The organism is Roseovarius pelagicus, assembly GCF_025639885.1.
Lineage (GTDB): Bacteria > Pseudomonadota > Alphaproteobacteria > Rhodobacterales > Rhodobacteraceae > Roseovarius > Roseovarius pelagicus.
The window spans coordinates 461,374-519,044 of the sequence record NZ_CP106738.1; the positions used below are offsets into that span (position 1 = coordinate 461,374).

The 57,671-nt window shown below is 58.8% G+C and carries 50 protein-coding genes and 3 pseudogenes (2 of these 53 only partly in view); 23 read left to right on the plus strand and 30 right to left on the minus strand.

Going from position 1 to position 57,671, the window contains the following annotated elements; all coding sequences use genetic code 11:
- The 4 genes and pseudogenes from recG to sciP form a co-directional block, all read right to left on the minus strand.
- Window positions 1–676 carry the 5' portion of an ATP-dependent DNA helicase RecG gene (gene recG / locus N7U68_RS03285; RefSeq protein ID WP_263048214.1) on the minus strand. 1,451 nt of this gene lie to the left of the window's left edge, so only the first 676 of its 2,127 coding nucleotides appear in the window; it begins with the start codon at window positions 674–676; the stop codon falls past the left edge of the window.
- Window positions 673–2,923, minus strand: a pseudogene (gene ligA / locus N7U68_RS03290) (NAD-dependent DNA ligase LigA). The gene recG and the pseudogene ligA overlap by 4 nt, the downstream one beginning before the upstream one ends.
- A 315-nt stretch (window positions 2,924–3,238) precedes the next feature.
- Window positions 3,239–3,955 carry a response regulator transcription factor CtrA gene (ctrA, locus tag N7U68_RS03295; protein ID WP_263048215.1) on the minus strand — a complete coding sequence of 239 codons (717 nt, stop codon included), beginning with the start codon at window positions 3,953–3,955 and terminating at the stop codon, window positions 3,239–3,241.
- A 95-nt stretch (window positions 3,956–4,050) separates the two neighbouring features.
- On the minus strand, window positions 4,051–4,329 hold the full coding sequence (gene sciP, locus N7U68_RS03300) for a CtrA inhibitor SciP (protein ID WP_263048216.1): 279 nt from the start codon (window positions 4,327–4,329) through the stop codon (window positions 4,051–4,053).
- A gap of 162 nt (window positions 4,330–4,491) precedes the next feature.
- Between sciP and mnmA the strand changes: the two genes are divergently transcribed.
- Window positions 4,492–5,637, plus strand: a complete 1,146-nt coding sequence (mnmA, locus tag N7U68_RS03305) for a tRNA 2-thiouridine(34) synthase MnmA (protein ID WP_263048217.1) — start codon at window positions 4,492–4,494, stop codon at window positions 5,635–5,637.
- 25 nt (window positions 5,638–5,662) lie between these two features.
- Here the strand turns inward: mnmA and lpxB are convergent, their stop codons facing one another.
- The 13 genes from lpxB to pyrH form a co-directional block, all read right to left on the minus strand.
- Complete coding sequence (gene lpxB, locus N7U68_RS03310) at window positions 5,663–6,811, minus strand: lipid-A-disaccharide synthase (RefSeq protein ID WP_263048218.1); 1,149 nt, start codon at window positions 6,809–6,811, stop codon at window positions 5,663–5,665.
- Window positions 6,811–7,617, minus strand: coding sequence for an LpxI family protein (locus N7U68_RS03315; RefSeq protein ID WP_263048219.1), 807 nt, complete (start codon window positions 7,615–7,617; stop codon window positions 6,811–6,813). Before N7U68_RS03315 ends, lpxB begins: the two co-directional genes overlap by 1 nt.
- A 9-nt stretch (window positions 7,618–7,626) precedes the next feature.
- Window positions 7,627–8,430: an acyl-ACP--UDP-N-acetylglucosamine O-acyltransferase gene (gene lpxA / locus N7U68_RS03320; protein ID WP_165192156.1), complete on the minus strand. Its 804-nt coding sequence runs from the start codon at window positions 8,428–8,430 to the stop codon at window positions 7,627–7,629.
- 5 nt (window positions 8,431–8,435) lie between these two features.
- Window positions 8,436–8,900, minus strand: coding sequence for a 3-hydroxyacyl-ACP dehydratase FabZ (gene fabZ, locus N7U68_RS03325; RefSeq protein WP_165192155.1), 465 nt, complete (start codon window positions 8,898–8,900; stop codon window positions 8,436–8,438).
- A 128-nt stretch (window positions 8,901–9,028) separates the two neighbouring features.
- Entirely contained in the window at window positions 9,029–9,691 is a 663-nt protein-coding gene (locus N7U68_RS03330; RefSeq protein WP_263048220.1) for an OmpH/Skp family outer membrane protein, read from the minus strand.
- Between the two features lie 2 nt (window positions 9,692–9,693).
- Window positions 9,694–12,021: an outer membrane protein assembly factor BamA gene (gene bamA, locus N7U68_RS03335; protein WP_263048221.1), complete on the minus strand. Its 2,328-nt coding sequence runs from the start codon at window positions 12,019–12,021 to the stop codon at window positions 9,694–9,696.
- A 124-nt stretch (window positions 12,022–12,145) separates the two neighbouring features.
- The gene (locus tag N7U68_RS03340) at window positions 12,146–12,271 is read right to left on the minus strand and encodes a hypothetical protein (RefSeq protein ID WP_263048222.1); all 126 of its coding nucleotides are present in this window, start codon (window positions 12,269–12,271) and stop codon (window positions 12,146–12,148) included.
- Between the two features lie 120 nt (window positions 12,272–12,391).
- A complete protein-coding gene (rseP, locus tag N7U68_RS03345; RefSeq protein ID WP_263048223.1) occupies window positions 12,392–13,744 on the minus strand; it encodes an RIP metalloprotease RseP in 1,353 nt (450 codons plus the stop codon).
- 9 nt (window positions 13,745–13,753) lie between these two features.
- Window positions 13,754–14,929, minus strand: coding sequence for a 1-deoxy-D-xylulose-5-phosphate reductoisomerase (gene dxr / locus N7U68_RS03350; RefSeq protein ID WP_263048224.1), 1,176 nt, complete (start codon window positions 14,927–14,929; stop codon window positions 13,754–13,756).
- A complete protein-coding gene (locus N7U68_RS03355; RefSeq protein WP_165192150.1) occupies window positions 14,926–15,714 on the minus strand; it encodes a phosphatidate cytidylyltransferase in 789 nt (262 codons plus the stop codon). The genes dxr and N7U68_RS03355 overlap by 4 nt, the downstream gene beginning before the upstream one ends.
- 10 nt (window positions 15,715–15,724) lie before the next feature.
- Complete coding sequence (uppS, locus tag N7U68_RS03360; protein ID WP_165192149.1) at window positions 15,725–16,468, minus strand: undecaprenyl pyrophosphate synthase; 744 nt, start codon at window positions 16,466–16,468, stop codon at window positions 15,725–15,727.
- Window positions 16,468–17,031: a ribosome recycling factor gene (gene frr, locus N7U68_RS03365; protein WP_165192148.1), complete on the minus strand. Its 564-nt coding sequence runs from the start codon at window positions 17,029–17,031 to the stop codon at window positions 16,468–16,470. The genes uppS and frr overlap by 1 nt, the downstream gene beginning before the upstream one ends.
- Window positions 17,032–17,082: 51 nt before the next feature.
- Window positions 17,083–17,814 (minus strand): UMP kinase, encoded by a 732-nt coding sequence (pyrH, locus tag N7U68_RS03370; RefSeq protein ID WP_165192147.1) that lies wholly within the window; start codon window positions 17,812–17,814, stop codon window positions 17,083–17,085.
- A gap of 141 nt (window positions 17,815–17,955) precedes the next feature.
- On the opposite strand from pyrH, the gene miaA reads away from it, so the two are divergent.
- Window positions 17,956–18,831, plus strand: coding sequence for a tRNA (adenosine(37)-N6)-dimethylallyltransferase MiaA (gene miaA / locus N7U68_RS03375; RefSeq protein WP_263048225.1), 876 nt, complete (start codon window positions 17,956–17,958; stop codon window positions 18,829–18,831).
- 125 nt (window positions 18,832–18,956) lie between these two features.
- Window positions 18,957–19,754, plus strand: coding sequence for a helix-turn-helix transcriptional regulator (locus tag N7U68_RS03380; protein WP_165192145.1), 798 nt, complete (start codon window positions 18,957–18,959; stop codon window positions 19,752–19,754).
- A gap of 48 nt (window positions 19,755–19,802) precedes the next feature.
- Here the strand turns inward: N7U68_RS03380 and N7U68_RS03385 are convergent, their stop codons facing one another.
- Window positions 19,803–20,396: a lytic transglycosylase domain-containing protein gene (locus N7U68_RS03385; protein ID WP_165197565.1), complete on the minus strand. Its 594-nt coding sequence runs from the start codon at window positions 20,394–20,396 to the stop codon at window positions 19,803–19,805.
- Between the two features lie 192 nt (window positions 20,397–20,588).
- Here N7U68_RS03385 and N7U68_RS03390 point away from each other — a divergent pair, with 192 nt between their 5' ends.
- The 3 genes from N7U68_RS03390 (at window position 20,589) to typA (ending at window position 23,983) form a co-directional block, all read left to right on the plus strand.
- Window positions 20,589–21,095, plus strand: a complete 507-nt coding sequence (locus tag N7U68_RS03390; protein ID WP_308446162.1) for a single-stranded DNA-binding protein — start codon at window positions 20,589–20,591, stop codon at window positions 21,093–21,095.
- Between the two features lie 47 nt (window positions 21,096–21,142).
- Complete coding sequence (locus N7U68_RS03395) at window positions 21,143–22,036, plus strand: GNAT family N-acetyltransferase (RefSeq protein WP_263048226.1); 894 nt, start codon at window positions 21,143–21,145, stop codon at window positions 22,034–22,036.
- A 126-nt stretch (window positions 22,037–22,162) separates the two neighbouring features.
- Entirely contained in the window at window positions 22,163–23,983 is a 1,821-nt protein-coding gene (gene typA, locus N7U68_RS03400) for a translational GTPase TypA (RefSeq protein WP_165192142.1), read from the plus strand.
- 97 nt (window positions 23,984–24,080) lie between these two features.
- Here typA and N7U68_RS03405 read toward each other — a convergent pair whose 3' ends face one another.
- The 5 genes from N7U68_RS03405 to recA form a co-directional block, all read right to left on the minus strand.
- Window positions 24,081–24,398: a hypothetical protein gene (locus N7U68_RS03405; RefSeq protein ID WP_263048227.1), complete on the minus strand. Its 318-nt coding sequence runs from the start codon at window positions 24,396–24,398 to the stop codon at window positions 24,081–24,083.
- A 216-nt stretch (window positions 24,399–24,614) separates the two neighbouring features.
- Window positions 24,615–24,884, minus strand: a complete 270-nt coding sequence (locus tag N7U68_RS03410; protein WP_165192140.1) for a hypothetical protein — start codon at window positions 24,882–24,884, stop codon at window positions 24,615–24,617.
- A 352-nt stretch (window positions 24,885–25,236) separates the two neighbouring features.
- Window positions 25,237–25,524, minus strand: coding sequence for a DUF1330 domain-containing protein (locus N7U68_RS03415; protein ID WP_165192139.1), 288 nt, complete (start codon window positions 25,522–25,524; stop codon window positions 25,237–25,239).
- A gap of 3 nt (window positions 25,525–25,527) precedes the next feature.
- Window positions 25,528–28,191, minus strand: coding sequence for an alanine--tRNA ligase (alaS, locus tag N7U68_RS03420; RefSeq protein ID WP_263048228.1), 2,664 nt, complete (start codon window positions 28,189–28,191; stop codon window positions 25,528–25,530).
- Window positions 28,192–28,381: 190 nt separating this feature from the next.
- The gene (recA, locus tag N7U68_RS03425) at window positions 28,382–29,458 is read right to left on the minus strand and encodes a recombinase RecA (protein WP_165192137.1); all 1,077 of its coding nucleotides are present in this window, start codon (window positions 29,456–29,458) and stop codon (window positions 28,382–28,384) included.
- Window positions 29,459–29,653: 195 nt separating this feature from the next.
- Between recA and N7U68_RS03430 the strand changes: the two genes are divergently transcribed.
- Window positions 29,654–30,292 carry a gamma-glutamyl kinase gene (locus N7U68_RS03430; RefSeq protein WP_263048229.1) on the plus strand — a complete coding sequence of 213 codons (639 nt, stop codon included), beginning with the start codon at window positions 29,654–29,656 and terminating at the stop codon, window positions 30,290–30,292.
- Here the strand turns inward: N7U68_RS03430 and N7U68_RS03435 are convergent.
- From N7U68_RS03435 to guaB, 3 genes are all read right to left on the minus strand, one after another.
- Entirely contained in the window at window positions 30,284–32,575 is a 2,292-nt protein-coding gene (locus N7U68_RS03435; protein WP_263049107.1) for a hybrid sensor histidine kinase/response regulator, read from the minus strand. The two genes, N7U68_RS03430 and N7U68_RS03435, sit on opposite strands and share 9 nt — an antisense overlap.
- A gap of 114 nt (window positions 32,576–32,689) precedes the next feature.
- On the minus strand, window positions 32,690–33,856 hold the full coding sequence (locus N7U68_RS03440) for an SAM-dependent methyltransferase (protein WP_263048230.1): 1,167 nt from the start codon (window positions 33,854–33,856) through the stop codon (window positions 32,690–32,692).
- Window positions 33,857–33,928: 72 nt separating this feature from the next.
- Window positions 33,929–35,377, minus strand: a complete 1,449-nt coding sequence (gene guaB / locus N7U68_RS03445) for an IMP dehydrogenase (protein WP_263048231.1) — start codon at window positions 35,375–35,377, stop codon at window positions 33,929–33,931.
- Window positions 35,378–35,562: 185 nt separating this feature from the next.
- On the opposite strand from guaB, the pseudogene N7U68_RS03450 reads away from it, so the two are divergent.
- The 4 genes and pseudogenes from N7U68_RS03450 to N7U68_RS03465 all read left to right on the plus strand — a co-directional run.
- Window positions 35,563–35,745 (plus strand): annotated as a pseudogene (locus N7U68_RS03450) (CoA transferase); the annotation flags it as partial.
- A 146-nt stretch (window positions 35,746–35,891) separates the two neighbouring features.
- Entirely contained in the window at window positions 35,892–37,934 is a 2,043-nt protein-coding gene (locus N7U68_RS03455; protein ID WP_263048232.1) for an ASKHA domain-containing protein, read from the plus strand.
- A gap of 60 nt (window positions 37,935–37,994) precedes the next feature.
- Window positions 37,995–39,476: an ABC transporter substrate-binding protein gene (locus N7U68_RS03460; protein ID WP_263048233.1), complete on the plus strand. Its 1,482-nt coding sequence runs from the start codon at window positions 37,995–37,997 to the stop codon at window positions 39,474–39,476.
- Between the two features lie 102 nt (window positions 39,477–39,578).
- Entirely contained in the window at window positions 39,579–40,607 is a 1,029-nt protein-coding gene (locus N7U68_RS03465) for a sensor histidine kinase (RefSeq protein ID WP_263048234.1), read from the plus strand.
- Window positions 40,608–40,691: 84 nt separating this feature from the next.
- Here N7U68_RS03465 and N7U68_RS03470 read toward each other — a convergent pair whose 3' ends face one another.
- Window positions 40,692–41,318 (minus strand): helix-turn-helix transcriptional regulator, encoded by a 627-nt coding sequence (locus N7U68_RS03470; RefSeq protein ID WP_165192129.1) that lies wholly within the window; start codon window positions 41,316–41,318, stop codon window positions 40,692–40,694.
- A 514-nt stretch (window positions 41,319–41,832) separates the two neighbouring features.
- Here N7U68_RS03470 and N7U68_RS03475 point away from each other — a divergent pair.
- The 4 genes from N7U68_RS03475 (at window position 41,833) to N7U68_RS03490 (ending at window position 45,669) form a co-directional block, all read left to right on the plus strand.
- Window positions 41,833–42,777, plus strand: coding sequence for an HpcH/HpaI aldolase/citrate lyase family protein (locus tag N7U68_RS03475; protein WP_165192128.1), 945 nt, complete (start codon window positions 41,833–41,835; stop codon window positions 42,775–42,777).
- Between the two features lie 14 nt (window positions 42,778–42,791).
- Window positions 42,792–43,982 carry a malate--CoA ligase subunit beta gene (locus tag N7U68_RS03480; RefSeq protein ID WP_165192127.1) on the plus strand — a complete coding sequence of 397 codons (1,191 nt, stop codon included), beginning with the start codon at window positions 42,792–42,794 and terminating at the stop codon, window positions 43,980–43,982.
- Window positions 43,982–44,863 carry a succinate--CoA ligase subunit alpha gene (gene sucD, locus N7U68_RS03485; RefSeq protein ID WP_206295722.1) on the plus strand — a complete coding sequence of 294 codons (882 nt, stop codon included), beginning with the start codon at window positions 43,982–43,984 and terminating at the stop codon, window positions 44,861–44,863. Before N7U68_RS03480 ends, sucD begins: the two co-directional genes overlap by 1 nt.
- A gap of 632 nt (window positions 44,864–45,495) precedes the next feature.
- Complete coding sequence (locus N7U68_RS03490; protein ID WP_165192126.1) at window positions 45,496–45,669, plus strand: YqaE/Pmp3 family membrane protein; 174 nt, start codon at window positions 45,496–45,498, stop codon at window positions 45,667–45,669.
- Window positions 45,670–45,753: 84 nt separating this feature from the next.
- On the opposite strand, the pseudogene ndk reads toward N7U68_RS03490, so the two are convergent.
- Window positions 45,754–46,177 (minus strand): annotated as a pseudogene (gene ndk, locus N7U68_RS03495) (nucleoside-diphosphate kinase).
- Between the two features lie 178 nt (window positions 46,178–46,355).
- On the opposite strand from ndk, the gene N7U68_RS03500 reads away from it, so the two are divergent.
- The 4 genes from N7U68_RS03500 to N7U68_RS03515 are packed head-to-tail and all read left to right on the plus strand — an operon-like array spanning window position 46,356 to window position 49,833.
- Window positions 46,356–46,643: a hypothetical protein gene (locus tag N7U68_RS03500; protein ID WP_165192124.1), complete on the plus strand. Its 288-nt coding sequence runs from the start codon at window positions 46,356–46,358 to the stop codon at window positions 46,641–46,643.
- Between the two features lie 43 nt (window positions 46,644–46,686).
- Entirely contained in the window at window positions 46,687–48,531 is a 1,845-nt protein-coding gene (locus N7U68_RS03505; protein ID WP_263048235.1) for an ABC-F family ATP-binding cassette domain-containing protein, read from the plus strand.
- A gap of 48 nt (window positions 48,532–48,579) precedes the next feature.
- Window positions 48,580–49,197 (plus strand): MarC family protein, encoded by a 618-nt coding sequence (locus N7U68_RS03510; protein WP_263048236.1) that lies wholly within the window; start codon window positions 48,580–48,582, stop codon window positions 49,195–49,197.
- A gap of 57 nt (window positions 49,198–49,254) precedes the next feature.
- Window positions 49,255–49,833: a retropepsin-like aspartic protease family protein gene (locus tag N7U68_RS03515; RefSeq protein WP_263048237.1), complete on the plus strand. Its 579-nt coding sequence runs from the start codon at window positions 49,255–49,257 to the stop codon at window positions 49,831–49,833.
- A 13-nt stretch (window positions 49,834–49,846) separates the two neighbouring features.
- Here the strand turns inward: N7U68_RS03515 and N7U68_RS03520 are convergent, their stop codons facing one another.
- Window positions 49,847–50,320, minus strand: coding sequence for a DNA polymerase III subunit chi (locus tag N7U68_RS03520; protein WP_263048238.1), 474 nt, complete (start codon window positions 50,318–50,320; stop codon window positions 49,847–49,849).
- The gene (locus tag N7U68_RS03525; protein ID WP_263048239.1) at window positions 50,320–51,792 is read right to left on the minus strand and encodes a leucyl aminopeptidase; all 1,473 of its coding nucleotides are present in this window, start codon (window positions 51,790–51,792) and stop codon (window positions 50,320–50,322) included. Before N7U68_RS03525 ends, N7U68_RS03520 begins: the two co-directional genes overlap by 1 nt.
- A 218-nt stretch (window positions 51,793–52,010) precedes the next feature.
- Here N7U68_RS03525 and lptF point away from each other — a divergent pair, with 218 nt between their 5' ends.
- The 4 genes from lptF to N7U68_RS03545 form a co-directional block, all read left to right on the plus strand.
- The gene (gene lptF / locus N7U68_RS03530) at window positions 52,011–53,132 is read left to right on the plus strand and encodes an LPS export ABC transporter permease LptF (protein ID WP_165197559.1); all 1,122 of its coding nucleotides are present in this window, start codon (window positions 52,011–52,013) and stop codon (window positions 53,130–53,132) included.
- Complete coding sequence (lptG, locus tag N7U68_RS03535) at window positions 53,129–54,220, plus strand: LPS export ABC transporter permease LptG (protein WP_165192118.1); 1,092 nt, start codon at window positions 53,129–53,131, stop codon at window positions 54,218–54,220. Before lptF ends, lptG begins: the two co-directional genes overlap by 4 nt.
- The gene (locus N7U68_RS03540; RefSeq protein WP_263048240.1) at window positions 54,217–56,415 is read left to right on the plus strand and encodes an LPS-assembly protein LptD; all 2,199 of its coding nucleotides are present in this window, start codon (window positions 54,217–54,219) and stop codon (window positions 56,413–56,415) included. Before lptG ends, N7U68_RS03540 begins: the two co-directional genes overlap by 4 nt.
- Before the next feature lie 112 nt (window positions 56,416–56,527).
- Window positions 56,528–57,671 carry the 5' portion of a SurA N-terminal domain-containing protein gene (locus N7U68_RS03545; RefSeq protein ID WP_263048241.1) on the plus strand. It continues 56 nt past the right edge of the window, so only the first 1,144 of its 1,200 coding nucleotides appear in the window; the start codon lies at window positions 56,528–56,530; its stop codon lies beyond the right edge, outside the window.

Sequence of the window (57,671 nt, forward strand, 5' to 3'; positions counted from 1 at the left end):
TAAGATCGCCGATGTCCTGTGGCGTATGCGCCGCCTCGACTGCGGTATGCCAGTCCGGCCATCCCGCCTGCGCCTTTTGCGCGGGGTCAATCCATTCCGCCAGTTCCGGCGCGCGGAGCAATGCGGCTTGTGCCGCCTTGAACATCACCCGTTGTGTCACGCCGGCAGTCAGCGGATAAACCGGCTCGAACGCAGGTATCTCGTGTGCCTCCTCAGGCGAGAGCATGTGATCGGGGTGGACCATCTGCGCCACCCCATCAAACAATTCCACCTTGCCCGACAACACGCGTCGCGCGCCGGTGGGCAGCATCCGGCGCAGATATTCATCGCGGGCATGGAAGAACACGATCTGAAACGTGGTCGCTGTATCCTCTGCCGTGATGCGATAGGCACCCCCGCGACGGGATGGCGCGCGATGCTGGCCGATGGTCGCCTCGACCGTTACGACACCGGGCAGATCGGCCCCCTGCACGGTCGCCCGCATCCGTCGGTCAACCCCTGAATGCGGTAGAGTAAAGAGCAGATCGCGTGGTTTTTCGATATCGAGCGCGGCCAGCGCCTTGGCCGTCTTTGGTCCGACACCAGTGAGCGTTTCAAGCTCTGCAAACAGGGGAAAGAGTGGCTCCGGTCGTCCCTTCTTTGGGCCGTTTTCGCCATGTTCCGCGCTGTTGCTCATGCGCCTTCGATCAGCGACAACCAGCCGTCCTCATCCAGCGTTTCAATACCTAGATCTGCGGCTTTCTTCGCCTTGGAACCGGCTCCGGGGCCTGCGACCAGCAAATCGGTCTTGGCAGACACCGAGCCAGCAACCTTGGCTCCCAATGCTTCGGCCCGTGCCTTGGCCTCGGCGCGGGTCATCTTTTCCAACGTCCCGGTAAAGACGACGGTTTTTCCGGCGACCGGGCTATCGGATGCGTCAACCGAAGCGGCATCCTCGATGGTCAGTTCTGCCACCAGCGCGTCGATTGACGCACGTTCCGCCGCCTGCTGAAAACTGGTGACAAGCGCGACCGCGACTGTCGCACCGATGCCGTCAATCCCGACAAGGTCAGCCCATGCGGCACGCGCGTCTGCATTCAGCCCGTCCCAGACGGCATCCCGTGCGGGCTTGATCCGGGCGCGCCGGGCGTCTCGTGCGGCGATCTGGCGCTCATCTGCCTCGGCGCGATCCGCCTGCAATTGCCGCTCGGCCGCCGGGGCTGCCAGATCAACGGCCTCGGACAACGCTGCCCAACTGCCGAAATGGCGCGCGAGATCGGCAGCCGCCACTTCGCCGACATGCCGTAACCCTAGCGCGAAGATCAACCGCCCCAACGGCACAGTGCGGCGCTCCTCTATCGCAGTAAAGAGATTGCGCGCGCTCGTCTCACCCCAGCCGTCACGATTGGCCAGTTTGGTAAGGTTCTCGCTATCGCGTGCCTCGAGTGTGAAAATGTCGGCAGGTGTGCGCACTGGCAGTTGGTCGTCGTTGTAGAACATCTCGACCTGTTTCGCGCCCAGGCCTTCGATGTCGAAGGCCCCGCGACTAACGAAATGCTTCAGCTTCTCAACCGCTTGCGCCGGGCATATCATCCCGCCAGAACAGCGACGTACGGCATCGCCCTCCTCTCGGATCGCGGCGGAACCGCATTCGGGACAGACCTCGGGAAAGCTGTAGGGTGTTGCATCATCTGGGCGTTTGGCGAGGTCCACATCCGCCACTTTGGGGATCACATCGCCTGCGCGATAGACCTGCACCCAGTCACCGATGCGAATGTCCTTGCCTCCGCGAATTTCACCGCCAGTGGAATCGCGCCCGGCGATGTAATCCTCGTTGTGCAATGTCGCGTTACTGACCACGACGCCGCCGACCGTGACGGGGGTCAGTCGCGCAACGGGGCTAAGTGCGCCGGTGCGACCGACCTGAATATCTATGGCCTCTAGCCGCGTCCAAGCCAGCTCGGCTGGGAACTTATGTGCAATCGCCCAGCGGGGTGTAGTCGAGCGGAACCCCAGCCGGTGCTGGAGCGACAGATCGTCGACCTTGTAAACCACGCCGTCGATGTCATAGCCGAGGCTGGCGCGCTGCTGTTCAATGGCCGCATAATGCGCGAGCATTTCTTTGGGGCCATCGCAGAGTGCGGTCAGCGGGTTGGTCTGAAACCCCAGATCCGCCAGCCGATCAATCGCCCCTTTCTGCGTGTCAGACAGCGGATCACTCAAGGCACCCCATGCGTAGGCGAAAAAGCGCAGCGGGCGCGATTCTGTGATTGCCGCGTCAAGCTGGCGTAGGGATCCGGCGGCAGCGTTCCGCGGGTTGGCAAAGGTTTTGGCCCCGGCCTCTGACTGCCGTGCATTCAGCGCAGCAAAGTCCGAATGGCTCATGTAAACTTCGCCACGTACTTCCAGCAACTCGGGCGCGCCGTTCAGGGTTTGGGGAACATCCTTGATGGTGCGCGCATTTGCGGTCACGTTTTCGCCGACAGACCCATCGCCGCGTGTGGCCGCCTGAACCAGTTTGCCCTGTTCATACCGCAGGCTCAGGCTCAGCCCGTCGATCTTGGGTTCAGCCGTGTAACGCAGCGTAGCATCCGCATCGAGCCCCAGATAGCGCCGGATCTCGCGTATCAAAATCGGTGATATCTTCGGCGTCGAATGCATTTCCCAGAGACAGCATGCGTTGCGCATGCGTGACCTTGGAAAAACCGTCGGCGGGCGCGGCTCCGACCTGATCTGATGGGCTGTCGGCACGTTTGAGATGTGGAAACTTCTCCTCGATCTCTGCGTTGCGCCGCTTCAGCGCGTCATATTCCGCATCGCTCAGCTGCGGTGCATCATCGGCGTGGTAGTCCAGATTGGCACGCAGCAGGGATTCGGCGAGGGTTGCCAGTTCTGCGGCAGCCTCTTCTTCGCTCATTTCACAAACGACACGCGTTTCTGTCATGTCTTCTCCTCGCTGTCGCGTCGATTTGAAATTATCAGACCACCGGGGTCAAAGCTTTTGCACGCATTCCCTGCTCTGAGAAGGTGAAAAGAGTTCCGCCCCGCGAAGTCTTGGTATTGTGTATCGGACTTCCGTTCGGATGGAACACTAAATGCTTTTCGAATTGATAGGCCGCAGCCTCGCAGACGTCCAGTCCGCGTGATCGCCATCGGTGCAATTGGCAATACCAAAAGACCGCCGCCCGTTCTGGGCCGCGGTCTTTTCATCTTTGGAGGATGTTGCCTGTTGTGGCTTTCGGGGGCTTCGCCCCCGGCTTCACGCCCCGATGGCGAGACGTTGATCGTCAAGCTCGGTTGGTTCGGGATCTCGCAGCACATAGCCGCGCCCCCAGACTGTCTCGATATAGCTTTCTCCACCCGTAGCTTCGTTCAGTTTCTTGCGCAGCTTGCAGATAAATACGTCGATGATCTTCAACTCCGGCTCATCCATGCCGCCATAGAGATGATTGAGGAACATTTCCTTGGTCAGCGTTGTGCCTTTGCGCAGGCTCAGCAGTTCCAGCATCTGATATTCCTTGCCCGTCAGATGCACAGTTTTACCACCCACATCCACGGTCTTGGCGTCCAGATTTACATTGATCATTCCAGTGCGGATCACCGATTGTGAATGTCCCTTTGACCGGCGGATGATTGCATGAATGCGCGCTACCAGTTCTTCGCGGTGAAATGGTTTGGTGAGATAGTCATCAGCGCCGAACCCGAACCCCTTGATCTTGCTCTCTGTATCGTCTGCCCCTGACAGGATCAGGATCGGCGTTTCCACCCGAGCGAGGCGCAGTTGCCGCAAGACATCATGCCCTGTCATATCCGGCAACCCAAGGTCGAGCAGGATAAGATCATAGTCATAGAGCTTGGCCAGATCGATGCCCTCTTCGCCCAATTCGGTCGTATAGACGTTCAGATTGGCATGGGTCAGCATCAGCTCAATGCTCTTGGACGTCGTGGGGTCGTCTTCCACCAGCAGCACACGCATATATTCTTCTCCGCAAGTATGACTTTATCGAAAATAAACTTGGCGAATATTGGTTAACTACAAGTTACTATAGGCGAACATTTCGTGAATACCACTTAAAGTTGTCTAAACTCCTTTAACGCAGTCGCCTTCAGCGCCTCTTCTCCGTGCAGGCTAACCGCCCGAATCCATTCGCAAAACTCATCCTCACTCAGCGCGTATCGGTCGCAGGCATCCTCTTGCGAAATCAGGCCGTAGAGGACGCCGCGCACCACGGCCAGCTTGCGCGAGGCGACCCAGCGCCGTGTGTCCGGCGCGGGCAAATCCCCCTGCGTCAGCACCGTTCCATCGGGGAGCGTCACCGCACGCGGGCCGTCTACTTTTTTCAGATACATGTCTCTCACCCTCGCAATAGCTGCATCAAGCTGCCCCTTTCGCCGTTAACAGCGGCTGAAACCGGTGGCGTAGAATGCGGCGGATTTTCGTAAAGGGTTTTGCGTTTTCGCGCGGCAGCACTTATGTGGCAGACTGAAACGCCCATTCGCCGGAGACATCCAATGGCCCTCGACCGCCCCCATCCGATCAATTCGCTCGGTTTTGCAAAACCGCCCGCGGAAACCCGCGTCGTTGTTGCAATGTCCGGCGGCGTCGATAGTTCGGTCGTGGCCGCACAACTGGCAGAAGAAGGCTATGACGTGGTCGGCGTGACCTTGCAGCTATACGATCATGGCGCTGCTCTGGCCAAAAAGGGGGCGTGCTGCGCTGGTATCGACATTCACGATGCGCGTCGCGTCGCAGAGGAAATGGGTTTCCCGCACTACGTTCTAGACTATGAAAATATCTTTAAGGACACGGTGATCGACGAGTTTGCCGACAGCTACCTTGCCGGGGCGACTCCGGTGCCCTGTATCCGCTGCAATGAGCGGGTCAAGTTCAAGGACCTGTTGGAAACAGCAAAGGATCTGGACGCCGATTGCATGGCGACCGGGCATTATATCCAGCGCAAGGTGGGGCCAACCGGGCCAGAATTGCACAGTGCCGCCGATGCGGCCCGCGATCAATCCTACTTCCTGTTCTCGACGACGCCGGAGCAACTGGATTTCCTGCGCTTTCCGCTGGGCCACCTGCCGTCCAAGGCGGCCACGCGCGCGTTGGCTGCGAAATATGGCCTTAGCGTCGCGGATAAACCCGACAGTCAGGACATCTGCTTTGTTCCCAACGGCAACTATGCATCGGTGATCGAAAAGCTGCGCCCAGGAGCAGCCGAACCGGGTGAGATACACCATGCTGACGGGCGCGTGCTGGGCACGCATGACGGGGTCATTCATTATACCGTGGGGCAGCGCCGGGGTCTTGGCATCGGCGGATTGGAAGAGCCGCTATATGTGGTCAAGCTGGACGTGGATGCGCGCGTGGTCATCGTCGGACCAAAGGACATGCTCGCCACGCGTACGGTGCCGGTGCGCGAAATTAACTGGCTGGGAGACGAGCCATTGACCGCCCGCGCCGAATGGCACGTCGCCGTCAGGGTCCGGTCGACCCGCCCGCCGCGCGACGCGGTGATCCGCCCGCTGCCCGATGGCACCGCCGAGGTCGAGCTGCTGACGGCTGAGGAAGGCGTATCACCGGGTCAGGCTTGTGTGTTTTATGATACGGGAAGCAGTCGCATTCTGGGCGGTGGCTGGATCTGGCGCGGGAACTGAACCCGCCTCGAAGCAAACGCTGCATTCACAGCCGCGCCAGAACCGCGCGCGCAGCGCGCAGGCCCGGGGCCTCTCCGCCCTGCCCCAGACGCTGCATCGTCAGACGCATCGCGGCCAGTTGAGCATTGGGGTGATTCAGCACATCCAGCAATGCCGCCGCGATTTTTTCCGGTGTGCAATCGGCCCCATTGCATTCCGGCACATCACGGGTTTCGCTGACCAGATTGACCAAGGTTGCCGTATCGATCAATAGCATACGTTTGACGATCGCTCGGGTCAGCCAATTGGCATCATAAGCCATAACCATTGGTGTCTCTGCTGCGGCCAATTCTAACGAAACGGTGCCAGAGGCCGCCAAAGCGCAGGATGCGGTGGCAAATGCGGCGGTCTTGTCGTGGGCGTATTCTTGCGCACTACGCCCGCCGGGTCCCAGGATCAATGGGGCCTGAGGCCAGTCCGCCGTAACCTGCCGCACCAAATCAGTGACATTGCCGGTCGTCGGCACCACCAGTCGCAAACCGGGATGTGCCGTCAGAACCGATACCAACGCGCGACCGAATATCGGGCCAAGCCGGGCCACTTCGCCCCGACGCGACCCCGGCAGAACCAGCAACAGCGGCGCATCCCCCAGACCGTATGTGGCGCGAAACGCCGCCTGCTGGGCTGCGTCTGCCACCGGCTCTGTCACCACCGGATGACCAACGAAATCGCACGCCATGCCAGCCGCCTCCATGAAGGGCGGCTCGAATGGCAGCAGGGCCAGAACATGGTCGATCACGCGCGCCATCTTATCCGCCCGTTTGGGACGCCATGCCCAGACCGAAGGGGCAACATAATGCACAGTTCGGATATCGCTCCGGGCCTTGACGATATGCGCAACGCGCAGGCAAAAATCCGGGCTGTCGATGGTGATCAGCACATCAGGCTGCGCGTCCAGTACCGCCGCCGCCGTTTGCGCGATCCGGCGTTTAAGGTGGCGGTACTTTGGCAGAACCTCGACCAACCCCATAACGCTCAACTCGTCCATAGGGAAAAGACTGTGCAGCCCTTCGGCCTGCATCAACGGCCCGCCAACACCGGCGAATTCAACATCCGTCAGCGTCTTGAGCCCCGTCATCAGCGCAGCCCCCAGCCGGTCGCCCGATGCCTCGCCCGCGACGACAAAGACCTTCATCACACCGACCGTGAAATCAAGAAGATGCCGCGTTCTTCAACAGCCGATTTTACCCGATCCGCACCCAGAACCAATACCTGCCCTTCAGCGATCACCAGCCCGGCCAAACCAGCGTCAGCAACCGCCTCAATCGTCTGCGCACCGATCGCAGGCATGTCTACGCGCAGATCCTGCCCGCGTTTGGGCGCCTTGACATAGACCCCGCGCTGGCCGCGTTTCAACGCCTCGGGCGTGGTGCCGATGTATCGCAGAATCGCATCCGTGCCCTGAATCGTTTCGATCCCCAGACACAAGCCCCCCGCCACGGCGCATCCCTGCCCCAGATCAAGCGGCGCGAGACCATCGAGGATATCAAACCCGCGCGTGATGTCAGCCTCTTCGGCGGTGGTTGGTGCCGGCCCCAGATGCAGGCCCGCAGACACAGCCAGATCAGGCAACAATTCGTGTGCGCCAACGACCTCGAACCCTTCGGCCTCGAATATCCCGATGATGTGGCGCAGCAGCGCGTCGTCGCCCTTGACCACCGCCTGCATCAGCCCCGGCGCGATCCGCATCATCGTTGCATCAAAGAGCGCCGGATCCAGCGGCGGACGTGCCAGATGCCCGGCAAAGACCATACGCGTGACGCCTGCCGTCCGCATCGCGTCGAAAATCGTGCCGAATTTCTCCAGCTGAAAACTCTGCGCCGTGCCGACCAATTCGCTGGGAATGCCGTTCAGCGTGATCTGCATCGCATCCGGATAGGCCGCGGCCAGTTGCACGGGCAACGCCCCGCCGCAGGCCAAGATCGCCAGACGTCCCGCCATGCGCGCGCCTCAGCCCTGTCCCGGCGTCAGGAACGACCGATCGCTGGCACCGGTCACGAAATTTACGATGTTGCGCACGTATTCACTTTCGGTTTCCTCACCCAAACGGCGGGCGCGATCCTGAAACGCGCCTTCGCCCTGTGCGAGCATCTGAAATGCGGCCCGCAGCGCGGTGATATCGGCGCGCGCAACGCCACGCCGTTTCAGCCCGACGAGGTTTAGACCATCCAACTCGCCGCGCGGCGCCTGCACCAGACCGTAGGGGATGACGTCATTGGTGACCATCGTCACCGCGCCAATGATTGCGCCCTGCCCGATGCGCACGAACTGGTGTACACCGGACAAACCACCAACCAGAACGTCATCCTCGATGATGCAATGCCCGGCGATCGCGGCGTTATTCACGATGATCACCCGATCCCCGATGATCGCATCATGCGCCACATGACAGCCCGCCATCAGCAGGCAATCGGCACCGATTTTTGTCAGGCTGCCGCCTCCTGCCGTTCCGGTGTTGATCGTCACATGCTCGCGGATGCGGGTCCGCGGGCCAATCTCCAGCTGGGTACTCTCGCCTTTGAATTTCTGGTCCTGCGGAATCTCGCCAACACAGGCAAAGGAAAAGATGGTGCAGCCTTCACCGATGATCGTGTCGCCCGTGAGGACGACATGAGATTTGACAACGCAATTGTCGCCAAGCCGAACCTGAGACCCGATCAGACAGAATGGCCCGATGACGCAACCGGCACCAATCTGCGCGCCGGGTTCGACAATCGCGCTGGCGTGGATCTGCGTTTCAACATCGGTGTTCATGTTCGTCATTCCCCGGAGAGGTCCATCATCGCGGTGAACTGTGCTTCACAGGCCATTTCACCGTCGACTTGGGCGACGCCACCGAATTTCCAGACTTTCGCGCCCGGCTTGCCACGCAACGTGGTCAGCGTCATTTCCAGCGTATCGCCGGGTACGACCATGCGGCGGAATTTGCAGGCCTCGATGGCCATGAAATAAACCAGCATATTGCGATCTGCCATATCCAGCGCGGTGCCGACCATGACGGCAGCGGTCTGCGCCATCGCCTCGACGATGGTGACGCCGGGCATGATGGGCTTGCCGGGGAAATGTCCCTGAAAATGCGGTTCATTCATGGTGACGTTCTTGATCCCGACGGCGGTGGAATACCCGTCGATATCACGCACCTTGTCGACTAACAGAAACGGGTAACGATGCGGAATGATACGCTGGATCAAGTGGATATCGGCGCTTTTGAGCGGCTCGGTCATTTTAGTCCTTTCGCGCGGGCACTCGTCCCCTTTTCACTACCAACTCGGTAAGCCGTGAGCAAGCAACCTCAATCCAAGGCGCGGCTGACCGCCACCCGTTGCATCGGTCTTGGTCGGTTCACAACACGCTAATCCTGAGATGTACCCGGCTCTGTCGACTCGGGTTGCGCCGTTTCAGGATCTAGTTGATCTGGCGTGACATCCGGGGAGGCATCTGGCGTGCCGTCCTCCGGTGGGGGGCCATCCACAGGACGGGTACCGTCACCAATCGCCACATCCACACGGGAAATCGCCAGATCGGTGATATCGATCACGTCGGCACGCAGCAACACCTGCCGGTGATCAAGGATGACGATGCCACCCGTATCACGCATGATCTGCACCAGAACCGGCTCTGCCAAGCGCATCAGTTGTAGCGGTGCAACCTCGCGCCGCCGCTCCAGATCCAGTGCCTCGCGTTCATTGTCCTGCCGAATGCCACGCACTTTTGCGTCAAAGGCGTCGGCCAGATCGCGAAAGGCAGCGGGCGTCATCGTGGGACGCTTTTCGGTCAGGGCCTGCTCTTCCGCGCGCAAATCCGCCTCGATCCGGCGATTGCTGGCAATCAACCGCTCGCGCTCTGCCTGGTAGTCGCGCGTGATCCGCTGTCCGGCTTTCGATCTGTTGAACAGCCCCTCGATGTCGAGGACAAGGATCTGGCTCTGGACCGTCCCCAAATCCTGCGCCAGAACCAGTCCGGGTGCGGCGCAGACCAGCGCGACCATCAGCGCAAGTCGACGCCAGATCCGCATGATCAGAATTCCGACTGGATCGTCAGGTCGAACTGCTGTTCCTTGTCTGACGCTTCTTTTTGCAACGCATGGCTGAAGTTGAAACGCAGCGGACCAAAGGGTGACTGCCAGATCACAGCAACCCCGACAACGTGACGTGGTTTGAAGCCTTGCGACGAGATCGGCGTGCCGCCTGCGACGTTGTTCACATCCCAGATCGCGCCCATGTCATAGAACGCCCCGGCCGTGATCCCGTACTCATCGGGCAGGCCCAGCGGGAATTCTGCATCCAGCTTCAATGCTGCATAAAAATTACCGCCCAGCTGCTCGCCCGATTGGACCGGACCGATACCGTTCGGTTCGAACCCGCGCATGATCTGCCCCGAGAAACGATCCACGGCGCGGCTGTTCTGGCCGCTGCTAAAGTGCAAGGCACCGCCTTCCAGTGTTGCACGCAGCGTCACTTCTTCGTTCAGGACCTTTGTCTGTGCAATGGCGCGGGCAGAACTCTTGATATATTCAGAGTCGCCACCCAGCCCGTAAAAATCCTGACCAAAGGACAGCAATACGCCCGCATTCGGGTTCAGGCCGGTCCGGCGCGTGTCGTAAGTGTAGTTATAACCAACACCACTGGAGAAGAGCCCACCGACGGCCGATTCTGCGGTCAGAACCGCACTTGCACCAGTGTAGTTGTCCATTTCCTTGTAACCGGCACTATAGGACAGGCTCAGACGCCCGTTTTCACTGACCGGGAAGGTCAAACTGGGGCGGAAATTACCGATTGTCGTGTCGTATAGAGCGTAATCACCGTCGGTCTCCAACAGGCTGAAACTCAGGCCAAAAGCCACGTCCCGCCCAAGGAAGGCAGGCTCGACGAAATCAATGTTGTAGTTGATGTTGTCTGCCGCCGCCGCAACCGAAGCGGACAGGCGTTGGCCACGCCCAAGGAAATTCCGCTCGGAGAATCCGACCTGCACGCCGATACCGCCGCTGGTGGAATAGGACGCACCGAAGGACAATGTGCCTGTCGATTTTTCCTCGACATCCACATCAACCACAACCTGATCGGGCCGAGACCCCTCGCGTGCATCCACATCAGCAGAGGTAAAGAAATCCAACGCGCGGATACGTTCAGCTGTTTCGCGGATTTCGCGCGGATTAAAGGGATCGCCCTCGACCGTATCAAACTGGCGGCGGATTACGCGGTCCAGCGTCGTGGTGTTGCCCTCGATATCAATGCGCTCAACAAAGATGCGCGGGCCACGCAGAATCACAAACTCGACATCCAGCGTCAGGTCGCGGTCATTGCGGCTGATGCGCGGTTCTACGCGCAAGAAGTCGTGTCCTTGGCGAATGCCCAACCGCTCCATCCGGGCGATCGAGTTTTCGACCAGCGAAGGTGAATAGACCACTCCGGGTTTGATTTTCAGCGCGGCCTGATATTCTTCGGCCTCGACGCCGTTGATCTCACTGATCGTGGTAATCTGGCCGAACCGGAACTGCTGACCTTCTTGTACGTTGAAGGTCACGAAATACGTATCGCGCTCGCGCGCCAGTTCAGCGTTTACCCCAGTCACTCGGAAATCGACATAGCCGCGTGCGGCGTAGAAATCGGCCAACACCTGCTTATCAAATTCGATACGATCCTCGACAAAGGTATCGCGGTTCACCAGCGCCCGGAAAATCCCGGTCTGCTTGGATTGCAGGACACGGCGCAGACGACGATCCGAATAGGCGCGGTTGCCAACTATGGAAATGCGCTGCACCTCAATCTTGCGGCCTTCGAAAATTTCGAACACCAGATCGACGCGGTTATCACTGCGTCGGATCACACGAGGGGTGACACGGGCAGCCGACCGCCCTGTTTCGGCGTAAGCTTCGATGATGGTGGCTGCGTCACGCTCTGCTTTGGCCGGGTTGAACACCTGCCTTGGGGCACTTTCGATGAAGCCGATCAGGTCCTCATCCTTGATCTTCTTGTTGCCCTCAAAGTTGATCTTGGAAATCGTCGGATATTCCTTGACCCGGATCTCCAGAGTGCTGCCACGGGGATTGATCACGACTTCTTCGAAAAGCCCGCTTGCCAGAATGCGTTGATAGGCATCGTTCAACTCACCTGCGCTGACACTTTGGCCACGGGCGATTCCCGCATAGGTCAGGATCGTTCCCGCCTCGATACGTTGATTGCCCTCAATCGAAACCGAACTGAACCGATAACTCTGCGCGGAAGCGGGGGATGCGATTACGGAAAAGCTAAATGAAAACAAGCAGATCAGCAATAAGGCCGACAGTGTCCGCGTAAGTGCGGAAATCGCCTTGCGCCCACGGCGCAGGTCATTCGTACATTTCATTGCTCAAACCCAGTCAGACATCCCAGTGTGATTGTCAGTAACGGGTCTCTGGGACCTTGTCAAAACGCCAATGATGCGCCGCTCGGCCCTGTTGTCCGAAGGGCGCAGTCTTGCGTCCGGTCACTTAGACTGAGGTGATATAAGATGCCAGAAAAAGCGACGCGACGATTACACCAAGAGACAACATACGATCCCGGTTCACATCGAACATCACGCTAAGCCCACGATACCCGCCAATAAGCGTTTGCATTTGCTTTTCCTTACGATTCTCACGTTCATCAGGAACTATGGCCGGGCATTGTGGCACAAAGCAGCATGCAAATATGGCAAGATTAAGGCGACGCGCCCCGCCGCCCCCACGATCTGTCCATCAGGGACAGAACAGATCTTGTGTCAACGCAAAGACCATCAGACCCAGAACCAATGTCAGTCCTGCTGTCATAAGAATGCGCAACGCGCGATCACTTGGCGGGCGTCCGGTCACGGCCTCGAACGCGTAAAACGCCAGATGCCCACCATCCAGTACCGGGATCGGAAACAGGTTCAGCAGACCAACGGCGGTCGACAGGACCGCAATAAACCAAATAAAGCTTTCTGTGCCTTGGCTGGCCATTGCGCCGGATACCTGTGCGATTCCGAGGGGGCCTGACATGTTACAGCTGCTAATTGCACCCGTGATCATGTAGTAAAGCCCCGAAAGCGAGCTTTCGATGACTGTTGCTGTCTGTACCGCGCCGCCAGCGACTGCCTCAATTGGTCCCAGCCGCTCGGTTCCCGGCTCAAACGACCAGCCGCCCGCGATACCGATCCGCCACGAGGTTTTAAAACCACCTTCTGACTGGATTTCATCCACCGCGCGCGGCTTCAGTGCAAACTCCAACATCTCTCCGGCACGCCATACATCCAGCCGCAGAACGCGGCCATTCGACCCCTCGACCATCTGTTTCAGTTGGTCGAAGGACGCGATTGCCTTGCCGTCTATGGCGGTAATGACGTCGCCCGGCTTCATGTCGATGGAATAGGCCGCCGATTGTGGCGCGAGTTGATCAACGATGGGCGGCAACGGGTGCGGGCCAATGGCGCTTTGTTTGGTGCCATCGCGCAAAACGCCATACTCCACCAGCGCCGTATGCGGCAGCGCATCGCTAAACGTCTCGAAGGCGTCCGGTGCCTCGGCATCTGGCATCGTCACCCCTGCCACCGAGAGCAACTGATCCCCCGGACGCAGGGTAACGCCGGTCACCGGCATCGGTTTGAGGGTCCCAATGGTGATCGGATCGGTCGGTTTGCCTTGGGTCATCATGATCGCGGCAAAGACGAGGATCGACAGTGCAAAATTGAACACAGGACCCGCCGCCACCGTGGCCGTGCGCGCCCAGAGTGGCGCACCGTGCATTGTCTGCCGCAAACGAGCGGGATCGGTTTGGGCCGCTTCGATCGCGTCTTCGTCCTTGCCACTGGCGGCATTCGAATCCCCCAGAAACTTGACATATCCTCCAAAGGGCAGCGCCGCCAATTGCCAACGCGTGCCGTGCCGATCCATCCGCGAGAACAAGACCGGGCCGAACCCGAGACTGAACACCTCGGCCTTGATGCCGGACCAGCGCCCGACGATGTAATGGCCGTATTCATGGATCGCGACGATCACCGACAGGGCGACAACAAAGGCGATAAACGTCATAAAAGCGCCGCCAAACTGCGGTATCATCGTGGAAATATCCAAAACCCTGTCCTAACCGGCCCTGCGGCCTGCCTGCGTGTCTATGTGTTGCCGTGTAAGGTGGTCCACCGCCCGAACTCTTTCAAGCGTGATTTCGGATGTCGTAATGTCCGGGTGCCCGGCCAGCCCGTCCAGCGCGTCCTTCACCAAGTCTGCCATCGCCATAAAACCCACATCGCCAGCGATAAAGTGGTCAAGCGCGCGCTCTTTGGCGGCATTGAAAACTGCCCCTGTCAGACCACCCGCATCCATCACCTGCCACGCGAGCGGCAGTGCAGGATAGCGCGCAGGATCGGGGGCCGTGAAATCCAACCGACCAATCGTTGGCAGATCAATCGCTTCGACTGGCAGTGCGCGCCGTTCGGGCCAGTTAAGCGCATAGCCGATGGCATGGCGCATATCGGGCGGGCCGACATGGGCCATCAGGCCCCCGTCGCAAAACCCAACCAGCGCGTGAACGATGGATTGCGGGTGAACCACCACTTCGATCTGATCAGGTGAAAATCCAAAAAACTCTTTGGCTTCTATAACTTCCAATGCCTTGTTGAACATAGAGGCACTGTCGATTGTGATGCGCTGACCCATCTCCCAATTGGGATGGGCCGATGCCTGCGCAACAGTAGCCGTTTGCATCTGCGCCAGTGGCCAATCTCGAAAAGCACCGCCCGACGCAGTGATGATCACCCTGCGCGCAGCGGTGATGTCCTCGCCCATCAGGGCCTGAAAAATCGCGGAATGCTCGCTGTCGACAGGCAGGATGCGCGCACCCGTGGCCCGTGCCTGCGCCATCATCAGTGGTCCGGCCGTCACCAGCGATTCCTTGTTGGCCAATGCCAGTGTACCGCCGTTTTCCAGCGCCGCCAGCCCCGGTGCCAACCCCGCCACACCGACGATGGCGGACATGGTCCAGTCCGCGGGGCGCTGTGCAGCGTCGATCAGCGCCGCTTCGCCTGCGGCCGCCTCGACCCGACTACCTGCAAGTGCCGCGCGCAAGGGCGCCAAAAGGTCATCATGTGCCGTCACGGCCAGTGCTGCGCCGAACTCTCTGGCGTCTGCCGCCAGTTGAGCGATATTGCGCCCGCCGGTCAGAGCAACCACCTGATAATGGCCCTTTGGCGCGCGTCGGATCAGGTCGAGCGTGTTCTGCCCGATAGATCCCGTCGCCCCAAGTATCGTTACACGCCTCATGCCAGCCCCGGCATCAGGCTCAACCCCCAGAGCAGACTGGCCGCCAGTGCAGCGCCAAGCATTGCATCGAACCGATCCAGCACCCCGCCATGGCCGGGGATGAGGTTCGAACTGTCCTTGACGCCCGCATGTCGTTTGATCGCACTTTCCCAGATGTCGCCCATCTGCCCGGCAAACGCGATCAGAACCGAGATCGGGGCGAGCAGGACGCCTGCCCCGGTCACTGCACCGAAGATAAACCCGACCAGTGCCGCGGCCACCCAACCGCCAATGGTGCCGGACCATGTTTTCTTAGGGCTGATACGCGGCCAGAACTTGCGACCGCCCAACGTCTTGCCAACAAAATATCCCGCCACGTCAGAAGCGATGACAACGCAGATCACCCATAGAATCCACGCCAGCCCGGCCACTTCGCGCAGCATCACCATGGCATGGCACGCCAATAAAATCGCTGCGGCAAAGCAGGCATAGCGGACCCAGTCGCGCGGCAACTGGCCCGCGCCGACAATCGCCGCGCCGATCAACAGCGGCAGCACCAGCATCCCCGGCAATAACCATGCCAGCACCAGCGCCCCGCCCGAGACCAGCGCCAGACGTACTGGCGCGCCGCGCGCGTCGGGGGCCAGCATACGCACCAGTTCCCAGATCATCAGCGCGCCAATGACCCACACCCCGACAGCAAAGACATAACCGCCTAGCCACAGCGCCACAGCGCCGATCGCCAGCATCACCACGGCCGAAATCACCCGCGGTCCCAGATCGCTCCAGCGCGCCGTGTTGCTCATGCCCGATGGCTCATAGCGTTACAGCACCGAAACGGCGCTCTCGTTTGCCGTAACTTCCGACAAGCTTGGTGAATACGTCACGGGTGAAATCCGGCCATAACGTGTCGATAAATTCATATTCCGCATAGGCAGATTGCCAGAGCAAGAAGTTGGAAATCCTTGCCTCCCCGCTGGTGCGGATCACCAGATCGGGGTCGGGTAACACGTGCGTGTCCAGATACCGCGTCAGCGTGGTTTCGGTCACGTCCTGCGGTGACAACTCACCCGACGCCACATCCTCGGCCAGCCGCTTGATCGCACGGCTTACCTCGTCGCGACTGCCATAATTCAGCGCGATCGTCAGGTGCACGCGGTCGTTGGCCTGCGTCATCTGTTCCAATTCGTCCATCAACGATATCAGCTTGTTATCCAGCCGCACCCGATCACCAATAAACCGCACGCGCACGCCCTCGTCACACAGCGCGCGCGCCTCTTTGGTGATGTAGCGCCGAAACAGGCTCATCAGACCGGCAACCTCGGTCTGGGTACGCTTCCAGTTCTCAGTCGAGAAAGCGAAAACCGTCAGGTATTTAACGCCCAGATCAGGGCAAGCCTCGACAATCTCACGCACCCGTTTGGCGCCGGCATGATGCCCAAAGAGCCGGGGGCGTCCGCGCGATTGTGCCCAGCGACCATTACCATCCATGATGACGGCGACGTGTCGGGGCCCACATTGCGTGCCCTGCTCTTGTTTTTCCTGGGCTCCATCGGGCATCAGACTTGCATGATCTCCGCTTGTTTTGTCTCCAACTGCTTGTCCACCTGAACAATGAGCTTGTCGGTCAGATCCTGCACTTCGGTCTCCCAGAACTTCTGGTCGTCCTCGGACATGCCATCGCCTTTGGCTTTCTTGATCTGGTCCATGCCGTCGCGACGAATGTTGCGGATCGCAACGCGCGCGTGCTCGGCGTATTGCGAGGCCACCTTGGTCAACTCGCGGCGGCGTTCTTCGTTCAGCTCGGGAATGGGCAGCATGATGATCGTGCCATTCATCTGCGGGTTGATACCCAGCCCGCTCTCGCGGATGGCCTTCTCTACCTTGTTCACCAGCCCCTTGTCCCACACGTTGATTGTGACCATGCGCGGCTCTGGTACGTTGACGGTACCCACCTGATTTATTGGTGTCTGCGCACCGTAAGCGTCCACCATCACCGGCTCCAGCATCGCCGCAGAAGCACGGCCCGTGCGCAGCGATGCGAACTCGGTCCGTAGTGACGCAATCGCGCCCTCCATCCGACGTTCCAGATCAGCGGTGTCTATTTCGATATCCTCGGCCATTTTACTCTTTCCCTTCGCGGTCTGTTGCGCGCGTATGTGTCAACCCTAGCGTCAGCTATGCACTGTTGTATAGGTGCCTTCCCCGGCCAGAATACCCTTGAAGCCGCCGGGTTCATCCAGACTGAAAACGATGATCGGCAGATTGTTGTCGCGCGCCAGCGCAATGGCGCTGGCGTCCATGACTTTCAGATGTTTGGCCAGCACGTCATCATATGTGATCCGCTCAAACCGCACGGCGTCATCATTGGTCACCGGATCTTTGTCGTAAACGCCGTCGACCTTGGTTCCCTTCAGAATCGCCTGACAAGCCATTTCATTGGCACGCAGCGTCGCGGCAGTGTCGGTGGTGAAATATGGGTTTCCCGTCCCCGCGGCAAAAATGCAAACACGCTTTTTCTCTAGGTGACGCACAGCGCGGCGGCGGATATAGGGCTCTGCCACCTCGTCCATGCGAATGGCCGAAATGACCCGGCAGAACACACCCAGCTTTTCCAGCGCGCTTTGCATTGCCAGTGCGTTCATCACCGTCGCCAGCATTCCCATGTAATCGGCAGTGGTACGCTCCATCCCCTGCGCGCTGCCCGAAAGGCCGCGAAAGATGTTGCCACCGCCAATGACCATGCAGATCTCGACCCCCATATCATGCACGTTCTGCACTTCGCGTGCGATCCTCTCGACCGTGGGCGGGTGCAGACCATAGGCGGTGTCCCCCATCAGCGCCTCCCCCGAAATCTTCAGCATTACGCGTTTGAAGGTTGTTTTGGGGGTATCGCCATCGGTCATATGCCGCGCTCCATGTTGGGTCCCGTATCGTCGCGCGCAAAATGTCCCAAACATCGTCTGAGTTCAATGCAATAAACCTTGCAAATGCGGAAACTGACGCCGCCGCTCGCATCGCTGCACGCTTTGCGGTATGCGGATGCCATGAAATGGCAAGGCTCCCTATCACCCGAACAGCCCGTGTTGATCGCCGGACCAACGGCATCGGGTAAATCCGCGTTGGCGCTGGACATCGCCGAACGCCAGGGCGGCGTGATCGTGAATGCCGATGCGTTGCAGGTCTTTGACAACTGGTGCGTGCTCTCGGCGCGGCCGGATGACGCCGAAATGTCGCGGGCACCGCATCGCCTGTATGGGCATATTCCTTATGATGCAGAATATTCCGTCGGACATTGGCTGCGCGAGGTCAGACCGTTGCTGTCTGGGCCAGATCGTCCAATCATCGTCGGGGGCACCGGGCTCTACTTTTCAGCGCTCACCGAGGGGTTGGCCGAGATACCTACCATCCCTGCCACCGTGCGCGCCGAGGCCGATGCGCTGCGTCAGCGCGGCGCGTTGCAGCAAATGATAGACAGTTTGGATGGCGCTACGCGGATGCGGATCGACACCCGCAATCCGATGCGTGTGCAACGCGCGTGGGAGGTGCAACAGGCCACCGGGCGCGGATTGGCCGACTGGCAGGATGCGACACCGCCGCCATTGCTGCCGCGTGCCATCACTCAGGCCATCGTTTTGGACGCACCAAAAGAATGGCTGACACCACGCATTGAGGGCCGCTTTGCGCAGATGATCGCAAACGGCGCTCTTGACGAAGCGCGCGCGAATATGGATCACTGGGACCCTGCGCGCCTCTCGTCAAAGGCGATTGGCGCACCTGAGTTGATTGCCTATCTGCGCGGTGAAATGACACTTGGCGCCGCCGTTCAAGACGCCGTGGTTGCGACCCGCCAGTTTGCCAAACGGCAACGCACGTGGTTTCGAGCGCGCATGAAGGACTGGCATTGGCAGACCTGTGGATGAAATGTGGATAACTCCTCATCCGCCGAAACATTTCTCTATTCGGACTATTTATGGCTGACATCAGGGATATTCTGTGCGAATAATTGACCAATCGCAACAAAACCCCGTCAGGCGACACATCCCGGATGAGCAGCACGCCACAGATCCTCTCTTTAGCGCAATGGATGCACGGTGCTCCATGGCGGTTGGCGCTTCAGCACGCACTACAACGTCACGCGTTGGTTTGGGTTACGCGCGGACAGGCTCGCGTTACGGTTGATGGTATCCGGCGCGGAGTCGGTGTGCATAATGCACTGGCTATCCCGGCGGGCACGCTCTTTTCGCTGGAACTGGGGCCACAATGTTTTGGCCTCGTGTGTCTTATCCCCCCCGGTGGTCCGACACTGATGCCCGATCGTCCACAGCATCTGCGCATCCGCGAAGTGCACACCCAGATGGAACTGACGGCGCTGCTTGACGCCATGCAACGCGAATCAAACCATCCACGCGATTTCTCGGATGAGGCCCTTGGGGCGCATGCCCAGTTGATGACAGTCTGGCTGCGGCGCGCCATGATCGCACATGAGGCCCCCGACCGGCCGAATGCGGCACATCGTCTGGTGGCGGCCTATGCTGCGATGGTGGCGCGCGACTATCAGTCCCCCATGCTGATGGCAGATTATGCACGCGATCTGGGGGTAACCCCGACACATCTGACGCGGTCCTGTCGGCAATGTTGCGGACTGACTGCGGCTGAAATTCTGACGCAGCGCAGCCTGCACGCGGCGCGCGTCATGCTGGAAGACGGTGGCGATTCGATTCGTCACGTCGCGGTACAGCTGGGATTTCGCAGTGCTGCGTATTTCTCACGCTTTATCCTGCATCACACGGGGCAGACGCCTTCGGCTTTGCGCAAAAGCGCGGCCACCAAAAAAGCCGCGTAGCGGGTCGTGAGCCGCGCCACATCCAGATACGTTAGAATTGTAGTGTAACTAGCTGCCCCAAATTACTTTTACGTAATTTTTAGTTTCCTTGTAGGGTGGCACATCGCCGTATTTTTTGACCGCTGCGGGACCCGCGTTATAGGCCGCTAACGCCAGCCGCCATGATCCAAATTCACGATATTGCTGCGCCAGATATCGTGCGCCGCCCTCAAGGTTCTGCTTGGGATCATGGGGATCGACCCGCAACACGGAGGCCGTGCCCGGCATCAGCTGTGCAAGACCGATCGCGCCCTTGTGTGACAGAGCGGTGGGTTTCCAGTTTGATTCCTGCTGGATCAGCCGCAAAAACAGGTCCTCTGGCACAGAGTGACGTCGCGCAGCTGCCTTGGCCAACTTCAAATACTGGCCCCGATACCGTCCGTCATAAGCCTTGCCAATGCCATCGCCCCATTTGGTAGGGGTATTGATTTTCTTAGGCTGTAGACGAACGGACGCTTTGTATTGATTGGCCGCGCGATTATCCAAGACACTGGTTTGCGACTTGAATTGCTTTACACGGCTCTTGGTCGACAGAATATCAGCCTGAGCAGCCGTCGCTGTGGTCAGGCAAATCGCCAACGCGGCGGAAATGACTTTATTCATGCCCCAAAACAGTCCCTGTCCCCGAATGAGGGCATCATACTGATTCCGGCAACAATTTCCAGCGTCAGCCGATACAATCGGCAGCATCCCGCGTGGTTCAGCGCATTTTACGCCAATTTTAACCTTCCCTTCATGCGCTTGCGATGGTGTAAACGCGCAAACATATGCATTCAGACGCTCAGGGAGACGATCATGGCTGGCTCGGTAAATAAGGTAATCCTCATCGGTAATCTGGGCCGTGACCCCGAGGTTCGGACATTCCAGAACGGCGGCAAGGTGTGCAATCTACGCATTGCCACCTCCGAGACGTGGAAAGACCGCAACACCGGCGAGCGCAAGGAACGGACCGAGTGGCATTCGGTCGCGATCTTTCAGGAGGGGCTGGTGCGCATTGCAGAACAGTATCTACGCAAAGGGTCCAAGGTTTACATTGAGGGCCAGTTGCAAACCCGCAAATGGCAGGATCAGTCCGGTCAGGACCGCTATTCGACCGAGGTTGTCCTGCAAGGGTTTGGCGGGACATTGACCATGCTCGACGGACGCGGCGAAGGCGGCGGCGGCAACTACAGCGGCGGACAGGGCGGTGACTATGGCGGCGGCAGTCAGGGCGGTGGTGATTATGGCGGTGGCGGCCCTTCGGGTGGCCAAGGCAATCAGGGCGGCCCGTCGCGTGATTTTGACGACGAGATCCCGTTCTGATCCGGCTTTAACGGCATTTTAGGATATTTGCCCGCACCTGATGGGTCATGCAGATTGTCCTGAACTCCCCCGATCAGTCGCCCGCTTTGCCGGGCGGCGCCATCCAGCAGCACCCAAATTATGCGGCCGCACTTGGCCGCATGGGGCTGGATATGCGCGCGGCCGAATTCTACTGTGATGGCAGATACTTGGGGCGGTCACAGTTTGCCCTGCGGCGTTTTGGTCCGCTCCGGGTTGCATGGATGCCGCGCGGCCCGGTCTGGAGACAGGACACGCCGCCGCCGGACCAAGACCTGCAAAATCGCATGATGGCAGGCCTGCGTCGGGCGGTTCGCCTTCGCGCTCTCTGGGCCATTAGCAATGACTGCGCCAACCATGCGCCGGGGTTGCGCGCAGCCGGCCCCAGACAGGTTGCCGAACTTTCGCTGACGACCGACAGCATCGCCCGCCGCGCCGCGATGCATGGCAAATGGCGCAATAGATTGCGCCGCGCCGAGCGTAACGGTCTTCGCATCACCTCGCGGGTTCTGTCTCTGCCCCGCGATACGGCCTTGTTGCAGCGCGAGTTGGATCAACGCCGCGCCAGTCACTATGCGGCCCTGCCCCCGGCCTTTACCGTCGCGTGGGTGCAGGCACAGCCTCAGGCCACTAGGCTGTTCGCGGTACATGAGGGCACAGACGTTATCGCCTATATCCTGCTGTTGCTACACGCGCCTCAGGCCACCTATCATATCGGCTGGAGCGGGTCGCGTGGCCGCACCCTGTGCGCTCACAACCTCGCTGTCTGGCATGCAACCGAATGGCTGGCGGCGCGCGGATATGCGCGACTCGATCTGGGGTTGATCGATCCTGTCCGCACCCCAAGTCTTGATCGATTCAAGCTGGGTTGCGGCGCGCGCGCGCGTTCTATAGGAGCAACCACAGTTACCGCGCGATTATAAAGTTACCGCGCGATTATAAATCGCTTGTTGTCGCTGCGACGCGGTCCCCCCTATTCGCTGCTTTGCCTCTGGCCTTTCAGTCAAAGCGCGTATAGGGCGCGACAAAACATCTGAGGAACGCCCGAAATGGACCTTCGCAATATTGCGATTATCGCCCACGTTGACCATGGCAAAACGACACTGGTGGACGAGCTGCTAAAACAATCCGGCGCCTTTCGCCAGAATCAGGCCGTGGACGAACGCGCCATGGACAGCAACGATCTGGAACGAGAGCGCGGCATTACGATCTTTGCCAAGCCCACTTCGGTGGTGTGGAAAGGCACGCGGATCAACATCGTCGACACCCCCGGCCACGCCGATTTCGGCGGCGAAGTGGAACGTATCCTGAGCATGGTCGATGGCGTCGTCCTGTTGGTGGATGCCGCCGAAGGCCCAATGCCACAGACCAAGTTCGTGACCTCCAAGGCACTGGCCCTCGGCCTGCGCCCCATTGTGGTGCTGAACAAGGTCGACAAGCCAGATGCAGAACCTGACCGTGCGCTGGATGAATGTTTTGATCTCTTCGCCAATCTTGATGCTGACGATGATCAACTGGATTTCCCACATATGTACGCTTCGGGTCGCTCCGGCTGGGCTGACCACGAACTGAATGGTCCGCGCAAGGATCTCAGCGCGCTGTTCGATCTGGTGGTTAATCACGTTCCCGCCCCCAAGCAGATCAAGCATCAGAATGATGATTTCCGCATGCTGGCCACCACGCTGGGCGCTGACCCTTTTGTGGGGCGCCTGCTGACCGGCCGGGTCGAAAGCGGGCATATCCGCGTGGGTGCCACCGTGCAGGCGCTCAGCCGCGTCGGCCAAAAGATTGAGCAATTCCGCGTGACCCGGATTCAGGCGTTTCGCGGTCTGGCAAGTCAGGACATCGAAGAGGCACAGGCCGGCGATATCGTCAGCCTCGCCGGCATGTCCAAGGCGACCGTCGCCGATACGATCTGCGCCTTGGCCGTCGATACACCGCTGGCGGCGCAACCGATTGACCCGCCAACCATTACCGTGACCTTCGGCATCAACGACAGCCCGCTGGCTGGCCGTGACGGCAAAAAGGTACAAAGCCGCGTTATCCGCGACCGACTGATGAAAGAAGCCGAATCGAACGTCGCGATCAAGATCAGCGACACGCCGGGCGGCGATGCTTTCGAGGTTGCAGGTCGCGGTGAATTGCAGATGGGTGTCTTGATCGAGAATATGCGCCGTGAGGGATTCGAGTTGAGCATCTCGCGCCCGCAGGTCGTCATGCGTGACGGGGACGACGGCCAACGTCTGGAACCCATTGAAGAAGTCACCATCGACGTTGACGATGAATATTCCGGCGCTGTGATCGAGAAACTGACCGGCGCACGCAAGGGTGATCTGACCGAGATGAAACCTGCTGGCGCAGGCAAGACACGGATCATCGCCCGTGTGCCCTCGCGCGGTCTGATCGGCTATCACGGTGAGTTTCTGACCGATACACGCGGCACCGGCGTGCTGAACCGGGTGTTCCACGGCTGGGCCCCGCACAAAGGCGCCATTCCGGGCCGTCGCGCAGGGGTTCTAATCTCGATGGAGAACGGTGAATCGGTGGCCTTTGCCCTGTGGAACCTCGAGGATCGTGGCAAGATGTTCATCGGTCCACAGGCCAAGATCTATACCGGCATGATTATCGGCGAACATAGCCGCGAAAATGATCTGGAAGTGAACCCGCTCAAGGGTAAGAAGCTGACCAACGTGCGGGCCAGTGGCACGGATGAGGCTGTACGCCTGACCACGCCCGTCACGATGAGCCTTGAACAGGCCATCGCCTATATCGACGATGATGAACTGGTCGAAGTAACGCCAAACGCGATCCGTCTGCGTAAACGTTATCTGGACCCGCATGAACGCAAGCGGATGGCCAAGACCATCTGATCAGTCCTTTCAGACATCGCCAGAACTGCCAGAACCCGCTGCATGTGAATGCGGCGGGTTTTAATTTGGATCACTGGATTTGGCCCGCAGGCCGCCCCTACTTCTTGGTCTTGCAGCCCACTTGACGCATGACGATATGCTCGGCCTCGACCAATGTCTTGTCCTCGCGATAAACTGCGGGGTATTCGACCAGATAGACAAGGTTCCCTTGGCGTAGGTATTTTTGCTCGGCCTTTTTGACCAGAACCTTTTTCACATCGTATTTCGCCGGGATTGTGACCTCTTTATAGCAGGCCAGAATCTTGGCGTTCGGATCCAGTTTGGTCGTGCTGCTGCCTGCCTGTGCCATAGACACGGCTGCTATCAACGCCAGACAAAATGCCAGCGCCGACGCGGTTAGATTGTGTTTGGACATGTGCATACTGCTCTCCTTCATGTCTCATAGACCTGTAGGATTGCAGCGCATTACGGCGTAAGTTGGAAATCGCTGTGGTGGTTAAGAGGCCGTTCATCAGATCGTGTTTCATCAGAACACGTGACGAAAATGACGTCACCTGAGATCGCTCAGCCCCATCCCCAAACGTTGAGATGCGCAGAGCAGTCTGCGCATCTCAAATCGGTTCAGGCCAGCTTATTTGCAGACGGCCTTGCGCAGAACGTAATGACCTTCGGTCTTTACATAGCGCTTTTCCATGTAGATCGGAGGATAGTGCATTTCGACCATTTGACCGTTCATGTGCTCCCACTTCATCTTTGCGGGATACTCGAGGTATTTCTTGGTCGCATATGTGGCCGGAATCCAGACCTTGTCATAGCAGGCCACTTTCTGGCCTTCCCAAGCCAGCGCAGGAGTTGCAGTGGCAGCCATGGCGACAATCGCCCCCATAATAATTGTCTTCATATTTCTTCTCCATGTTAAATTAACAGGAAGATGTTACCGAAGGTCAAAGCATTGTCACGACAGGAAAAGACTGGTGATGACCGTGAAACAGCCGGGGAACCGGAAAATTTTACTAAAAACGGCGAAACTGTGGCCATCGCGCAATAGTTTTGACCTGAACGCCCTAAGTTATTGATTTTTCACTGTCCCGACAGACGAAACAATAGACCAAAATAGCTCAACAGCAGACATTCCGCGAAACAATCAAACCCGTCGACCGATTCGTTTTTGGACTTCAATAGACAGAATTTCTGTCAGCGGCACGGCGCTCAACTGAATGCGACACAGGCAAAAAACCGCGCGGAATAACGAATCATTCGGTGGTTTCAACCACCAGTAATTCGCGCTCTGACGCATCACGCGCATGACTTAACGCTTCTTGGTATTCCGGCGAATGATAGCAGGCTTCCGCAGCCTCCAAGCTGGGAAACCGCGCGACCACATTACGGGGCCGGTCCTTGCCCTCCAGCTGGACGTAACGCCCTGCACGGGCGATAAAATGCCCCCCGTGCTTGGCAATCGCCGGGCCCGCGAGGGCCGCGTATTTGCCATAGGATTCTTCGTCGGTGACGGTCACATGGGCAATCCATAGTGCAGGCATGATCTATCCTTTCAACAGTGTTCTGACCGTCTCGATCGCGGCCTCTGCATTGGTGACATCGCGCCCGCCGCCGCGGGCCATGTCGGGTCGGCCACCGCCGCCCTTGCCGCCCAGTTGGACCACCGCCAGCTTCACGATGTCCTCGGCTGACACTCGGCTGGTCAGATCGTCGGTCACGCCCGCCGCCACAGCCGCCTTGCCGTCGGTATCGGCGATCAGCAACACCACGCCGCTGCCTATCCGCGCTTTGTGCTCGTCCAACAGCGCGGGCAGATCCTTGCCCGACACACCGCTCAGCACTTGCGCCACGAAGCGTACGCCGCCGATTTCCTCGACCGCAGCGCCACCGCCCTGCCCGGCCCCACCTGCCATCGCCAGTTCGCGCCGCAACTGCGCGACTTCGTTGCCCAACGCCTTGCGTTCATCCATCAAGCCGCGCACCCGATCCAGCACATCGCCCGGTTGTGCCTTCAACTCCAGCGCCAATGCCGCGACGCGGTGATCCTGTTCGCTGAGATACCGGAACGCATCCGCCCCCGTCAGCGCCTCGATCCGGCGCACGCCCGCGCTAGACGCGGAATCGCCCAACGTGACGAAAACGCCAATATCACCGGTACGCTGCACATGAGTTCCACCGCACAGTTCGATCGAATAAGTCGCGCCATCGGCCCCCTTGCCAGAGCCCGCATGTGTGCCCATCGACACCACGCGCACCTCATCACCGTATTTTTCGCCAAAGAGCGCCTGCGCGCCCAACGCGCGCGCGTCATCCGGGGTCATAATCCGCGTCTCGACCGTGTCATTTTGCCGAATATAAGCGTTCACATCGTCCTCAATCTGCTTCAACTCCTCAAGGCTCAGCGCCTTGGTATGGCTGAAATCGAACCGCAGACGATCCTCTGCATTCAGGCTGCCGCGCTGTGCCACATGGGGACCGAGTGCCGCGCGCAGCGCCTCGTGCAGCAGATGCGTTGCCGAATGGTTCGCCCGGATACGGCTACGGCGGAGGTGATCCACCTCCAACTGTGCGGCATCTCCCTTGGTCAGCGTGCCTTCGGTGACTTTGGCAAAATGGATGAACACGCCCGCCACTTTGCGGGTATCGGTAATCTCGGCACGCGCGCCATCGGTGCGCACGACGCCCGTATCGCCCACCTGCCCGCCAGACTCGGCGTAGAACGGTGTTTGATTGAGGACGATCTGTACGTCCTCCCCGGTTTTGGCCTCGGTGACCACTGCGCCGTCGCGTACCAATGCGCGGATTTGGCCTTCGGCCATCTCGGTGTCATATCCCAGAAAATCGGTCACACCCTCGGCTTCTGCGATGTCGAACCAGATACTGGCATCCGCCGCTTCACCCGAGCCGGACCATGCCGCGCGGGCCTTGGCCTTTTGTTCGGCCATCGCCGCGTCGAAGCCACCAGTGTCAACGCCCAATCCCTTTTCGCGCAGCGCGTCCTGCGTCAGGTCCAGCGGAAAGCCATAGGTGTCATAAAGCTTGAATGCCGTCTCGCCGGGCAGCTCTCCGCCTTCGGACAAATCGGCAACCGCATCGTCCAACATGCTCAGCCCACGTTCTAGCGTTTGCTTGAACCGGGTTTCTTCTTGCTTCAGCGTCTCTTCGATCAGCGACTGTGCGCGGCCCAGTTCGGGAAATGCCTGCCCCATCTGCGTCACCAGAGCGGGTACCAACCGGTACATCACCGGATCCTTGGCCCCCAGAAGGTGTGCGTGGCGCATAGCACGCCGCATGATCCGGCGCAGCACGTAACCGCGCCCCTCGTTGGATGGCATCACGCCATCCGCCATCAGGAACGAGGTAGATCGCAAGTGATCCGCAATCACTCGATGATGCACATTGCCCGGCCCGTCAGGATCGTGGTTGGTGACATGCGCGCTGGCCTCGATCAGCGCGCGCATCAGATCGGTATCGTAGTTGTCGTGCTTGCCTTGCAGCAGGGCCCCAATCCGTTCCAATCCCATGCCGGTGTCAATGGACTGCATGTCCAGATCACGTTGGCTGCCATCCTCGAACCGCTCGTTTTGCATGAAAACAAGGTTCCAAATTTCGATGAAACGGTCGCCATCCTCTTCAGCGCTGCCCGGAGGGCCACCCCAGATCTCTGGCCCGTGATCATAGAACACCTCGGTGCAGGGACCACAGGGGCCAGTGGCGCCCATCGACCAGAAATTATCGTCCGTAGCGATGCGGATGATCCGGTCGTCCGGCAGACCGGCGTATTTCTTCCAGATATCCGCTGCCTCGTCATCGGTATGGTAAACCGTGACCAGCAGCTTGGATTTATCCAGCCCGAACTCTTTGGTCAGCAAATCCCAAGCGTAAGGGATCGCCTGTTCCTTGAAATAATCGCCAAAGCTGAAGTTCCCCAACATCTCAAAGAACGTGTGATGCCGGGCGGTATAGCCCACGTTATCCAGATCGTTGTGCTTGCCACCGGCCCGTACGCATTTCTGGCTGGTGGTGGCCCGGGTATAATCGCGATGCTCGACGCCGGTAAACAGGTTCTTGAACTGTACCATGCCCGAGTTCGTAAACATCAACGTCGGGTCATTGCGTGGCACCAGCGGAGAGCTGTCGACGATCGCATGATCGTTGCTTTCAAAGAAGTTCAGAAAGGTCGATCGGATTTCATTCAACGTCGGCATGGGTCATCTCTTTCCGGGCTTTGGGTTTTCGTGATTTATCTGCCCCTGCCCGCCCTGTCCACCGCAAGAAAAGGCGCGCACCCCGTCCAAGCGAAAAGCCCGACCGCGCGGAGCGGACGGACCTTTGTCATTCTCTATCTGTCAGGTGGCGCACAAGCTGAACGCAAACTCGTCACCCAGCCAGATCGGCTTATGCCTCCAGAATATCACCATCGTCGCCAGAGCCTTCTGGCATGTCGAAATCTAGACCATGCGCAGCCCGGATTTTATCCTCGATCTGCAGCGCGATGCGGCTGTTTTCTTTCAAAAAGGTCTTGGCATTCTCGCGCCCTTGACCGATCCGTTCGTCACCATAGCTGAACCAGCTACCGGATTTTTCCACCACACCGGCCTTGACCCCAAGGTCGAGCAGTTCACCCATCTTGCTGATTCCTTCGCCATACATGATGTCGAACTCCACCTGTTTGAAGGGCGGCGCGACCTTGTTCTTGACCACCTTGACGCGGGTGGCGTTGCCCACCACCTCGTCGCGGTCTTTCAGCGCACCGATGCGCCGGATATCCAACCGGACAGAGCTATAGAACTTCAGCGCATTGCCGCCGGTCGTCGTCTCGGGGCTACCGAACATGACGCCAATCTTCATGCGAATCTGGTTGATGAACACCACCGTACATTTGGTGCGACTGATCGAGCCGGTCAGCTTGCGCATGGCCTGGCTCATCAGTCGCGCATGTACGCCCACGCTGCTGTCGCCCATGTCGCCTTCCAATTCGGATTTGGGCGTCAGTGCCGCGACAGAGTCGACCACGACCATGCTGACGGCCCCAGACCGAACCAACGTATCCACGATCTCCAGCGCCTGTTCTCCCGTGTCGGGCTGGCTGATCAGCAACTCGTCCAGATCCACGCCCAGCTTGCGCGCATATTGCGGATCCAGAGCATGCTCTGCATCGACAAAAGCGCAAACGCCGCCCTTTTTCTGTTCTTCGGCAACGCAATGCAGCGTCAGTGTCGTCTTGCCAGAGCTTTCAGGGCCGTAGATTTCGACAACGCGGCCCTTGGGCAGACCGCCAATCCCCAGTGCAATATCCAATCCGAGCGATCCGGTCGATGTCGCCTCGATATCCTGGATGGCATTTTCGCCGCCCAGCTTCATGATCGATCCCTTGCCGAACTGGCGTTCTATCTGCGCCAATGCGCTATCCAGAGCCTTTTGCTTGTCTGCGCTTTTCTTGCTGTCCATGCTGAGTAAATCTGCCGTTGCCATATCTCGTTCCCATCCTTATTCCACACCCTTGCGCGGGCGGCAATCGCTGCGTTCGTTCACCTCTTGTTCCACACTACATGCAGACAAAACGAGAACATTTCAAGAAAATTGTTCACATCTCCACTTTTTCCCAATTGGGTTAAAGAGTAGTTTACGCGCACCCCTAAGAGCAGACGGCAAAAGGCGGGCGCGTGCATGTTGGTGTTTTCCAAACAGAAACTTGTGTTCTTATCGGTCCCGAAAACCGGGACCACCGCGTGGCAGGCCGCCCTCGGGCGGCATGCGTCGATGGTCGTCACTGATCCGCCGGAACTGAAACATGCGCCAGTATTCCGCTACAATCGGTTCTTTCGGCCCGCGCTCGAGAAATTTGTTGGTGAGGGTCTTGATGTGATGGCCGTGATGCGTGAGCCGGTCAGCTGGCTGGGCAGTTGGTATCGCTATCGCCAGCGCCCATTTCTGGACGGGCATGCCAACAGTACAGCCGGGATCAGCTTTGACAATTTCGTCGAGGCATATCTGAAGGGGCAAACGCCCGGTTTTGCCAATGTCGGAGCGCAATCCAAGTTTCTTGAACCTACCCGCAATGGTACTGCCATCACACATCTGTTTCGCTACGAGGATCAGGCGGCGATCATCGGCTTTCTGCAGGACCGGCTTCAATGCGCTATCACGCTCGAACGCTACAACGCCTCGGCCAAAGCTGCGTCCGGCCCGCAGTTGTCTGAGGATGTGGAACGCCGATTGCGGCGCAAGTTCTCGCCGGATTTCGCACTCTGGAACGGGATCGGGGCTGATGGTGCCTATGTGCCGGTCCCCGAGGCCTCAATTTAATTGGCGTTGCACGATTTCCGTCAATTCCGTCAACGAGAACGGTTTGGGCAGAAAAACCGAGTTTGGAATGCGCGACTGCGTATCACCAAAATCCTCTTCGGCATAACCCGAAACAAAGACAACACGCACATCAGGGCGCGATTTCAGCGCCTGCTGCACCCAACTGGGTCCGTTCAAGCCGGGCATCACCACATCAGTTACGAATACATCCACTTCGAGTGCGTCATCTTTGAGCATCTCCAATGCATCTTCCGCCGATTCCGCTTCTAACACGGTAAGGCCGCGCAACTGCAACGCACGCGAGGCGAAAGCCCGCACCGGTGCCTCGTCCTCTACCAGCAGCACAACACCGTCTACCGGCGATTCCACCGGCAACGGTGCGATGGTGGGCTTGGGTACATCTTCGACCGCATCATAGGCTGGGAACAACAAGAAGAACTGGCTGCCAACACCATGTTCGCTGTCGACAAAGATAAAACCTCCGGTCTGCTTCACGATTCCGTACGCCGTAGACAAGCCAAGCCCAGTGCCCTCCCCCGTCCGTTTTGTGGTAAAGAATGGCTCGAACACTTTTTGCAGCTTGTCCGATGAGATGCCCCCGCCCTCGTCTGTTACCGCCACCCTGACATACCGGCCAGGTGCGACTACCGCGCGGTCACGGTTCAATGGCTCTGTCAGCGTGACGTTTTCGGTGGTCAATCGAATCTCGCCCCCCTCTGGCATTGCGTCGCGGGCGTTGACCACAAGATTCATCACCACCTGCTCCAACTGCCGCTTATCAGCACGGATCGACCAGAGCATCGGGTCGTGAGTTAGTGACAGAATTACCTTTTCGCCGACCAGACGGTTCAACAAATGAGTCAGATCCGACATTGCATCACGCAAATCCATGACCTCAGGCCGGAGTGTCTGCTTGCGCGAATAAGCCAAAAGCTGGTTAACCAGAGATGCAGCGCGATTGGCGTTCTGATTGATCTGAACCAGATCATTGTAATCGCTATCGCCCTGATCATGGCGCAAGAGCAGCAGGTCGCAATGCCCGGAAATCGCAGTCAGCAGATTGTTGAAATCATGTGCAACACCGCCTGCCAACTGACCGATGGCCTGCATTTTCTGGCTCTGGACGAACTGCGCCTCCAGTGATTTTAACTCGGTTGCATCACTCAGCACCGCGATCAGGACTGTCTGTCCTTCTTCGCTCGCGCGGTTCAGTGTGACCTGAACGAACATATCCTGATCCGCGCGTTTTACGCGCAGAAATTCCGAATGCAGCGAACCGCGCCCCTTCGCCGCATCGCCCAACCAATCCGGAAGTGACCGCCCCAACCCTTCGAGAAGGTCAGTGATCGGGCGGCCTTGGCAATCGTCCGATCCCAGTAAGGCGCGCGCCGGCCGGTTCGACAATTGAATCTGCCCGCCAGGGTCCAACTTTAGCAGTGGGACCGGCAGTTCGTCGAAAAATGCCCATCCATCGGGCTGTCGCTCTGTTGCGGCGACACCGGGGAGCAAGAACACCTCACGTCGGCCTGCCATCCCTTCTAAGGCGACAGTCAGGCACGATTGCAGGCCATCACGGGTGCTGATGTTGTTGAACTGTCCTGATCGCAGGGGCAACTTCGGGCATATCCGGTCAAGTGTCCGGGCCCGCTCGCCCACCAGATTGCGGGCCGCATCATTCATGAACAGCACGGCATTGTTGCGTCCAACCGTGATCATCGGCAAAGGAAGCGGATCAGCACGTCGCGCCGCCATATCTGCCGATCGCTCAATCCGCCATAAAAACCGATCCTCTCCGGCACGATGCACACTCAGCCGGATATGTCCCGACGCCGTAACCAGATCCTCATGTGCAGAGCCCCGCGCCATGGCAGCAGTTTTCAAACGAAAGAGCGCCGCGCCAGGGTTTGCCAATACGTTCTGCAATGCGCCAGCAAGCGTTTCGCAGCGATTTGCGCGATAGACTGTTTGTGCGGCATCATTGACGCATACAACCGCGCCATCGTCAGAGGTCACGATACTGGGGGACGCGTCGTGCTTGATCAGTGTCATCAGCGATTGTGCCGACGTGCGATTGACCGAGCGTTGAAACAGCGCGTAGCCACATATCCACAGGGCAGCACATCCCAGAATTGCCGCGACCCCAGCAATTATCTGTTGCGCCGTCCCATCCGGCACGACGAGCGCGGCCCCCATAAAGAAAACCGCCGACGCAAGGATCAACGCCGCGCGGGGACGCCCCCGCGCGGCGGCGCGCCGGATCGGTCCCAATGGTTGTGTTGTCATGGTCAAGCGATCGGGATCCTGTAATCGTGTTTCGATCCCCAACCATTGGTTCAAAGTTCTTAAAGTACACTTAATGCAAAAAAATATGCGCCGTCAGGGTTGCATCCAACATTATCATTCTCGCAATAGGTGCGCTACGAAAAATCCATCCCCCACCGCACTGATGGGCAAACGCGCAACGGATACCGCCGACCAGCCGGAATGACGCCGAACAAATTCTTCGATCTGCTGCTCGTTTTCCTCTTGCAGGACCGAACATGTCGCATAGACCAGCGTCCCCCCCGGTGCGATCAATGACCGCGCTGTATCCAGAATGACGCTCTGCACATCGACGAGCGCCCCAAGACTGGCTTCGCTCAGACGCCATTTCGCGTCCGGGGCGCGCCGCCATGTGCCGCTGCCAGAACAGGGCACGTCGCACAATACCATGTCGTAGGGGGCTGCCCGAGCTACTGCATCCTCGTCCAAAATCCTGATCTGCGCGCCTGCCCGGCTGGCCCGAGCGGGCAGATCTTTCATTCGCGACGGATCGGCGTCATGGGCATATATGGTCGCATCCAGTCTTGCTGCCAGCGCCAGCGCCTTGCCCCCGCCGCCTGCGCAATAGTCCAAAATTCGCGCGCCGGCGGGTAGCACGATGGTTTGCATCGCCTTTTGGCTAGAGCTGTCCTGAAATTCGACCAAGCCGTTCTGAAACGCCGCCGATGAAAGAACTTTTCTATGATTATCTATAACTTGCAGGGCAGTATTGATGCCATCAATTGGAGCGGTCGCAATCTCATCCGCTGCAAGCGATTGCATTGCCTGATCGACGGAGCCCTTGCGCAAATTCACCCGCAGCATGACGGGTGCGCGAGCACGTAATGCCATCGCCGCCCGCTCTGCATCATCCCCTAACGAACCTTGAAAACGTTCGACCAACCATGGTTGCAGATCTAACCGGTCGGCGTCTGTCACCGCAGGAGTCCCTGAGGTGAGTTCGACAGCACTCAGCGGGGCCGGTGCGTGACCCACGCCGGTAAAGAGCAACGCCGGGTCGGTATCGTCCGCGCGCAACGCCCCAATCATCCGACCACGCCCCGTGTCTGCGCCGCCAAGACAGGCATAGGATCGCCAGCAGCGCAGCGCCTGAAACACGTGATCTCGCACGGCCGCGCGATCTTTTGATCCAGCAAACCGTGACCGGCGCGCCCATCCGGTCAGCGCCCGCTCGGCAGCGGTTTCATCCGTGATCGCATCCAATATCTCGATGGCGGCCTGTATCCGCGCGCCCGGTGTCATCGTCCCATTGCGGTATTCATCCGCCGAACAACCACATTAACAAAAACAGTCAAGGATTTGATATGGTACAATTTATCCAATCCGATAGTTCGGGCTTTCGCGCGTGATTTGCACGTCATGCACATGGCTTTCGGTCAATCCAGCGCCAGTAATTTTCACAAATTGGCAATTCTGCCGCATCGCCTCGACCGTTGCGCAACCGGTATACCCCATCGCGGCGCGCAGGCCCCCGACGAGCTGGTGGATAACCTGCCCGGCACTACCCTTGTACGGCACCTGCCCTTCGATCCCTTCGGGCACGAGCTTGTCACTGGCGGCGTCCTTCTGAAAATAGCGATCGGCACTGCCGCGCGCCATTGCGCCAAGACTGCCCATGCCGCGATAGGCCTTATACGAACGGCCCTGATAGAGGATCACCTCGCCGGGGCTTTCGTCCGTACCCGCGATCATACTGCCCACCATCGCACAAGAAGCACCCGCCGCAATCGCCTTGGCAAAATCACCTGAAAACTTTATGCCGCCATCCGCAATCACCGGCACCCCGTTCGCGCCACGGGCGCAATCCATTATCGCCGTCAACTGCGGCACGCCGACGCCAGCCACCATCCGTGTGGTGCAAATACTGCCCGGCCCGATGCCGACCTTGACCGCATCCGCACCCGCCCCGATCAAGGCACGCGTGGCCTCGGCGGTGGCGACGTTGCCCGCCACAATCTGCACTTCGTTGGACAGTTTCTTGGCCCGCTCTACCGCAATCGCGACGCCCTCGGAATGGCCATGCGCCGTATCGATCACGATCATGTCCACGCCGGCATCGACCAGCGCCTGACTGCGCTCAAACCCGGCATCCCCTACGGTCGAGGCGGCAGCGACCCGCAATCGTCCCAACCCGTCCTTGCAGGCATCGGGGTTCAGTACAGCCTGTTCGGTGTCCTTCAGCGTCAGCAGGCCGGTCAGCTTGCCCTTGCCGTCAGTAACCAACAGCTTTTCAATCCGCCGCGCCTTCATCAGCGACTTGGCTTCCTCAAGATCTGCAGGTTCTTGTAGAATGGCCAGATCGTCGCTGGTCATCATCACACGCACCGGCGTGTTCGGGTCCTCGGCAAAGCGCATGTCGCGGTTGGTCACGATCCCCACGACCCGCCCCGATCCATCCACCACAGGAAAGCCTGAAACCCGGTACCGCTCTTGCAGCGCCTGCGCATCTGCCAGTGTCTGATCGGCGGTCAGGGTGATCGGATTATAGACAATGCCCGAGACAAAACGCTTTACCCGCCGCACTTCTTGCGCCTGCTCCTCGATCCCGAGATTGCGATGCACGACGCCCATGCCACCAGCCTGCGCCATGCAGATCGCCATACGCGCTTCTGTCACCGTGTCCATCGCAGAACTAAGAAGCGGAATATTGAGAGAGATGGATTTCGTCACCTGCGTGCGCGTATCCGCCGTACTGGGCAGAACATTGGACGCGGCCGGAACCAGCAGAACATCATCGAAGGTCAGCGCCTCACGAATCTCCATAGCGTTTCTCCATGCATGGGGTCGTTTGGCGCTTCCCTATTGCATGGATATGCCAGAGACGAAAGGCCAATTTCGCCCGAGCGCCGTCCATGCATCCGACCGAAACGCACGTTTCCAGTCCCGGCCATGCCCCGTAGGGTTTGATCTGTGTCAGGGCCTGCGCATGTGTAGACACTAGTTAGCCGATGGCACGTTCCAAGGAGTTCGCCGTGTCTGATCTGCAAACCGCCCCGCTGTCGAGGACTGTTGCACTTGATCTCACCCATGTGCGCGCCGGGGCGCTCGCCGCGATGATCCTCGCGGATATGGGCGCTCGGGTAATCAAGGCAGAGCGTCCCGGAGGCGGAGGTGACACCCGCGCATTTCCGGCCAGAAGAAGCACATGTGGATGGCTTGACGCGATGTGCCCTTCTGCCATGACGCGACAGGGCCAATTTTTGCCGGTTGCGGGCTTCCTCTGGGATCGCAATTCGCTATGGTCGCCTCAAAGACCTTCCCATCAGATGGAAATGCCATGAGCACTGATCCCCTTGTCGTCTTTACGCCATCCGGTAAACGCGGTCGTTTTCCCGTGGGAACGCCCGTTCTCACAGCGGCGCGGCAGTTGGGCGTAGACCTTGATTCAGTCTGTGGTGGGCGCGGTATCTGTTCGAAGTGTCAGATCACACCGGGCTATGGCGAGTTTTCGAAGCACGGGGTCACTGTTCACGAGGGCGCGCTGTCTGACTGGAACGCGGTCGAGCAACGCTATGACGACAAACGCGGCCTGACCAAGGGGCGTCGGCTGGGCTGTCAGGCCACTGTGCAAATGGATGTTGTAATCGACGTCCCACCTGAAAGTCAGGTTCACAAGCAAGTCGTGCGCAAACGTGCCGAGGCCCGCGATATTACGCTGAACCCGTCCACGCGACTGTTTTATGTCGAGGTCGAAGAGCCCGACATGCACAAGCCCACCGGCGATCTGGAACGGCTCTGCACCGCATTGTCCGAACAATGGCAGATCGAGAACGTGCATGCCGATCTGCATATCCTGCAAACGATGCAGCCGATCCTGCGCAAGGGCGGCTGGAAAGTCACCTGCGCGGTCAATCTGGGCGACAACGAAAACCCGCCCATGATCATGCAAATCTGGCCCGGTTTCCATGAGGGTACGGTGTACGGTCTGGCGGTCGATCTCGGCTCTACTACCATTGCCGCGCATTTGTGTGATCTGGGGACCGGCGAAGTCGTGGCCTCGTCAGGTGTGATGAACCCGCAGATCCGCTTTGGCGAGGATCTGATGAGTCGGGTCAGCTACTCGATGATGAACAAGGGAGGCGCTGCCGAAATGACGGCCGCGGTACGCGAAGGCATGAACACGTTGTTCAGCAATATCGCGACCGATGCCGGGGTAGATAAGGCGCTCATCGTCGATGCGGTTTTCGTCTGCAACCCGGTCATGCACCACCTGCTGCTGGGGATTGATCCGTTCGAGTTGGGTCAGGCACCGTTTGCGCTGGCCACCTCCGATTCCATACGCCTAGATGCACGCGAACTTGATCTTGACCTGCACCCGTCCGCGCGTGTTTACCTGCTGCCCTGCATCGCGGGCCATGTGGGCGCAGACGCCGCTGCCGTGGCGCTCAGCGAGGCACCGGATAAATCCGAAGACCTCGTGCTGGTCGTGGACGTGGGCACCAACGCCGAAATTCTACTGGGGAATCGTGAAAAGGTGCTGGCCTGTTCGTCCCCCACCGGTCCTGCCTTTGAGGGCGCACAGATCAGCGCAGGCCAGCGCGCCGCGCCGGGCGCGATCGAGAAGGTCGAGATTGATCCCGTGACCAAGGAACCGCGTTTTCGCGTGATCGGCTGTGATCTGTGGTCGGATGATCCGGCCTTTGCTGAGGCGACTGCCGCTACCGGTATCACCGGCATTTGTGGATCCGGCATCATCGAAGCGATTGCCGAGATGCGCATTGCGGGTGTGCTCGATGCCTCGGGCCTGATTGGATCATCCGCACAAGCCGGGACCGACCGGTGCATCCCCGAGGGGCGCACCAACTCTTATCTGTTGCACGATGCCAGTGCGACGGGCGGGCCGCGCATCACGGTGACCAACCCGGACATTCGTGCCATCCAGATGGCCAAGGCCGCGCTTTATTCCGGCGCGCGCCTGTTGATGGATAAATTCGGCGTCGACAATGTGGACCGCGTTGTTCTGGCAGGTGCGTTCGGCGCGCATATCAGCCCGAAACACGCGATGGTGCTGGGTATGATCCCCGACGCGCCGCTGGACAAAGTGACCTCGGCTGGCAACGCAGCGGGAACCGGCGCGCGGATTGCATTGATCAACAGCGCCGCCCGCGCCGAGATCGAAGAAACCGTACGTCGCATTCACAAGGTAGAAACCGCTGTCGAGCCGCGCTTTCAAGAGCATTTCGTGAACGCTTCAGCCATTCCAAACTCGGTAGAGCCGTTCCCGATTCTGAACAGCATCGTGTCGTTGCCGGATGTGTCATTCAATACCGGAGGCGGCGACGAAGCCGGTGGCGGGCGCAGGCGGCGGCGACGCGGCTAGCCGCGGTATCGCGCCACCCTAGTGCCTTCCCCCGGTCGCCCTCTGTGCTATGGTCACGGTATGAGATTCCTCGCCACGGCCCTTGCCCTCTGTCTTTGCCTGCCCGCGGCGGCGGATCCAACAGGCACTTTTCGGCAGGCGCATGAGTTGGGTTTCGGCGCGCTGAGCAATCTTGACCCGATGTCCAACGGACGGGTCCTTCAGGTCACCGAAAAAACCATGAACCGCCTTGTGCGGCCCGGTGCCGACGGCACACCACAGCCGGTTTTGGCCACGGATTGGCAGCCCAATGAGGACGGCACCGAATGGACCTTCACCCTGCGCGAAGGTGTGCGGTTTCACGACGGAACCGACTTTGACGCCGCCGATGTGGTCTATTCCCTGAACCGGATTATTGCGCCTGACAATGACAGTTCAGCCCGCGCCACCATCCAGATGATTCACCGGATAGAGGCGGTCGGCCCGTATGAGGTACGCATGTACCTTGATGGGCCGTTTGCGGACCTGCCGCTGCAACTGATGGATTTTCGCATGCGGATCATCCCCGATGGTTCAGGCGATACCATTGCACAGACCGGAATCGGCACGGGCCCGTTCATTGTCGAGCGGTTTGACCCCGACGGCATTACCATTCTACGCGCGAATTCCGATTATTTCGAAGGTCCCCCCGGCGTTGCCGCCATCGAAGTAATTGCGATCCCCGACGCACAGGCCCGCCTACAGGCGCTCTTGGGTGGCCAGATCGACATGGAGCGCGGCATCACCCCGCAATTGGGTAAGGTGCTGGAGGCATCCGATCGCTACGCCGTGCAACAAGTCCCCACCGGCAACTGGATCGGCATGGCTTTTCGCACCGACGTACCCCCATATGACGATGCGCGGATACGTCGTGCGCTTCGATTGGCCGTGGACCGCGATGAAATGCTGAAGCTGGTGCTGGGCGGACGCGGAATCGTCGCCTGCGACACCCCCGTTGCCCCCAACGATCAGTATCGGGCGGACATCGCTTGTCCGCAGGATATCGCCCAAGCACGCGCGCTGCTGACCGATGCGGGTTACCCGGACGGCATTGACGTGACAGTGCATGTCTCGGCGCTCGATAGCAGTTGGCCAACGATGGCAGTGGTCTATCAACAACAGGCCGCCGCGGCGGGCATCCGCGTCAGGATCAAGAAGGAATCAACTGACGGTTACTGGAGCCAAGTCTGGATGCAAAAGGACGCGGTGACGACCCGCTGGAACGAACGCCCCGCTGATCAAGCGCTGAACGAAGCATTCTCCTCGGGTGCCAAATGGAACGAGACCTACTACAAAGACGCGGTTTTTGATCAGTTGATGACAGATGCACGTTCCGAACTGGACTTTGATCAGCGCCGTGCGCTGTATGAGGCGGCGCAAATACGGCTATGGGAGAATGCCGGCACGCTTATCCCCTACCATGTGACCCAATTGGTGGGGCTGTCAGCCCGCGTTGCCAACCTCGATAACGTCAAGAATGACGCGGTGCGCTGGCACCTGATCCGGGTGATCCCGGACAGTTGACCAATCCACATCGCGTACGGCCCTTACGCTGAGTTTTTGTTGTCAACAATTCGACTACCGAGTATTTGCTTACGATAGTTAAATCTTGGACAGGGCAGCGCCGTGTATAGACAACGATTGGGCGAGCTCGACTTTTTCGAGGACCTTCCCAGCCGATGGCCCCGCTTTCCTGTACAGATCGCATTTGGTGTGGCCTGCTTTGCCGTCGCTTGGCTGACGCGTGAATTTATCGATCTGTTTTCAAACGGCGCGGGTCCGTTTTCGATCATCTACCCAGCGATAATGATCTCTACCCTTTATGGGCGATGGCAAGCGGGGCTTGTGACCTTCGCGCTGGCATTTCTGCACGCTTGGTATTTCGTTCTCCCGTTCGAAAATTCGTTTGCGTTCGAAAATCCACAGGATCTGGCACGTACCATCGTGAACGGATCCGCCGCTCTGGTGATCCTCTTTTTCGCAGAAGTGTTCCGTGCCGCCGTCCGCTTTGCAGCGGCAGAACGCGATGCGGAGTTGCACAATCGCGAATTGCTGATGATCGAGCTTGAACACCGCACCAAGAACAATTTTGCGATGGTCTCTTCATTGCTGTCGATGCAACAACGGCGCAGTGATTCCGAAGACGTGAAACAGGCGCTCAGCTCTGCGGCAGCGCGAGTTCAGAGCTTTGCAGCCATTCACGAAACGATTTACACGTCATCGCGATACTCCGACAAGCTGTCGCTTCGCCCCTATCTCGAGGCTTTGCTTGCGCATCTGCAAAGCGGCCTGTTTGCGACCCGCCCCGTGCGCATCGACCTTGCGTGTGATCCGGTCGAAATCCCGCGTGACCGTGCCGTCGCCTTTGGGCTGATCGTGAATGAACTGGTCACAAACGCGGCAAGGCACGCGTTTCCAGCAGGACAGGCTGGCGTCATTACTGTCAGCTACCACGAGCAGCCAAACGCACCCTGGGTTCTGGCAATCTGCGATGACGGCTGTGGTTACGACGATGCGTCCGAAGCGGCTGCCGCTGGCTCTGGTCTGGGAAAAACGCTGATGACCAGCTTTGCGACCACCGCCGGAGGTGAAATCAAGGTGGATCACCTAGAAGTCGGCACCTGCGTCCGGGTGGTGGAGACCGAATTGGACTAAAAGCCAGAATCGTCGCGATTGACTGCACTCTGCGCCACTAGCAGACCAGATTTGCAGGTTTCGCACGCAGGCCCTGCAAGGATGTCAGTAATTCCCGGCCACGTATTTCGCGATTGCGCCGCCCCGAGAATTCACATCAAGCTTCTGGTAGATTGCTTTGAGGTAATATTTTACCGTATTTTCCGACAGGCCCAAGCGTGCCGAAATCTGGAAATTGGTCAATCCATCGACCAGCAACCCTAGGATTTCATGTTCACGCCGGGTCAGTGCGTCTGCTGTTTCGTTCGTCAGACGGCGCAATATATCAGTCGGCACAATCGAATGACCCAGAACCAGCTTGCCAAGAATCTTGGGCAGGCTCACCAGTATCTGACTCATCATGCAGACTGAATTGACCCCTGATTTTATCGCGGCACGGATAAAGGCAAACTCTGTATCATCGGCCACGACGACGACCATCGCCTGTGGAAAATCCGTGCGCAACATCTCTAACGTTTGCGCCAGATCGGCATCCGCCAATCGCACACCAAGTATGACGATCACCTGCCCATCCTCTGCCGCGATCAATTTGCGCAGTGTCCCGATCTCGGTGGCGAAACTACCCAAAACGACACCCGGTATCTGCCCAATAAGCGAGCCGATGCCCTGACAGACGATCTGCTGCCGATCCGCGACGATAACGCGCGACGTGAGAGGTGTAGCCAAATCCATAACCAATTCCAGCACATTCGCATGCCATATGCCGATGAATTTGCGACATATCCACGCGCGAAACCGCTGAAGCAAAAGAGAAATTCCGTATACAACGGAATGCAAACCGTTCCCGCATCGCGTCTTCATCGATCTGACGCAGTGGGCATAGACGGCGTGAAATTAGTTCGGATGGTTGCACGGAATTGTCTCGGCGCGTCGCCACTGACTGAGGTCTCTCAAATTCTGGCTCACGCAACTCGCCAGCCTCTGCGAACGTGTAGGCAAGCCGATTTCGCGCTGCAAACGACCGACGTGCTGCAACCTGAATTCCTGCATTTGTGTGCAAATGCATCCCCTAAGGCACGTTTGGGTAGGGACGCCCTACCCGTTCGGCCCACCTCTCCTACGCGCAGCAGCCAATGCTACCCATGCGAAAGTATTCCTCAGACCCGAACCGGTTAGCTTTCTTCCGTGAATAGCCTCCGCTCGCCACGCAATCGCGAGTTGGCCAAGCAAAGAAGGATGACGACACATGAGCTACACCCTGCACCCGCTTAAAAAGCAACGTCTGCAACGCTCTGAACTGGCTGTGCCGGGCTCAAACCCGTCGATGATCGAAAAAGCCGCCGAGAGCGATGTGGATTACATCTTTCTCGACCTAGAGGATGCCGTGGCACCGCCGGAAAAGGTGCAGGCACGCAAAAACATCATCGAGGCACTGAATGACATCGACTGGAAGGCCAAGGGCAAAACCATGTCGATCCGCATCAATGGGTTGGATACGCATTACATGTATCGCGACGTGGTGGATATCGTCGAGCAGGCGGGACAGCATCTGGATACGATCCTGGTGCCGAAGGTGGGCGTCCCCGGTGATCTGTACACTGTCGAAACCATGATCAGCCAGATCGAAGAGGCCATGGGCTACACTCATCAGATTGGGCTAGAGGCACTCATCGAAACCGCACTCGGCATGGCCAATGTCGAGGCGATTGCAGCCGCCCCCGGTCGACTGGAGGCGATGCATTTTGGCGTGGCAGATTACGCCGCCTCGAACCGGGCGCGCACCGTGGTGATTGGCGGGCTGAACCCCGATTACCCCGGCGACCAGTGGCATTTTGCGCTTAGCCGCATGACTGTCGCCTGTCGTGCCTATGGTCTGCGCGCCATAGATGGACCATTCGGCGACTTCAGCGATCCCGATGGTTACATCCTGTCGGCCAAGCGCGCCGCTGCGTTGGGGATCGAAGGCAAATGGGCCATCCACCCCAGCCAGATCGAAATGGCCAACAATGTGTTTTCTCCACCCGAGGCCGAAGTGACCCGCGCTCGCCGTGTCATCGAGGAGCTGCGCAAGGCGGAAGCCGCGGGCAAAGGCGCCGCCAGCTTGGACGGCAAGATGATCGACGCCGCATCAGAGCGGATGGCGAACAACGTCCTGACGGTGGCCGACGCCATCGCAGCGAAGAACGGCTAAGCAGGAGAACTCCAATGGATATTCACGAGTATCAAGCCAAGGAACTGCTGAAGCGGTTCGGCGTGAACGTACCGCGCGGCGGCATCGCCTACAGTCCTGAACAGGCGGTTTATCGCAGCCACGAGCTCTCAGGTGGAAAATGCGTCGTCAAGGCACAGATCCACTCTGGTGCACGCGGCAAGGCGGGCGGCGTGCGCATCTGTTCTACAGATGACGAGATCGCCGATGCCGCCAGTTGGATGCTGGGCCGCAAGCTCGTCACACACCAGACTGGCCCCGCGGGCAAACTGGTCAGCCGCCTGTATATCGAAGAGGCAACCGACATTGCGCAGGAGATCTACCTAGCGTTCGTCATGGACCGTACAGAAGAGCGTGTGGTCGTCGTTGCGTCTGCCCAAGGCGGCATGGAGATCGAGGATATCTCAGAGAGTGAACCGGACAGCATAATCCGCTCGGTTGTGGATCCTGCTGTGGGAATGCAGGCCTTTCAGGCGCGAGAGATCGCATTTCAGTTGGATTTGGATCCCGCGCTCATCGCGCAAGCGACCAAGACGATCATCGGCTGCTACAGATTGATGGAAGAGATGGACGCAAGCATGGTCGAAGTGAATCCTCTTGTGGTGACCAGCGCAGGAGAAATTGTCGCCTTGGATGCCAAGCTCAGCTTTGATGACAACGCGCTCTTTCGTCGACCCGAAATCTCTGAGTTTCGGGACAAGAGTCAGGAAGATGCACGCGAAACATATGCCGAGGATCGCGGCCTGAACTACATCGGACTGGAGGGTGAAATCGGCTGTATCGTCAACGGTGCGGGCCTCGCCATGGCGACCCTAGACATGATCAAGATGGCCGGCGGCGAACCTGCCAACTTTCTTGATGTGGGCGGAGGCGCATCACCTGACCGTGTCTTGATGTCGTTCAAGGCCGTGTTGAATGATCCGAATGTCGAGGCGATCCTCGTCAACATTTTCGCCGGTATCAACCGATGCGACTGGATCGCCGAGGGCGTGATACGGGCCGTTCAGGAACTGGACCTGTCGATCCCGCTCGTGGTGCGTCTGTCGGGCACAAATGTCGAAGAAGGTCGCGCGCTGATCAACGACAGCGGGCTGGACATCACAACAGCCGACACATTGGCAGCGGCGGCGGAAAAGGTCGTCGGTGCATGGAAATCGGGCCGCAGTCAAAATGGGGAGGCCGTCTGATGGCTATTCTGATCGACAACAACACACGCGTACTGGTTACTGGCCTGACGGGGCGCATCGGCAGCTTTCACGCCGAAGAGATGCGCGCCTATGGCACCAATGTGGTCGGCGGCGTCACCCCCGGCAAGGGCGGTACCACGCATAACGGTCTACCTGTTTTCAACACAGTCAAAGGCGCAGTGGCCGAAACCGGCGCGGATCTGGCAATCTGTTTCGTCCCCCCGCCCTTTGCCGCCGACTCGATCATGGAAGCAGCCGACGGCGGCATCCGCACCTGCGTGTGTATCGCGGACGGCATCCCGACACAGGATATGATCCGCGTGAAGCGATATATGCGCCGTTACAAGTCCGAGCGCCGCATGCGGTTGATCGGTCCCAACTGCGCTGGCATCATTACCCCAGATCAGGCGTTCGCCGGCCTGATGCCACCACATATCTACCTGCCCGGTCGCGTCGGCATCGTTGGCAGATCAGGCACACTTGGATACGAGGCCGCCAGCCAAATGAAGGCGCGCGGGATCGGTGTCAGTTCTTCTATCGGAATCGGCGGCGACCCGATCAATGGATCCAGTTTTCGCGATATACTGGAGTTGTTCGAAAACGATCCCGATACAGACCTCGTTGTGATGGTTGGCGAAATTGGAGGCCCGCAAGAGGCCGAGGCGGCGGCGTATATTCGTGACCACATGACCAAACCCGTGGCCGCATACATCGCCGGGCTTTCGGCACCAAAGGGCCGCCGTATGGGTCACGCCGGGGCGATTGTTTCGGCCTTCGGGGAATCCGCCCAAGAAAAGGTGGAGATATTGAAAGACTGTGGTGTGACCATCGTTCCGACCCCATCCGCCTTTGGCGAAGTCGTCGAGAAAATGCTCGCTTGACGCGGCTCGTATATCGGACTAATCGGCGCGGCGGCCGCTCTTGCCGCGCCGCAGAATAACGTACCGGAGCATCTCATGCGCACAGCGCAGATGACACGATTTGACGGCGTAATCGCCCTCGTCACTATACCGTTGCCTGAGTGCCTGTCCGACAGTGATATCGTCGGAACATGACGGAGCACTGGATATCCTGCAACGGACGGCTCGAAGACGCCTCTAGCGGCAAAAGAGAATCCCGGCTTCATAGCCAAGGTCAAACGCACGCAGAATCTGGGCGGCAAAAACTTACCATAATTCTTCCCAACCCCTGCCCAGAACCCGTGCAACCTTCATTTCAATAAAAAAGCGCCAGTCGGCGTGAACCGGCTGGCTTTCCTTTCTGAGGAGCAGAGCAGATGCCCAACGAGACCCCCAAGCCGCCACGCGGCCCAGTAGACAAGTCCGCGCCCAAGCCACAGCCGGTTCCGCGACGCATTTTCACGGATTTTGCTAGCATTTGACGGCAGCACAGCGGTACGCGCCGCAGGCGACGTGCCTGCGTCCCTATCCTTCAGCGTAGGAGGATGATCGGAACATTCTTTGGGTTGCCCGCGTTTTCACTTCAACGGAACGCACACAAGGGAAGCCCAAAAATGGACCTAGTACGCATCATCCTCGCAGTCATCCTACCGCCACTCGGTGTATTTTTTCAGGAAGGACTGGGCAAGCATTTCTGGCTTAATGTCCTTCTGACGCTGTTGGGCTACATCCCCGGCATCGTTCATGCTGTGTGGATTATTTCCAGCCGCGACCCGGCCCGCGCTTAAACCAGATTACCAATGTAAAAAGGCAGCCCCTTAGGGCTGCCTTATGCTGCGTTTTCAACGCCGCAAATAGATGTATTAGGTCGATCAGCCGACCAGTTCGAGACCCGAGAAGAAGTAGGCGATTTCGACAGCCGCCGTTTCAGGTGCATCAGAGCCGTGAACCGAATTTTCGCCAACGCTTTCAGCGAATTCCGCGCGGATCGTACCGGCAGCCGCGTCGGCGGGGTTCGTGGCACCCATAACTTCGCGGTTCTTCGCGATGGCGCCCTCACCTTCCAGCACCTGCACGACGACCGGCTCGGACGCCATGAATTCGCACAACTCGCCGTAGAACGGACGTTCGGCATGAACGGCATAGAACACGCCAGCCTGTGCCGGAGTCAGGTGAATCCGTTTTTGCGCGACGATCTCGCAGACCTGCATCCTCGAACTTGGCATTGATTTTGCCTGTCAGGTTACGTTTGGTTGCGTCGGGTTTGATGATGCTCAGCGTACGTTCGGTTGCCATGTCGGCCTCTTTTCAGGAAATAAGTGTGAATCTGGCGCTGGCATTAACATGCGCATAGCACGGAATAAAGTCCTATTCGGGGTGCGACAACGTGACGTGATTTGCAGGGTTTTATTTCTGACTTTTTTTGTCAGAATAAAGATGCGAAGCAATTCACTCAACCAAGGACAATTCGCCAATGAAGCTGACTATCCTTTGTGCCACCACCATTCTGATGACTGCTGCTGCGCCACTTTGGGCTGATGTAATTCCCGCGCCGCTACGCTACGAGCAGTTTGAGGCCGCCATACCCCATATGGACCTTGAAACCTGCCCCGAGCTATTGGCCGAGGACGACGTGTTTTGCCGCGCCACACTTCAGCATGAGGAAATCCACGTGTTCGCATTCAGCACGCAGGGCGATAACCCGCTGGTAAGTGTGACCTCATTCTCGGCCGAGGGCATGACCGCACTGCTGACCGACTAACCGGCATTGACAACGGCCGAGCGGTTCGCCATCGCTCGGCCCCATGTTACGCATCACTGACATATCTTACGCCGTCGCGGGCCGCCCGCTGATCGAGAACGCTTCGACCACGATCCCCGAGGGGCACAAGGTCGGCATCGTTGGCCGTAATGGAACGGGCAAAACCACACTGTTTCGTCTGATCCGGGGCGAACTGGCGCTGGAGAGCGGCAGCATCACTCTGCCCAGCCGTGCCCGCATCGGCGGTGTCGCCCAAGAAGTACCCGGCAATCACGTGTCGCTGATCGACACGGTGCTGGCCGCCGATGTTGAGCGCGCCGCACTGTTGGCCGAGGCTGGCACCGCAACGGATCCGACGCGGATCGCTGAGATACAGACGCGTCTGACCGATATCGACGCTTGGGGTGCCGAAGCGCGCGCCGCCTCGATCCTCAAGGGGTTAGGTTTTTCCGATCACGATCAACGGCAACCCTGCTCGGCATATTCTGGTGGTTGGCGGATGCGCGTCGCGCTGGCGGCAGTGCTCTTTGCACAACCTGATTTGCTGTTACTCGACGAACCGACCAACTATCTCGACCTCGAAGGTGCGTTGTGGCTGGAAACTTATCTGGCGCGCTATCCGCACACTGTGCTGATCGTCAGCCATGACCGAGGATTGCTGAACCGGGCCGTCGGGTCCATCCTGCACTTGGAAGACCGTAAACTGACGCTGTATCAAGGGGGATACGATACCTTCGCGCGCACGCGGGCAGCGCGACTGGCCGCCGCCGAATCCGAGGCCAAGAAACAGGACGCGCGCCGCGCCCATTTGCAAAGCTTTGTGGATCGTTTCCGCGCCAAGGCGTCCAAGGCTGTACAAGCGCAATCGCGTCTTAAGATGATCGAGAAGATGACCCCGATCACCACCCCTCAAGAAGCGGCGCTCAAAAAATTCACCTTTCCGTCACCCGAGGAACTGTCACCCCCAATCGTGGCGTTGGAAGATGTCTCTGTCGGGTATGACGGCAAAGCCATTCTTTCGCGATTGAACCTGCGGATCGACCAAGATGATCGGATCGCCCTTCTGGGCAAGAATGGCGAGGGAAAATCTACTCTTTCTAAAATGTTGGCAGGCAAACTGGATGTGCTGGGCGGAAGTATGACAACCGCCTCCAAGCTACGCGTCGGCTATTTTGCACAGCATCAGGTCGAAGAGTTGCACGTCGATGAAACGCCTGTCGATCATATCCGGCGTCTGCGTCCGGGCGAGACGCCGTCGCGCCTGCGTGCGCGACTGGGTGGCTTTGGCATCGGGGCGGAACAGGCCGAAACACTTGTTGGCAAGCTGTCAGGTGGCCAAAAGGCTCGCCTCTCGCTGATGCTGGCGACCATCGACGCGCCGCATATGCTGATCCTCGACGAACCGACGAACCATCTGGACATTGAATCGCGCGAGGCGCTGGTCGAAGCTCTGACCGCCTATTCGGGTGCGGTCATTCTGGTCAGCCACGACATGCACTTGCTCAGCCTCGTTGCGGACCGCCTGTGGTTGGTCAAAGGGGGACGCGTTGCCCCCTATGAGGGTGATCTCGAAAGCTATCGCACATTGCTGCTGGCCACGGACAAACCCGTGCAAAAACCAAAAAACAACAAGCCAAAGCGCCCTTCACGCGACGCCATCGTGTCGCTGCGCCAAGACGTCAAGAAATGCGAAGAGCGCGTCGTTAAACTGAACGACATGCGTGACAAGCTTGCCAAGAAGCTGGCCGACCCGGCGATGTATGACGAGGGCAAAGCCGATGAGGCCGCCGTCTGGCAGCGTAAATACTCGGAAGTGATGGATGGGTTGGAGCGGGCAGAAGGGATGTGGATGAAGGCGCTGGAAAAGCTGGAAAAAGCTCAAGCCTGACGTACCCCAACAGTTGACAAACATCGGTGCTGACCGCATTGAGACGCCATGGACAGCGCCGCATTCATCACCACATTCGTGACCCTTCTCATCGTGATGGACCCTATCGCGCTGGCGCCTCTCTTTCTAGCCATGACACGCGGTATGGATCAGGCGCGCCGCCGCCGGATCGCAATCCGTGCCTGTGTCACCAGCGCGCTGTTGCTGTGTGTCTTTGCCGCGTTTGGCGAGGCCGTATTGGGGTTTATCGGTATTTCGATGCCCGCCTTCCGGATCGCTGGCGGTATCCTGTTATTTCTGACTGCGCTCGACATGTTGTTTGAGCGGCGCACCAAGCGACGCGAAGATCAAGTCGACAATGACGACCATGATGATCCATCCGTCTTTCCTCTGGCGATTCCGCTGATTGCGGGCCCCGGTGCGATCGCAACTGTCATTCTGTTGACAGGCCAGCAGGAGGGCATTACCGGGCTTTCATGGGTTTTGGGCATCATGTTCGTCGTATTGGCGCTTGTTTTCATTTCCTTCCTGAGCGCGGGACTGCTGGAGCGAGCACTGGGGAAAACCGGCATCAACGTCGTCACCCGTGTTCTCGGTATGCTGCTGGCGGCGCTCGCGGTACAGTTTGTTCTTGATGGACTGCGAGGCTTTGGGCTTGCGGCCTGATCTTTTAATCGACCGTCCTGCCGCCTATTTGTAATCCATGACATCAGGCGCCCGGATATGAATGACTTTGACAACGCACATTTGATCTATCTTATCGTTCTGGGCGTTGCCGTGGTATTCTGGTTTGTCGCCTCTAACCGCAACTCCCTTGGTAAAACAATGCAGTATGCGGTGATCTGGGGATTGATTTTCATCGGCGTTCTCGCCGGGATTGGACTGTGGGAAGACATCCGTCGCACCGTGATCCCCAGCCAGAGCGTCTATTCCGGTGGCGTCATCGAGTTGCCGCGCGCACCGGACGGGCATTACTATCTACAAGCTGAGGTGAATGGCACTTCGATCCGCTTTGTGGTAGATACCGGCGCCAGCCAGATCGTCCTTAGCCAAGCGGACGCGGCCGCCGTCGGCCTGAAGCCGGATACACTTAACTATTTTGGTACCGCCAGCACTGCAAACGGGATCGTCCGGACGGCCCCGGTGCGCCTTGACAGCTTTGCCGTCGGCGACATGCGCGATGCCAATCTGCGGGCCGTCGTCAACGAGGGTGATCTAGGTGACTCATTGCTGGGGATGACCTATCTGCAACGTTTTTCCAACATTCAGATCGCCGATGGTCGCCTGGTGCTGACAAGGTAGAAGAACGCATCCTTCACACTGATGCGGCAGTCTTTTCAGCCTTCATTTCCCAGCGTCCGCTTTCCTCTGACCAGTATTGCGCCGCGCAGCCCGCATCGGTCAGCATTTTCCATTGTCCGCGCGCCACGTCCACCGCCGCAGGATCATTGCCGTCAAACAGGATGCACACCCGAGACAACGCCGACACTTCGTCAACGGACACTTGCGCCCCGTCAACCGTCATCAGGCAAACTGCGCCGTTGGGAATATCATCACTGGTGGTTAGCAAAACCGGCTGATCCGCCGCATGTGGCGCAGTGGCCAACCCATGTGCAGGGAACCCGTCATCGGCCCCCTGCCATAGCTTTTCGTCCAGCCATTCCATCCGCGCCTGCGTGGCACCACGTACGGCGACGCGCCAGCTGGCCTGCCGCGCCTTGCCCACAAGCATAGGCAGCGCCGTTTCCAGTGGCCGCCGTGTCAGGTGATAGAAATAGGCTGCTCCCATCAGTCGCCTTCCAGCATGTCCGCAACCAGTCGGTTCAGCGCCATCACGCCCCAACCGGTTGCGCCCTTGGGGGCATAGGTGGTGTCGGATTTGACGGATGCCGTGCCCGCGATATCCAGATGTATCCACGGCAGATCGTCCTTGACGAACCGTTTGAGGAACTGTGCGGCGGTAATCGACCCGGCCGCCCTGCCCCCGACATTCTTGATATCCGCGATCTGGCTCTTGAGCATATCATCATAGGCCTGCCCCATCGGCAGCCGCCACGCGCCTTCGCCCTCGGCCTCCGCCGCCTTGAGGAAATCGCGCGACAGAGCATCATCGTTGCTGAACACGCCCGCGTTCTCATGTCCCAACGCGATGATGATTGCCCCCGTCAAGGTTGCCAGATCAACCATGGCACGGGGCGAATACTCTCGCTGTGCGTACCACATGACATCCGCCAGAACCAAACGGCCTTCGGCGTCGGTGTTGATCACCTCGACTGTATCGCCTTTCATTGACGTGACCACATCACCGGGGCGCGTTGCGCGATCCGACGGCATGTTCTCGACCAGCCCAACGAGGCCAACGACATTGGCTTTCGCCTTGCGACGCGCCAGTGCATGCATGACGCCGGTGACAACACCCGCACCGCCCATGTCCATGGTCATGTCTTCCATGCCTGCCGCCGGTTTCAGGCTGATCCCACCGGTGTCGAACACCACGCCCTTACCGACCAGCGCGAGCGGTGCATCGCCCTTTTTACCACCTGCCCATTCCATTACCGCAACCTTGGACGGGCTGGCGCTGCCGTGCCCGACACTCAGCAAGCACCCCATGCCGAGCTTTTCCAGTTCCGGCTCTTCCAGCACGGTGATTTTCAGTCCTAGCCCTTCCATTGCCTTGATACGGTCGGCAAATTCGGTGGTGGTCAGGTGATTGGCTGGCTCGCTCACCAGATCGCGGGTCAGGAACACGCCTTCTATCACAGCAGCTGCATCGGTCGCTTCGGCTTTGATGACGTTCGGGTCTTTGACCATCATAGTCACACTCGCGTTTTCCTCGGTGGCCTTGGTCTTGTGCGCCGTAAATTCATATGCACGCAGCGCAATCCCGAGCGCCAGATCGACCGGGCGGCGGATCTGCCCCGCCAACACCAGCAGAGGTGCCGCGCCCTTCAGCTTACCCAAGGCAACGCCCGCCTTGCGCGCTTCATCCGGTTTTGCGCCACGCTCTACACAGACGACATCGACCGCTTCGGCGACCAGTCCCGTTGGCCAGGCCAGAGTCTTGACCTCGCCCGGCTTCATCTTTGCGAACGCCTCGCCTTGGAGCATCCGGGCCAGCGCGCCCTTGGTCAGCTTGTTTACCCGGCGTGCGCCCGGATCCATCTTGCCATCCTGACCGATCAGGACAGCAATCCGCCCCTCGGCTTGTGATATCTGGTCGATATCTGTCTCGGCATAGGTCACGGAAACCGGCATGGTCATGGAAAATGCTCCTTGGTAGGGTTGTTTTCCCAGACCTAGCGCGAATTGCAGGGGTGCTAAAAGGTGAAAGTTCTCACAACGGCGCGCACGGAGGGGTTGTCTGCGGCACAGCCTCGCCGATCATGTCAGTTAACAGTTTTCCCTGCGTGGTAATTACGATACCGTGCCACAAAATATGGGGGTAACGGGGGGCATATGTGACCAGATTCGACAGATATATGCTGTCGCAATTTATGGTGCTGTTCGGGTTCTTCGCGCTGGTCTTGGTGTCGATCTTCTGGATCAACAAAGCTGTGCGTATGTTCGACCGATTGATTAGTGACGGCCAATCGGCCTGGATTTTCTTGGAATTCACCGCTCTGACCCTTCCGGGGGTAATTGGCGTGGTGCTCCCCATCGCGGCTTTTGCAGGCGCAGTCTATGTCACCAATCGACTGAGTACCGAAAGTGAGCTGACCGTAATGCAGGCAACCGGCTATTCGCCTTGGCGTATGGCGCGGCCTGTGCTGTTTTACGGGATCATCATCGCGCTGATGATGTCCTTGCTGGCGCATTTCCTTATTCCTGCCAGCCTACAGCAGCTTGAAATGCGCAAAGTCGATGTGTCCCGTAATGTCACGGCCAAGTTTCTGACCGAAGGTGAATTTTTGCATCCCGCATCCGGTGTTACCTTCTACATTCGCGACATCACGACTGAAGGCGAGTTGCGCAACGTGTTCTTGTCCGATCGGCGCGACGCTGAAAATATCGTGACCTACACATCCACCCGCGCCTATCTGGTGCGCGAGGGGGGTGGTACGAAACTGGTTATGCTGGATGGGCTGGCCCAGACATTGCGCCGCGAAGGGCTGCGTTTGTTCACTACGCATTTTGACGACTTCTCGTATGACATCAGCAGCCTCGTCACACAGGACCGGGCAGATCCCGATGCCATAGGATTTGCCAGCACGCCGGTTTTGCTGCGCACACCCGAAGTGGTGGCCGAGCGCAACAATGCGACCATTCCGATGGTCCTGCACGAGCTTCATAACCGATTCACACAGCCGCTGATGTGCATCATCGCTGGCTTGATCGGCTTTGCCACGCTGCTTTTGGGTGGATACAGCCGGTTCGGCATCTGGAGACAGATCATTACCGCCTTTGTTCTGCTGGTCGCAATCAAGATGATTGAAGGCGCAGTCGCCGGGCCTGTCCTGTCCAGCGCGTCGATGTGGCCGCTGCTCTATCTACCGGCGCTCTGTGGTTTTGTGCTTAGCGCAGTATTGCTGCATCTGGCCGCTAACCCAGCGATCATTCGCCGACTGACCCTACGCAACCGTCGCGCAGAGGTCGTCGCATGATCCTGCACTATTATTTCGCGCGCAAGTTTCTGTGGACGTTCCTTGGTATCGCCGGGGTCTTTGTCGTACTTCTGGCACTGATCGATGTGGTAGAGGAATTGCAGGATTTCCCGGATTTGCCAATCTGGGACGTGATCGAGATCGTTCTGCTGAATGTCCCCAACACCAATTACGAGATTTTACCCCTCATCGTGATTCTGGCTGCGGTGGCTCTGTTCGTTCGTTTGGCGCGAACCTCCGAATTGGTGGTGTTACGAGCGTCGGGCCGCTCGGGCTTACGCGGGCTCTTGGGCCCGATGGCCGTCGCGGCAACCATCGGCATCGTGTCGATCACCGTGCTCAACCCGATCGTCGCGGCGTCGTCCAAGCGGTATCACGATCTGGTCAATGGCCACCTCGGTGGCGGAGAGAGCGTTCTGGCAATTTCATCCGAGGGGTTGTGGCTGCGGCAGGGCAGCGCCATCGGACAGACCGTTATCCATGCGGCGCGTGCCAGTTCTGATGTAAGCGTACTCTATGATGCCACATTCATAGCATTTTCACCGACCGGCGATCCTCTGCGTCGCATTACGGCCAGTTCTGCCCAACTGGGCGTGGGCGGCTGGACGCTCAGCGATGTCAAGCTGTGGGATCTGTCTGCGGGTGGCAATGCTGAATCTTCGGCCAGCGTGTTGCCGACTTTGCGCGTACCATCGGCGCTGACACAGGATCGCATCATCGACAGTTTTGGCAAGCCTGAGTATATTTCCCTGTGGGATCTACCGGATTTCATTGCCGAGCTTGAGGAAGCTGGCTTCTCGGCCAGACGCTATGCCGTATGGTTCCAGATGGAACTGGCCCGGCCATTGTTCCTGATGGCGCTGGTGCTGGTCGCTGCCGCATTCACGATGCGCCACGCGCGCACATCGAACACCGGGCTATCGGTCCTAACCGCAATCATGCTGGGGTTTAGTCTGTATTACATGCGCAACTTTGCGCAGGTACTGGGCGAAAACGGCCAGATCCCGGTGATCCTCGCCGCATGGGTGCCGCCGGTGGCTTCGTTTCTGCTGGCGTTCGGTATTTTGCTGCATATGGAGGACGGATGACCCCAACGACCCGTCTCTTTTGCGCTCTCATCATGGTGTGGCTGTTCGTTTCGGGGACACCTGCAACCGCCCAAACCGGCGCGGATGATACTGAGCCGCAGCCTGCCATGCTCATCGCCGATGACGTGTATATCCGTGGCGATGACACGCTCGTGGCCGAAGGCAACGTCGAAGCGGTCTATGACGGCCAGCGCCTGACCGCGCGGCGCATCACGTATGACAAGGCAACCGACTCGCTGGAGTTCGACGGCCCCATCACCCTCTTTGACGGGGGCTATACTGTCGTTCTGGCTGACAGTGCGCAGCTCGACCGCAACCTGCAGAATGGCATTCTATTCGGCGCCCGGATCGTTATGGACGACCAGCTACAGTTGGCCGCGCAGCAGATGAACCGCACAAACGGACGCTATTCACAACTCTACAAGGCCGCTGTTACGTCTTGCCACGTCTGCAAAAATGGACAAGCGCCGCTGTGGCAAATCCGTGCACGGCGCATTATCCACGATCAACAATCACAGCAATTCTATCTCGACGATGCCCAGTTCCGGGTTTTCGACACACCGATTTTCTATCTCCCCCATTTGCGCCTGCCGGATCCCACGCTGGAACGCTCAACCGGTTTCCTGATCCCGTCTATCTACAATTCCTCCCTGCTCGGGTTTGGGGTGAAGGTTCCTTATTTCATCAAGATCGGCGATCACAAAGACCTGACACTGACCCCTTGGCTGTCGAACAAAACACGCACGATGGAGTTTCGGTATCGTCAGGCATTCCAACGTGGAGAGATCGAATTCGAAGGTGCGCTGTCGAATGACGACCTGAACCGCACAGACAACCGCGCCTACATCTTTGGCCGTGGCCTGTTCGAGATGCAGAATGACTTTATCCTGAGGTTCGACATTGAGGCGGTGAATGACGACGCCTACCTCGTCGACTATGATTTCTCCGACAAGGACCGTCTGGACAGTGAACTGTCGCTGGAACGCGTCCGGCGCGATGAATGGATGCGCGGTGCAGTGACGCATTTCCACACATTGCGGGCGGGGGAAAGCAATTCGACCCTGCCGACCATCGTGGGCAACGCTGATTATGAGAGGCGTATCTATCCGGCCCGTTTTGGTGGGGAACTGCGTTATTCAGCTCAGGCACACACGCATTACCGGTCTTCATCTCTTAGCACGGATGGGCCGGACTTTGACGTTTTTGCCGATGGTCGCGACGTGAACCGTCTGAGCACCAGCGCAGACTGGCTGCGCAGCTGGACGATGTTGGGCGGCGTACGTAGCACCTTCCAGACTGGTATCGCAGTGGATCATTTCGAAATCAAAGGGGGCGGCGCCACCAGCCGCGCCTCGCTCACCGATGTGATCCCTTCCACGGCACTGACATTGCGCCTGCCACTGGCCAAGGTCACGAACAAGGGTGTCGCACATGTGATCGAGCCTGTGGTTCAACTCGGCTGGGTTGGCGGAAGCACACCGAGTATCGCAAACGACGAAAGCACGCGCACCGAGTTCGACGAAGGAAACCTGCTGTCCTTATCGCGCTTTGCCGCTAAGGACCGCCGTGAACGTGGCGCCAGTGCAGCATACGGCCTGTCATGGTCACGCTTTGACCCCGGTGGATTGACCAGCACATTCACCGTCGGTCAGATCTTGCGTGACCGGTCCCAGCGTGAACCGAATGGCGGATTGACCTTTTCAGATACATCCGGCCTTCGTGGCGAGTTTTCGGACGTACTCTTTGCCGGGCAGATCACGACCCAGAACGGCCTGACCCTGACCGGTAGAGGATTGTTTGATACCGCGTTCGATACGACCAAGGCCGAGGCGCGTGCCAGCTGGCAAAATTCCGTCACGAATATCGGTGCCACCTATGTCTGGCTGGACCGTGACGTGGCGGAAAACCGACCTACAACAATCTCGGAATGGGCGTTCGATGGCTCTTATCGAATGTCACGGCACTGGACGGGCAGTGCCGAGTGGCGCTATGACGTCGCCAGTGATCGCAGCGTCAAGGCGGGCGTCGGCGTGACCTACACAAACGAATGCGTGGATATCGCGCTTTCGGCCTCGCGTCGGTTCACCTCTTCCACTATCCTGACGCCGTCGACAGATATCAGCCTCACCGTCGGTTTGCGCGGCTTCAGCGCGCGCACCGAAGACAAGAGCTACGCAAGAACATGCAGGAACTGATGACCCAGATGACATCTCCTATCCGCTCCATCACAGCAACATTCGCTCTGGCGCTTGGCCTCATGCTTGGCCACCCCCTTCTCCGGCCAACGCCCAAGGCCTTTTCGAGCCGGTGATCAAGGTCAACGGCGATGCCGTCACCCGCTACGAGTTGGAACAGCGCACGCGACTTCTGACACTGTTGCGCGCGCCCGCCGATCCAGCGCGGCTGGCCCATGATCAACTGATCGAGGACCGACTGAAACTGCAAGCCGCAAAAGCCCAAGGGATCGCCGTCAGCGATGAAGCCGTGCAAGAGGGCATGGAACGTTTCGCCAGTCAGGGTAACCTGAAGGCCGACCAGATGATCAAGCTGCTGGAACAGGGTGGCGTTGCCGAGCAAACCTTTCGTGAATTTGTGCGCGCAGGCCTGACCTGGCGCGAGTTGACACAAGCACGCTTTGGCCCACGTGTGTCGGTTAGCGAAGAGGATCTGGAACGCGCCCGCGCAGCGATCAGCACCGGGACCGGTGTGCGTGTGCTGCTGTCCGAAATCATTATCCCCTACACCCCGCAAACCGAAGAAGCGGTGCTGAGCCGGGCCAAGCGTATCTCGGAAATGACATCCGAGAGCGCATTCAGCGCACAGGCGCGCCAGTACTCGGCAACGCCATCCAAAGACCGTGGTGGACGTATGCCATGGACACCGATCACCAAACTGCCGCCAATCTTGCGGCCCTTGGTTCTGGGGCTCGCACCGGGCGAAGTGACTGAACCGCTTCCCTTGCAAGGGGCGGTTGCACTCTTTCAGATGCGCAGTATCGAAGAGACTGACGTACCGGAACCCGACTATGCCGCGATTGAATATGCCGCGTACTACATTCCCGGCGGTCGCACCGAAGCGGCACTGTCGCAGGCGGCGCAAATCGACGCAGACACCGATACTTGCGATGACCTATATGGGGTTGCCCATGGCCAACCGGCCAGCGTTCTGGAGCGCGGATCAAAAGCACCGAGTGAAATCCCCGATGATATCGCGATCGAACTGTCGCGCCTCGATCCGGGCGAAGTGTCCACTACCCTCACCCGCGCGGGCGGCGAAACACTGGTGCTGTTGATGCTCTGTGGCCGCACCGAAGTCCTGCCCGGCGCAGAGGAGCAAGATGCACCCACCGCCGCAAACGAAGACGGTGCAGAAGGTGCAGAAGGCACGACAGCAGCCCCGGACGTCACCCAACAGCTATCTGCCCAAATTGCCAATCAGCGGCTGGACTCCT

Coding starts and splice junctions, on each gene's coding strand:
- N7U68_RS03460 (WP_263048233.1), top strand. CDS start 37,995: ATGAGATTCCTCGCCACGGCCCTTGCCCTCTGTCTTTGCCTGCCCGCG.
- N7U68_RS03500 (WP_165192124.1), top strand. CDS start 46,356: ATGAAGCTGACTATCCTTTGTGCCACCACCATTCTGATGACTGCTGCT.
- N7U68_RS03380 (WP_165192145.1), top strand. CDS start 18,957: ATGAGCAGCACGCCACAGATCCTCTCTTTAGCGCAATGGATGCACGGT.
- recA (WP_165192137.1), bottom strand. CDS start 29,458: ATGGCAACGGCAGATTTACTCAGCATGGACAGCAAGAAAAGCGCAGAC.
- N7U68_RS03395 (WP_263048226.1), top strand. CDS start 21,143: ATGCAGATTGTCCTGAACTCCCCCGATCAGTCGCCCGCTTTGCCGGGC.
- frr (WP_165192148.1), bottom strand. CDS start 17,031: ATGGCCGAGGATATCGAAATAGACACCGCTGATCTGGAACGTCGGATG.
- guaB (WP_263048231.1), bottom strand. CDS start 35,377: ATGGAGATTCGTGAGGCGCTGACCTTCGATGATGTTCTGCTGGTTCCG.
- N7U68_RS03470 (WP_165192129.1), bottom strand. CDS start 41,318: ATGGATTTGGCTACACCTCTCACGTCGCGCGTTATCGTCGCGGATCGG.
- N7U68_RS03525 (WP_263048239.1), bottom strand. CDS start 51,792: ATGACCATGCCGGTTTCCGTGACCTATGCCGAGACAGATATCGACCAG.
- lptG (WP_165192118.1), top strand. CDS start 53,129: ATGATCCTGCACTATTATTTCGCGCGCAAGTTTCTGTGGACGTTCCTT.
- N7U68_RS03520 (WP_263048238.1), bottom strand. CDS start 50,320: ATGGGAGCAGCCTATTTCTATCACCTGACACGGCGGCCACTGGAAACG.
- lpxA (WP_165192156.1), bottom strand. CDS start 8,430: ATGAACACCGATGTTGAAACGCAGATCCACGCCAGCGCGATTGTCGAA.
- lptF (WP_165197559.1), top strand. CDS start 52,011: ATGCTGTCGCAATTTATGGTGCTGTTCGGGTTCTTCGCGCTGGTCTTG.
- N7U68_RS03475 (WP_165192128.1), top strand. CDS start 41,833: ATGAGCTACACCCTGCACCCGCTTAAAAAGCAACGTCTGCAACGCTCT.
- N7U68_RS03355 (WP_165192150.1), bottom strand. CDS start 15,714: ATGAGCAACACGGCGCGCTGGAGCGATCTGGGACCGCGGGTGATTTCG.
- N7U68_RS03390 (WP_308446162.1), top strand. CDS start 20,589: ATGGCTGGCTCGGTAAATAAGGTAATCCTCATCGGTAATCTGGGCCGT.
- N7U68_RS03315 (WP_263048219.1), bottom strand. CDS start 7,617: ATGGCGGGACGTCTGGCGATCTTGGCCTGCGGCGGGGCGTTGCCCGTG.
- N7U68_RS03340 (WP_263048222.1), bottom strand. CDS start 12,271: ATGCAAACGCTTATTGGCGGGTATCGTGGGCTTAGCGTGATGTTCGAT.
- typA (WP_165192142.1), top strand. CDS start 22,163: ATGGACCTTCGCAATATTGCGATTATCGCCCACGTTGACCATGGCAAA.
- pyrH (WP_165192147.1), bottom strand. CDS start 17,814: ATGACCGATGGCGATACCCCCAAAACAACCTTCAAACGCGTAATGCTG.
- N7U68_RS03505 (WP_263048235.1), top strand. CDS start 46,687: ATGTTACGCATCACTGACATATCTTACGCCGTCGCGGGCCGCCCGCTG.
- N7U68_RS03440 (WP_263048230.1), bottom strand. CDS start 33,856: ATGACACCGGGCGCGCGGATACAGGCCGCCATCGAGATATTGGATGCG.
- N7U68_RS03510 (WP_263048236.1), top strand. CDS start 48,580: ATGGACAGCGCCGCATTCATCACCACATTCGTGACCCTTCTCATCGTG.
- N7U68_RS03435 (WP_263049107.1), bottom strand. CDS start 32,575: ATGACAACACAACCATTGGGACCGATCCGGCGCGCCGCCGCGCGGGGG.
- N7U68_RS03540 (WP_263048240.1), top strand. CDS start 54,217: ATGACCCCAACGACCCGTCTCTTTTGCGCTCTCATCATGGTGTGGCTG.
- bamA (WP_263048221.1), bottom strand. CDS start 12,021: ATGAAATGTACGAATGACCTGCGCCGTGGGCGCAAGGCGATTTCCGCA.
- N7U68_RS03455 (WP_263048232.1), top strand. CDS start 35,892: ATGAGCACTGATCCCCTTGTCGTCTTTACGCCATCCGGTAAACGCGGT.
- N7U68_RS03515 (WP_263048237.1), top strand. CDS start 49,255: ATGAATGACTTTGACAACGCACATTTGATCTATCTTATCGTTCTGGGC.
- lpxB (WP_263048218.1), bottom strand. CDS start 6,811: ATGAAGGTCTTTGTCGTCGCGGGCGAGGCATCGGGCGACCGGCTGGGG.
- N7U68_RS03415 (WP_165192139.1), bottom strand. CDS start 25,524: ATGCCTGCACTATGGATTGCCCATGTGACCGTCACCGACGAAGAATCC.
- uppS (WP_165192149.1), bottom strand. CDS start 16,468: ATGCCCGATGGAGCCCAGGAAAAACAAGAGCAGGGCACGCAATGTGGG.
- ctrA (WP_263048215.1), bottom strand. CDS start 3,955: ATGCGTGTGCTGCTGGTGGAAGACGACCCCACGACGTCCAAGAGCATT.
- N7U68_RS03480 (WP_165192127.1), top strand. CDS start 42,792: ATGGATATTCACGAGTATCAAGCCAAGGAACTGCTGAAGCGGTTCGGC.
- N7U68_RS03405 (WP_263048227.1), bottom strand. CDS start 24,398: ATGTCCAAACACAATCTAACCGCGTCGGCGCTGGCATTTTGTCTGGCG.
- mnmA (WP_263048217.1), top strand. CDS start 4,492: ATGGCCCTCGACCGCCCCCATCCGATCAATTCGCTCGGTTTTGCAAAA.
- fabZ (WP_165192155.1), bottom strand. CDS start 8,900: ATGACCGAGCCGCTCAAAAGCGCCGATATCCACTTGATCCAGCGTATC.
- N7U68_RS03490 (WP_165192126.1), top strand. CDS start 45,496: ATGGACCTAGTACGCATCATCCTCGCAGTCATCCTACCGCCACTCGGT.
- sciP (WP_263048216.1), bottom strand. CDS start 4,329: ATGTATCTGAAAAAAGTAGACGGCCCGCGTGCGGTGACGCTCCCCGAT.
- miaA (WP_263048225.1), top strand. CDS start 17,956: ATGAAATGGCAAGGCTCCCTATCACCCGAACAGCCCGTGTTGATCGCC.
- dxr (WP_263048224.1), bottom strand. CDS start 14,929: ATGAGGCGTGTAACGATACTTGGGGCGACGGGATCTATCGGGCAGAAC.
- sucD (WP_206295722.1), top strand. CDS start 43,982: ATGGCTATTCTGATCGACAACAACACACGCGTACTGGTTACTGGCCTG.
- N7U68_RS03410 (WP_165192140.1), bottom strand. CDS start 24,884: ATGAAGACAATTATTATGGGGGCGATTGTCGCCATGGCTGCCACTGCA.
- N7U68_RS03385 (WP_165197565.1), bottom strand. CDS start 20,396: ATGAATAAAGTCATTTCCGCCGCGTTGGCGATTTGCCTGACCACAGCG.
- N7U68_RS03330 (WP_263048220.1), bottom strand. CDS start 9,691: ATGCGGATCTGGCGTCGACTTGCGCTGATGGTCGCGCTGGTCTGCGCC.
- N7U68_RS03430 (WP_263048229.1), top strand. CDS start 29,654: ATGTTGGTGTTTTCCAAACAGAAACTTGTGTTCTTATCGGTCCCGAAA.
- alaS (WP_263048228.1), bottom strand. CDS start 28,191: ATGCCGACGTTGAATGAAATCCGATCGACCTTTCTGAACTTCTTTGAA.